Source organism: Acetobacter garciniae (genome assembly GCF_017377735.1).
Classification (GTDB): Bacteria; Pseudomonadota; Alphaproteobacteria; order Acetobacterales; family Acetobacteraceae; genus Acetobacter; species Acetobacter garciniae.
Genome location: NZ_JAFVMH010000014.1, coordinates 1 through 49,948, shown reverse-complemented (window position 1 = coordinate 49,948; position 49,948 = coordinate 1). Strand labels below are relative to the sequence as shown.

Annotated in this window: 33 protein-coding genes; 22 read left to right on the top strand and 11 right to left on the bottom strand. The window is 62.4% G+C overall.

What is annotated here, in order from left to right; all coding sequences use genetic code 11:
• Positions 1-281: 281 nt before the first annotated feature.
• From J2D77_RS16170 to J2D77_RS16155, 4 genes are all read left to right on the top strand, one after another.
• The gene (locus tag J2D77_RS16170; RefSeq protein ID WP_207847511.1) at positions 282-851 is read left to right on the top strand and encodes an RNA polymerase sigma factor; all 570 of its coding nucleotides are present in this window, start codon (positions 282-284) and stop codon (positions 849-851) included.
• Complete coding sequence (locus tag J2D77_RS16165) at positions 820-1,788, top strand: FecR family protein (protein ID WP_207847510.1); 969 nt, start codon at positions 820-822, stop codon at positions 1,786-1,788. Before J2D77_RS16170 ends, J2D77_RS16165 begins: the two co-directional genes overlap by 32 nt.
• Before the next feature lie 178 nt (positions 1,789-1,966).
• Positions 1,967-4,462 (top strand): TonB-dependent receptor domain-containing protein, encoded by a 2,496-nt coding sequence (locus J2D77_RS16160; RefSeq protein ID WP_230975895.1) that lies wholly within the window; start codon positions 1,967-1,969, stop codon positions 4,460-4,462.
• Between the two features lie 40 nt (positions 4,463-4,502).
• Entirely contained in the window at positions 4,503-5,318 is an 816-nt protein-coding gene (locus J2D77_RS16155) for a hypothetical protein (RefSeq protein ID WP_207847509.1), read from the top strand.
• Between the two features lie 54 nt (positions 5,319-5,372).
• On the opposite strand, the gene J2D77_RS16150 is transcribed toward J2D77_RS16155, so the two are convergent.
• A complete protein-coding gene (locus J2D77_RS16150; RefSeq protein ID WP_230975894.1) occupies positions 5,373-6,056 on the bottom strand; it encodes a GNAT family N-acetyltransferase in 684 nt (227 codons plus the stop codon).
• Positions 6,057-6,278: 222 nt separating this feature from the next.
• Here J2D77_RS16150 and J2D77_RS16145 point away from each other — a divergent pair, with 222 nt between their 5' ends.
• Together J2D77_RS16145 and J2D77_RS16140 are read left to right on the top strand one after the other, a co-directional pair.
• On the top strand, positions 6,279-7,082 hold the full coding sequence (locus J2D77_RS16145) for an SDR family oxidoreductase (protein ID WP_230975893.1): 804 nt from the start codon (positions 6,279-6,281) through the stop codon (positions 7,080-7,082).
• Between the two features lie 28 nt (positions 7,083-7,110).
• Complete coding sequence (locus J2D77_RS16140; RefSeq protein ID WP_207847507.1) at positions 7,111-7,932, top strand: aspartate dehydrogenase; 822 nt, start codon at positions 7,111-7,113, stop codon at positions 7,930-7,932.
• A gap of 116 nt (positions 7,933-8,048) precedes the next feature.
• On the opposite strand, the gene J2D77_RS16135 is transcribed toward J2D77_RS16140, so the two are convergent.
• Both J2D77_RS16135 and J2D77_RS16130 read right to left on the bottom strand, forming a co-directional pair.
• Positions 8,049-8,768, bottom strand: coding sequence for an LrgB family protein (locus tag J2D77_RS16135; RefSeq protein ID WP_207847506.1), 720 nt, complete (start codon positions 8,766-8,768; stop codon positions 8,049-8,051).
• Positions 8,765-9,199: a CidA/LrgA family protein gene (locus J2D77_RS16130; RefSeq protein WP_207847504.1), complete on the bottom strand. Its 435-nt coding sequence runs from the start codon at positions 9,197-9,199 to the stop codon at positions 8,765-8,767. The genes J2D77_RS16135 and J2D77_RS16130 overlap by 4 nt, the downstream gene beginning before the upstream one ends.
• Before the next feature lie 287 nt (positions 9,200-9,486).
• Here J2D77_RS16130 and J2D77_RS16125 point away from each other — a divergent pair, with 287 nt between their 5' ends.
• From J2D77_RS16125 to J2D77_RS16110, 4 genes are all read left to right on the top strand, one after another.
• A complete protein-coding gene (locus tag J2D77_RS16125) occupies positions 9,487-10,494 on the top strand; it encodes a LysR family transcriptional regulator (RefSeq protein WP_331000089.1) in 1,008 nt (335 codons plus the stop codon).
• A 79-nt stretch (positions 10,495-10,573) separates the two neighbouring features.
• Entirely contained in the window at positions 10,574-11,731 is a 1,158-nt protein-coding gene (locus tag J2D77_RS16120; RefSeq protein ID WP_207847502.1) for an iron-containing alcohol dehydrogenase, read from the top strand.
• A 185-nt stretch (positions 11,732-11,916) separates the two neighbouring features.
• Positions 11,917-13,017 (top strand): NADH:flavin oxidoreductase/NADH oxidase, encoded by a 1,101-nt coding sequence (locus J2D77_RS16115; RefSeq protein WP_207847500.1) that lies wholly within the window; start codon positions 11,917-11,919, stop codon positions 13,015-13,017.
• A gap of 443 nt (positions 13,018-13,460) precedes the next feature.
• Complete coding sequence (locus tag J2D77_RS16110; RefSeq protein WP_207847498.1) at positions 13,461-13,796, top strand: zinc ribbon domain-containing protein YjdM; 336 nt, start codon at positions 13,461-13,463, stop codon at positions 13,794-13,796.
• A 58-nt stretch (positions 13,797-13,854) separates the two neighbouring features.
• On the opposite strand, the gene J2D77_RS16105 is transcribed toward J2D77_RS16110, so the two are convergent.
• Positions 13,855-14,355, bottom strand: coding sequence for a YciE/YciF ferroxidase family protein (locus J2D77_RS16105; protein WP_207847496.1), 501 nt, complete (start codon positions 14,353-14,355; stop codon positions 13,855-13,857).
• Between the two features lie 428 nt (positions 14,356-14,783).
• Here J2D77_RS16105 and J2D77_RS16100 point away from each other — a divergent pair, with 428 nt between their 5' ends.
• The 3 genes from J2D77_RS16100 (at position 14,784) to J2D77_RS16090 (ending at position 24,992) form a co-directional block, all read left to right on the top strand.
• Positions 14,784-15,647, top strand: coding sequence for a hypothetical protein (locus J2D77_RS16100; protein WP_207847494.1), 864 nt, complete (start codon positions 14,784-14,786; stop codon positions 15,645-15,647).
• Positions 15,648-16,122: 475 nt separating this feature from the next.
• On the top strand, positions 16,123-16,353 hold the full coding sequence (locus J2D77_RS16095) for a hypothetical protein (RefSeq protein ID WP_207847492.1): 231 nt from the start codon (positions 16,123-16,125) through the stop codon (positions 16,351-16,353).
• A 59-nt stretch (positions 16,354-16,412) separates the two neighbouring features.
• Complete coding sequence (locus J2D77_RS16090; RefSeq protein ID WP_207847490.1) at positions 16,413-24,992, top strand: GH36-type glycosyl hydrolase domain-containing protein; 8,580 nt, start codon at positions 16,413-16,415, stop codon at positions 24,990-24,992.
• A gap of 52 nt (positions 24,993-25,044) precedes the next feature.
• Here the strand turns inward: J2D77_RS16090 and J2D77_RS16085 are convergent, their stop codons facing one another.
• Positions 25,045-26,217, bottom strand: a complete 1,173-nt coding sequence (locus tag J2D77_RS16085; protein ID WP_207847489.1) for a phosphatidylinositol-specific phospholipase C1-like protein — start codon at positions 26,215-26,217, stop codon at positions 25,045-25,047.
• A 418-nt stretch (positions 26,218-26,635) separates the two neighbouring features.
• On the opposite strand from J2D77_RS16085, the gene J2D77_RS16080 reads away from it, so the two are divergent.
• Positions 26,636-28,993, top strand: a complete 2,358-nt coding sequence (locus tag J2D77_RS16080) for a TonB-dependent receptor (RefSeq protein ID WP_230975892.1) — start codon at positions 26,636-26,638, stop codon at positions 28,991-28,993.
• 171 nt (positions 28,994-29,164) lie between these two features.
• On the opposite strand, the gene J2D77_RS16075 is transcribed toward J2D77_RS16080, so the two are convergent.
• Positions 29,165-30,055, bottom strand: coding sequence for a pirin family protein (locus J2D77_RS16075; RefSeq protein WP_207847488.1), 891 nt, complete (start codon positions 30,053-30,055; stop codon positions 29,165-29,167).
• 337 nt (positions 30,056-30,392) lie between these two features.
• On the opposite strand from J2D77_RS16075, the gene J2D77_RS16070 reads away from it, so the two are divergent.
• A complete protein-coding gene (locus J2D77_RS16070) occupies positions 30,393-32,174 on the top strand; it encodes a tetratricopeptide repeat-containing sulfotransferase family protein (protein WP_207847487.1) in 1,782 nt (593 codons plus the stop codon).
• Positions 32,175-32,282: 108 nt separating this feature from the next.
• On the opposite strand, the gene J2D77_RS16065 is transcribed toward J2D77_RS16070, so the two are convergent.
• Positions 32,283-34,835 carry a TonB-dependent receptor gene (locus tag J2D77_RS16065; protein WP_331000090.1) on the bottom strand — a complete coding sequence of 851 codons (2,553 nt, stop codon included), beginning with the start codon at positions 34,833-34,835 and terminating at the stop codon, positions 32,283-32,285.
• Between the two features lie 306 nt (positions 34,836-35,141).
• Between J2D77_RS16065 and J2D77_RS16060 the strand changes: the two genes are divergently transcribed.
• The 5 genes from J2D77_RS16060 to J2D77_RS16040 all read left to right on the top strand — a co-directional run bounded on the left by J2D77_RS16060 (position 35,142) and on the right by J2D77_RS16040 (position 42,419).
• Positions 35,142-36,377, top strand: a complete 1,236-nt coding sequence (locus J2D77_RS16060; protein WP_207847486.1) for an acyl-CoA dehydrogenase family protein — start codon at positions 35,142-35,144, stop codon at positions 36,375-36,377.
• Between the two features lie 38 nt (positions 36,378-36,415).
• Positions 36,416-37,825, top strand: coding sequence for an LLM class flavin-dependent oxidoreductase (locus J2D77_RS16055; RefSeq protein ID WP_207847485.1), 1,410 nt, complete (start codon positions 36,416-36,418; stop codon positions 37,823-37,825).
• A gap of 18 nt (positions 37,826-37,843) precedes the next feature.
• Positions 37,844-39,124 (top strand): RbtT/DalT/CsbX family MFS transporter, encoded by a 1,281-nt coding sequence (locus tag J2D77_RS16050; RefSeq protein WP_207847484.1) that lies wholly within the window; start codon positions 37,844-37,846, stop codon positions 39,122-39,124.
• Positions 39,125-39,165: 41 nt separating this feature from the next.
• Entirely contained in the window at positions 39,166-40,053 is an 888-nt protein-coding gene (locus J2D77_RS16045) for a TauD/TfdA dioxygenase family protein (protein ID WP_207847483.1), read from the top strand.
• A gap of 212 nt (positions 40,054-40,265) precedes the next feature.
• Positions 40,266-42,419 carry a catalase gene (locus tag J2D77_RS16040; RefSeq protein ID WP_207847481.1) on the top strand — a complete coding sequence of 718 codons (2,154 nt, stop codon included), beginning with the start codon at positions 40,266-40,268 and terminating at the stop codon, positions 42,417-42,419.
• Between the two features lie 133 nt (positions 42,420-42,552).
• Here J2D77_RS16040 and J2D77_RS16035 read toward each other — a convergent pair whose 3' ends face one another.
• Positions 42,553-43,152 (bottom strand): nitroreductase family protein, encoded by a 600-nt coding sequence (locus J2D77_RS16035; protein WP_207847479.1) that lies wholly within the window; start codon positions 43,150-43,152, stop codon positions 42,553-42,555.
• A 264-nt stretch (positions 43,153-43,416) separates the two neighbouring features.
• The gene (locus tag J2D77_RS16030; RefSeq protein ID WP_207847478.1) at positions 43,417-43,881 is read right to left on the bottom strand and encodes an Lrp/AsnC family transcriptional regulator; all 465 of its coding nucleotides are present in this window, start codon (positions 43,879-43,881) and stop codon (positions 43,417-43,419) included.
• Positions 43,882-44,035: 154 nt separating this feature from the next.
• Here J2D77_RS16030 and J2D77_RS16025 point away from each other — a divergent pair, with 154 nt between their 5' ends.
• On the top strand, positions 44,036-45,052 hold the full coding sequence (locus J2D77_RS16025) for a 1-aminocyclopropane-1-carboxylate deaminase (RefSeq protein WP_207847476.1): 1,017 nt from the start codon (positions 44,036-44,038) through the stop codon (positions 45,050-45,052).
• A 76-nt stretch (positions 45,053-45,128) separates the two neighbouring features.
• Here the strand turns inward: J2D77_RS16025 and J2D77_RS16020 are convergent, their stop codons facing one another.
• Complete coding sequence (locus J2D77_RS16020; protein WP_207847474.1) at positions 45,129-46,469, bottom strand: GntT/GntP/DsdX family permease; 1,341 nt, start codon at positions 46,467-46,469, stop codon at positions 45,129-45,131.
• 439 nt (positions 46,470-46,908) lie between these two features.
• On the opposite strand from J2D77_RS16020, the gene J2D77_RS16015 reads away from it, so the two are divergent.
• Entirely contained in the window at positions 46,909-48,372 is a 1,464-nt protein-coding gene (locus J2D77_RS16015) for an MFS transporter (protein ID WP_207847472.1), read from the top strand.
• 55 nt (positions 48,373-48,427) lie between these two features.
• On the opposite strand, the gene J2D77_RS16010 is transcribed toward J2D77_RS16015, so the two are convergent.
• Positions 48,428-49,819, bottom strand: coding sequence for a purine-cytosine permease family protein (locus J2D77_RS16010; protein WP_207847470.1), 1,392 nt, complete (start codon positions 49,817-49,819; stop codon positions 48,428-48,430).
• Positions 49,820-49,948 lie beyond the last annotated feature (129 nt).

Here is a 49,948-nt window from a genome sequence, read left to right as displayed (position 1 = left end):
GTCTATGGATTGGTCTGAAGCCGTCCGCCGCGCCTATATGCTGTTCAGCTATAGTACAGAAGAGCGTGCCGCCATTGTGGGTAGCCATTTGCGTGAAACAGTACCATAGCAGTTGTATGAAGCAGGCGCGCGGTCTTTCCTGGGCTGTCAGCAATGTCATAGAATCTTCATACTGCGGGCGTGATGAAAGGGTTATCCCACGCGGCATGATGCTGGCGTGCGGAACCTGTCACTCACGGTGGTGGCAGGGATGTCACGCGGCGGCATGAGGTCGACACGCTGTGCTGAGTGAAACCCAGGCTCGATGGCTCGCTGAAGAGATACTGCCCCATGAAGCCGATGTCCGGCGGTGGCTTTCCAGGTTTTCGGGTATCGACGTCGACGACGTGATACAGGAAGCGTGGATCGCACTGTCCCGCACGGAACCGGCGACAATCCGCTTTCCCCGTCGGTGGTTTTTCAAGGTGGCGCGCAATGTCGTGCTTCAGTATTATCGGCGTGCGCGCATTGTGCCGTTGAGTTCGCTGTCAGACATAACGGACGACACCCTTGTCGACAGTGAACCAGGGCCTGAGCAGCATGTCAGCGCCCGGGAGGAACTCCAATTTCTCAGTCAGACGATATCAGACCTCCCGCCACGGTGTCGCGCGATCTTTACTCTTCATCGTATTCATGGATATTCCCGAAAGGATTGTGCGTCGCGTCTTGGTCTTTCGGAAAATGTCATCGAAAAGCAGATGGCACGGGCGCTGCGCCTGATCGGGGATGCGTACGCGCAGCGGGAAAAAGATCATGAGACGGGATACAGGTCTTTCCCGCATGTCGGATCCTGGCAAAACAACGCGGGATGAGGTTGCATCGTCATGGGCCATGCGTCTTGCGTGCGGGCACCTGACTGCGAATGAGCAGGCGGTACTCGATGCGTGGCTTGCGACGGATTTTCGCAACCAGGGGGCGATGATACGCGCCCAGGTGGTCTGGCAGGCAACCGAACGCACCGCAGCATTGGCCGCAGGCCAGCCCGAAGCGCAAACCCGTGCGGCAGTCGCGCAGTTCCACGAATCCCGGCCGGCACGCCTCACCCGGCGGCAGGTGAGCTGGGCAGCCGTTGCCTCGATGACTGCCTTGCTATGGCCGCGCCAGTCGCATGAAATGGGGCGTTTTTACCGCACCCATGACAATATGGCCGAAAACATCGCCCTGGGTAACGGGCGGGAGACTGGCCCGGGCAAGGGGGGAGGGAATAGCCAGCTCTCGCTGGACTGCTATTCCCAGGCCCGCGTGTATGGCACGACGATCGAACTGCTGGCCGGGCGGTGTGTTACGTCCAGCACCGCTCCCACGTGGATCATGACACCGTATTTGCGGGTCACGGCCCAGGGCAGGCTGCAAGCATCGCTGTTCGAGCGTCAGGCGAGTATCCTGCTGTTTTCGGGCAGCGCGCAGATGCTCGACCCCACGAACGGACAGCGACTTGTCCTGCGCCCGGGGGAGGAGGTCGTTGCCTCCGCGACGTCGCTGACGCGGCGGATACTCTCCGCCGACGATATCGCCATGCAGACAAGCTGGATGCGTGGCGTCGTGGAATTGCAGGGGCAGCCTTTGTCCGAAGCTGTCGCACTGTTCAACCGCTACAACCAGCGCAAGATATTCGTGCACGGGAATGCGGGTGCCCGTGTGGTGATCGGCTCCTTCTCCCTGCGCGATCCGGATGCCTTTGTCAGTGCGGTACGCAGCATCCTGCATGTGGACAGTGTCGCAACGCCGGGGCGGATCGACCTGTATTGAATGGCTTGTGTTTGGGTAACCAGCCGGCCTGACTTCAAACTTTAACACTTCCCGATGGCGGGAGATCATATGCCCAAGCATCGCCTGAGTGGATCAGTCATCTCAGGAAATGCCAATCGTGCGCCAGACAAGCTTTTTTTCCGTATTGTTGTGTGCAACGGCCTTGAGCCTTTGCACGATGGCGGGCGCTCTTGCCGCACCCGCGCAGGACACGGAATTTTCCATTCCCTCCCAACCTTTGTCATCCGCCGTGACCCAGTTTGCGCGCCAGTCCGGGCTGCATGTGGCCATGGACGGAAAAATCGGTGAAAAACTCCGCTCCAATGCGATCAAGGGCACCATGAAGCCGCAGGACGCGTTGCGCAAAATGCTGGGCGACAAGGGGATAGACCTTGCGGTCCAGCCCGACGGCACCATTTTCCTGACCCGCAGGAAGGTTCCGGCCGCCCGCGCCAGACAGTCCAGCGCGAGTGAATCCATCGTCGTGCTGGGCACGGGCAGCGCGCGTGAAACGCAGTCCGTGTCGCGCACGGCCATTGCACAGGCCACACCGGGCACCAGCCCGTTCAAGGTGCTGTCGCAGCTTCCCGGCGTGGTGTTCACCTCGTCCGATCCGCTGGGTATCAACGAGGCATCCCAGCAGGTCATTATCCGCGGTTTCGACCAGAGCCGCCTGGGTTTTACAATGGATGGCGTGCCGCTGGGCAATTTGAACTACGGCAATGACAACGGGCTTTCGATCGCGCGGGCCCTGCAAACGGAAAATAACGGCCGGGCGACGCTGACACAGGGTGCGGGTTCGGTCGATGTTGCGGCCTCCAACGATCTGGGCGGCGCGCTGGAATTTACTTCTGTCGATCCTACCGACAAGTTTGGCGTGGACGTTGCGGGCACCATCGGTTCGGCCACGACGTGGCGCACGTTCATGCGGGTCAATTCCGGCCTGCTGCCGGGGGGTGGGAAATTCTACGTGTCCTACGATTATGGGGATGCGGATAAATGGAAAGGCTGGGGCGCGCAAAAGCAGCAGCAGGCCAACGCGAAATTCGTCCAGCCGATTGGCGAGAAAGTGAAACTGACCCTGTACGGCGACTGGGCGCTGCGGCAGGAAAATGACTATCACGACCTCTCCCTGGCCACGATTCAAAAATATGGCTACAATCTTGACGATATCAACAACAATTACAGCCTGGCCAAGGACATAGCCCTGGCCTACCAGAACAAGACGCCGTTTCCCGCGGGGATCGGCACCACCAATGGCGGCACCGCGCAGGACTTCGTCTACTACAACAACAACACGCTGCGGCAGGACGTTCTGGGTTACGGGCGGCTGGATTTTCAGATCAATGACCGGCTGAAAGGCTACACCACAGTCTACGGCCACACCAATAATGGTGAAGGCGTGTGGGTGACCTACACCCCCACCCCGTCAGACCTTGGCGGATCGCCCCTGTCGGCGCGGACGACGGAATATGGCATTCACCGTGAAGGCTTTGTCGGAAGCCTGAGCTACCATATCGCCAACCACACGATCGAAGGCGGGTTCTGGTTCGAGAACGACGATTTTGAGGAAGCCCGCCGCTTTTATCCGCTCGATGTGAACCAGGCGCCCAACAGCCTGACCTGGTACAACAATACCTGGTACAATACCCAGTGGCAGGCGAACTTCAATTCCAAGACCTATCAGGTCCATTTGCAGGATACATGGCAGATCACGAAGGCGCTGAAGCTGAATTACGGTTTCAAGTCGCTGATCGTGGACGATACCGCCCACCAGGTGGGGGCCAATTACCGTGGTGTCATTACCAGCGCGGATGGCTATCCTTCCGGTTCCATCCAGGCGGCCAACGGGTTTTTGCCACAGGTCGGCATGAACTACCGCGTTGACAACCATCACGAGGTCTTTGCCGATTTCGCGCGCAACATGGCCGCCTTCGACAATTCCCAGACCGGCAAGACCAGCCCGTTCTCGACCACGGTTGCGGGGTATGACGCCATCAAGAACAGCATCAAGCCTGAAATGTCCTATACCGAGGAAATCGGCTATCGCTACCATGACCGCGCCATCCAGGCATCGCTGACCGGGTATTATGTCGAATTCGAAAACCGCCTGCTCAGTATTCGCGAAGGGGCGACGGTTACGGGCAACCCGCTGATCCTGTCCAATGTGGGCGGCGTAACCGCGCGCGGCATCGATGCGGCCTTCAACTACAATTTTGCACAGAACTGGTCGATTTACGCATCCTACGCGTTCAACGATTCACGCTACAACGACAACGTGAACAGCGATGGCACGTTCTACGCCATCAAGGGCAAGCAGGTGGTGGCGATGCCGCGCAACCTCGCCAATGTCAAGCTCGGCTACGACGATGGTTCGATCTGGGGCAATATCAACATGCAGTTCCAGGACAAGCGCACCTATACCTACACAAACGATTCCTGGGTTCCTGCCAACGATATTTTCAATCTCAATGTCGGGTATCGCTACCATGGCAGCAGCCCCATCCTGCGCGGGGTGGATGCCCAGATCAACGTCACCAACCTGTTCGACAAGCGCTATGTCTCGACCGTGGGGTCGCAGGGCTTCCAGTTCACCGACCCCCAGCACACTTTCGCCACCCTTCTGGCGGGCGCGCCCCGCATGGTGTTTTTTACCGTGCGCAAGCATTTCTAGGCCCCATGCCCGGTTCCCATATTTTCAGGAGATTCATGACGTGAACACGCATTTTCTGTTGCGCGCGGCCTGCTGCGCGACACTTGGCCTGGCACCGCTGGCGGCGGCGCGCGCGCAGGATAACCCGGCAGGCAGTGCCAGCATTGTCCGAAGCATTCCAACGCAGGAAGCAGGCCAGGGTGTGGCGAATGATGAGCACTTCATCTACGCCATCAACAACAGCGCCATTGGCAAATACGACCGCAGGACCGGCCAGCGTGTGGCCCTGTGGCAGGGTGATCCGGCTTTATACAGGCATATCAACAGTTGCCAGATCCATGACGGCAAGCTGGTCTGCGCGATGTCCAATTTTCCTGCATCCCCCATGACCAGTTCGGTGGAATGGTTCGACCCCGCGACCATGCGCCATATCGGCAGCCACAGCTTCGGGCCCGGCACCGGGTCGCTGACATGGATCGACTGGCATGACGGGAACTGGTGGGCCTGCTTTGCCAATTACGATGTGGAAGGCAGCGATGGCGGCCGGGACCATCGCGCGACGGTATTCGTGCGCATGACGCCGCAATTCGAACGGACCGAGGCCTGGCTTTTCCCCGAGGAAGTTCTCGAGCGCGTCAAGCCCTTCAGCATTTCGGGCGGGCGCTGGGGAAAAGACGGCCTGCTGTATGTGACCGGCCATAGCCGGCCCGAAATGTATGTCCTTGCCCTGCCGGAAGCAGGCGGGCGGCTGCGCTATGTCCGCACGTTGCCCATGGCGACGGAAGGGCAGGCCTTCGACTGGGACCAGACCGCGCCCCGGCAGATCTGGAGCATTCAGCGCAAAACGCGCGAAGTGGTGGAAAGCCGCCTGCCGTAACCCGCAAGGCAGGCCAGCATCGGGCGGATAGAGCAAACCTGTCCGCCCGGGATTTTACCCGTTGCGAAAGCCAGAGCAGTCCAGTTTTGCAAGCTGTCGTCCTGCGCTATCGAAATTCCCCGCCTCCAGCCATGTCGCGAAAGCCTGCTTGATATGGGGCCAGTCGGTATCGGTCATGGCAAACCATGCGGTGTCACGGTTCTGGCCTTTGACAACCATATGGTTGCGAAAAAGCCCTTCGAACCGGAAACCGAACCGTTCTGCCGCCCGCTTGGACGGCGCGTTGTGGTCGTTGCATTTCCATTCGAAGCGACGATAGCCCAGGGTGTCGAACACATAGGACGCGAACAGGTACAGCGCTTCGGTGGTGACACGCGTGCGCGCGATGGCCGGGCCCCACAGAATATGGCCTATTTCAATAACGCCATGCACCGTATCGATCCGCATCAGCGCCTGGCGTCCTTCCGCCCGGCCGGTGGCCTTGTCGATCACGGCAAAAAACAGCGGGTCTTCGGACGATGCCGCCTTATCCAGCCAGGCCTGGAAACTTGCGGTATCGGTAGGTGGGGTCTCGAACAGGTAGCGAAAGCGCGCCTCCGCCCCCGGTTCTCGTGCCGAGCGAAGCAGGTCCGCCCCATGGCATGCGGGATCGAGCGGTTCCAGGCGTGTATAACGCCCTTCCAGAATCTGGCGGGCGGGCCTGGGCACGCCGGCCCAGTGTGTCAGATCTGTCTGCATTCTCTGTCCTGCGATCGCATGCATGGGCCTGCCTGTTGACATAGCGTGGCGCGGGGCGGGCTGCATAGGTCTTGCCCGGCGGGCCGGTGTCTCTGGTATGAAGGAAGGCTGACCCCTGCCCCCATACAGCGGCGGGCCACCCCATCGCCTGGGCTGCGTTATGGCCAGGGTGGCTCTACCTTGCCTGTTGGTGTGTGCCGGCAATCAAGAGCAAATGGGCGCATGGCATCGGAGGAGTCGGAAATGGATCTGGGTTTGCGTGGCAAGGTGGCGGTGGTGACCGGGGGCAGTTCCGGAATAGGGCTTGCGACAGCGCGTGTGCTGCTGGAGGAAGGCATGGCGGTTGCGATCTGCGCGCGCGATGCCCAGCGGCTGGAACAGGCTCGCCAGATGCTGGCGACATATGGCGATGTGCTGGCCCGCCCGTGCGATGTTCTGGATAAGGCGGCGGTGACGGGGCTGCTTGAAGCCGTGCAGGACTGGCGGGGCCAGTGCGACCTGCTGGTCAACAACGCGGGCCAAGGCCGGATGTCCACCTTCGCGGATACGACCGATGCCGACTGGGCGGAGGAACTCAGGCTTAAATTCTTCAGCCAGATCAATACGATCCATGCGTTTGCGCCGCTGCTGGCCCGTTCGGGGCAGGGGGCTGTTGTCGCGGTCAATTCCCTGCTGGCCTACCAGCCCGAAGCGCAGATGGTCTGCACATCGGCCGCGCGTGCGGGCGTGCAGAACCTGCTTAAATCCCTGGCAGGCGAATTCGCGCCCGACATTCGCGTCAACTCCGTGGTGGTGGGGCTGATCGAGTCGGGCCAGTGGGAGCGGCGGTTCGAGGCACGGGACGATCGCAGCCTCACGCGGGAGCAGTGGCTTGCCACCGTGGCGCGGAACAGGAACATTCCGCTGGGGCGGCTCGGCCTTCCGCAGGAGGTGGCCCGCGCCATTGCCTTCATGGGTTCACCCGCGGCGTCGTTCATTACCGGTGCGCAGATCGAGGTTTCTGGCGGTCTTTCGCGTTATGTCTGAGCGGTCATCCATGACAAACAGGGCAAACATGACAAACAGGACAGGGGCTTCCGACACGGCACTCCGGGCCCTGCATCTGGGCCTTGTGGGCTGTGGGTCCATGGCCGGGACGGTCCTACGCGCCGTGCGGGCGGCGGGGGTGCCGCTGGCCATGGTCACGGTGCTGGCCCGCCCGGGCCGTAACGTGGCGCAGGTGGCGCAGCGCCTGGGGCTGGAGCCCGAACGGGTAAGCGTTGTTTTCGACGTAGCGGGGTTGATCGCCTGCGCCCCGCATGTCGTTGCGGAATGCGCATCGCAGGAGGCGGTGCGTGATGTGGTGCCCGCCCTGCTGGCTGCCCGGATCGAGACGGTCGTGGCTTCTGTCGGCGCACTGGCCCAGGCCGAGACACTGGCCCGCATTGCCGCGGCCGATACCGGCACGTTGCGCGTGGCGGCCGGTGCCGTGGGGGGCATGGACGCGCTGGAGGCCGTGCGCCTGTCCGGCCTGCATGCGGTCACCTATGTCGGGCGCAAGCCGCCTGCGGCGTGGCCGGGCGGGTATACGGACAATGCCGTCGTGTTCGAGGGGAGTGCGCGTGAAGCCGCCCTGAAATTCCCCAGGAATGCGAATGTCGCGGCCACGGTGGCCCTGGCGGGGCTGGGGTTCGATGCAACGCAGGTCCGCCTTCTTGCGGATCGGGAGTGCACGAACAATGTGCATGAGATCACGTTTTCCGGCCGGTGTGCCAACGGGTTTTTCCGTATGGAGGGTCTGCCATCGCCCGATAATCCGCGCACGTCGCTGACGGCGGGGTATAGCGTGGCGCGCTGTGTTCTGGCTTCTATCGGTTCATGCCTAGCATTTTCATAAATAGCCTGAAAAATAAAAGTTTTTGGTGAAGCTTTTTTCAAAAAGCTTCAGGAAGCGTCAATTTTTGAAAAAGAAGCGACAAAAACTTCTATCATGCTCGGCGGGTGCGGCCCCGTTCACCGCCAAAGCGCAATAAGAACCGGCACGAAAATGGCGGTCAGCACGCCGTTCAGGCCAATGCCCAGGGCGGCGAACGCGGCCCCCGTTTCATCGATGGCGGCGATCTGTGCCGCTGCTATGCCGCTGCCCGCCACACCGGCGGCAAGCCCGTGGGCGCGCAGGTCCTCGATCTGGAACTGCCGGAGCATCTGCCGGCCGATAATGGCTGCAAGAATGCCCCCCAATATGGCAAGCGCCGCCGTCAGGGCGGGAACGCCGCCAATCTGTTCGGATACGGCCATGGCGATCGGCGTCGTCACGGCCTTGGGGGCCATGGACAGGGCGACATCGCGCGTGCCGCCCAGCGCCCACACAAGGCCGATCCCGCTTATGACGGATGTGAGCGACCCCGCGAGCAAAGCCAGGCCGATGCTTGTCAGGTTGCGCCAGACCAGCCCGAAATTTTCCGCCAAGGGAACGGCAAGGGCCACGGTCACCGGCCCTAGCAGGAAGTTGATGAACTGCGCGCCGGCAAAATAGGTCGTGTAGGACGTGCCGGTCACAACCAGGCCGCAGCCCACAAGGATAATCGCAATCAGCACCGGGCTGGCATAGGGCGAACCCCCGCATAGGGACTGGACCCACCGCCCGGCCACATAGGCCGCCAGTGTCACCACCAGCCAGAGCAGGGGCGTGCTTGAAAGCGGTGTCCACAGGGCGTTCAGGGCTGTCGTCATGGCAGGGGGTTCCGGTTCGCGCAGTCGGCTGGTGGGTGGGGCTGGATTGTGCCTGCCCGCGCGGCAAGGCGGCGGTGGTTCAGCAGCAGCAGCTTGTGCATGACCAGACCCGTCACACCCAGGCTAAGGACGGTCGAACCCAGCAGGGCGGCCGAAATCGGCAGCCACTGGTGGCGGATCAGCCCGAACTGCGCGATAATGCCCACACCCGCGGGCACGAAAAGCAGGCCCATATTGGCGATCAGGGTTTCGGCTGCGGGCTTCAAGGGCGCTGGCGTTTTCTTCTGCCCCGTCAGGCCGGTGCGCAGGCCAAGGGCTGCCGCCAGCACGAACATCCCGATCACCGGTCCGGGAATGGGCAGGTGGCAGGCGGCACGGATGACCTCCCCCAGCAATTCGCATCCGGCAAGAATGAGCAGAGCAACCGGCATGTGTGTCCCTTACCTGCGATCGGTGATGGGCAAGGGGGCTGGTGGTGCCGTGCCGATTGCCGATGTCAGGGCCGGTAGGGTGGGCATTGCCGAATCTCGCCTTTGCTGGAGTAATGCACCCGCCTAGCTACTGCGCCTGCCCGGGGGGAATGAAGAACCCCGCGCGCAAAGGGGTCTTGCTGAAAAGGGCATACCACCCTGCGGGCAGGCTTTTCGGGGGCCTGCTGGCGGTTGGCCGGGGGCCGGGTTCCCGTGCCCCGTGGGGCTCTTGAAGGATAAATCCGCCCTTGGTACTACCGGTCTGGTCGAACCGTTACGGCATGGAAGGCGAACGCATGGACTACCTGGCGGCAATGCGGGCCTTTGTGCGGGCGGCGGAGGTCAGGAGTTTTTCACGCGTCGCTGCTGAAACGGGCACGAAGGTTTCCACCATATCGCGCTATATCACCGCGCTGGAGGCGGATCTGGGGGCGGCCCTGTTCAACCGTTCCACCCGTGGCCTGACGCTGACGGAAGCAGGCCGGACATTCCACGCGCGGGTTTTTCAGATCCTGATCGACCTGGATCAGGCGCGTGCGGCCACGTCGCTGTTGAACAGCACGCCGCGGGGGCTGTTGCGCATCAACATTCCGCGCGTTTTCGGGCGGCGGCATGTCATGCCCCATATGAAGGATTTTCTCGCCACCTATCCCGATATCCGGCTGGATGCGACCCTGACCGACACCACGGTCGACCTGATCGAGAGCGGCGCCGATGTTGCGATCCGCATTGGCGCATTGGTGGATTCCACGCTGATTGCAAAACGCCTGGCACCCCATCGCCGCGTGCTTGTTGCAAGCCCGGCCTATCTTGCATCCCGCCCCGTGCTGGAATCCCCCGCCGGGCTGGCAGACCACGCCTGCCTGCGCTTTGCCCTGCAACCGGCCGATGCGTGGTACTATCGCCCCCAGGGAAAGCCCGAACAGCCGGCCCACGAGATCGCTGTTGACGGACGCCTGCGCGCAAACGATTCCGAAACCCTGCGCGATGCCGCCCTGGCCGGGCTGGGTATCGCCCTGCTGCCGACCTGGCTGGTGGCGGCGGATATTCATGAACAGCGGCTGCGCAGCGTGCTGGCGCAATGGGAATGGCTGCTTGCCCCCGGCCCCGAACGGGCGATCTGGGCTGTCTACCCGCCCAAGAAGGTCGTGGCCCCCAAGGTAAGCTGCTTTGTCGCCTTCATGGCGGAGCGGTTCGGCAAGACCCCGTACTGGGACCATCCCCCGTTTGCGTACGCCGGGGCACGGCAGGGCTGATCTTTGCCCGTGTGGTGTTGCCCAAAGACGGGTCGGGTGTTTGGATGGGCCCGAACAACGCAAGCGGGGAGTGCCAAGCATGCAGAATTTCGAGTTCTATAACCCGACACGGATCGTCTTCGGCAAGGACACGATCGCAAAGCTGGCCGAGCATGTGCCGGCGGAGGCGCGAACACTCATCCTGTATGGCGGTTCCAGTGCCGAAAAGAACGGCACGCTGGCCGAAGTCCGCGCAGCCCTTGCGGGCCGTGTGTTCCAGGAATTCGGCGGGATCGAGCCCAACCCGACCTATGAAACCCTGATGCGCGCGGTGGAAACCATCCGCCGCGACAAGCTGGATTTCCTGCTGGCGGTGGGCGGTGGATCGGTGATCGACGGCACCAAGTTCGTGGCCGCCGCCGTCGCCTACACGGGGGATGCGTGGGATATTCTTACCACCCATGGGGCGTGCGTGGGGGCTGCCCTGCCGTTCGGCACGGTGCTGACCCTGCCCGCCACGGGGTCGGAAATGAACAGTTCCAGCGTGATCACACGCAGCCGGACGCGTGAGAAACTGGCCTTCGGCAGCCCGCATGTCTTTCCGCGTTTTTCCGTGCTGGACCCCACCAAGACCTATTCGCTGCCTTTGCGCCAGGTCGCCAATGGCGTGGTGGATTCCTTTGTCCATATCATGGAACAGTACCTGACCTATCCGGCAGGGGGCATGGCCCAGGACCGGTTTGCCGAAGGCCTGCTGCAAAGCCTGATCGAGATCGGCCCGAAGGTGATAGCCCAACCCGATAATTACGACCTGCGCGCCAATTTCATGTGGATCGCAACACTGGCGCTGAACGGGTTGATCGGGGCCGGGGTGCCGCAGGACTGGGCCACGCACATGATCGGCCATGAAGTGACGGCACGGTACGATATCGACCATGCGCGCACGCTTGCCGTCGTGCTGCCCGCCATGCTGCGTATCCGCAAGGAGGCCAAGCGGGGCAAGCTTTTGCAATATGCCCAGCGCGTATGGAACCTGCATGACGGCAGCGAGGATGAACGGATCGAAGCCGCCATTGCCAGGACGGAAGCGTTTTTCGAAAGCCTGGATATTCCCACCCGCCTGTCCGCCTACACGATCGGCGCGGATGCGATCGACGACCTGATCGCCCAGTTGGATGCGCACGGCATGACCGCACTGGGCGAGCGGGAGGAGATCGGCCTGGATGTCAGCCGCCGCGTCCTGGAAGCCGCGCTCTAACCTTTCGCCCCCCGGCACGTTTTCTTCCTGACCGTTGAACCCGCTGGCCGCTGCTCTGCCGTGGCTATCCCGCTCGGCCCCCGGGGGCTGTTGCACCCGACCCGCATCCTGCCGAACACCCCGGCCTTATGCGGCAGGGGCGGGTGGGCCGGGCTCTACAGTCAGAAACCAGAAAAGGGATGTTCATGAGCGGGCCTGTTCTCTTCCAACCTACGGCACTCAGGACCCTGGCGTTGCCCAACCGCATTGTCATCGCCCCCATGTGCCAGTATTCGGCCGTCGATGGCCAGATGACGGACTGGCATCTCATCCATCTGGGCTCGCTCGCGGTATCGGGGGCGGGGCTGCTGACGATCGAGGCCACGGCCGTGCTGCCCGAAGGGCGCATTACCTATGGTGATGTCGGCCTGTGGGACGACCGAACCCAGGCCGCCATGCGCCGGGTGCTGGACGGCGTGCGCCTGGCGTCGGATATCAAGGTCGCCATCCAGCTTTCCCATGCCGGGCGCAAGGCCTCGTGCGAGGTACCGTGGAAAGGGGGTGCGCATATTCCACCCAAGGCCCCCCACGGTTGGCAGACGCTGGCCCCTTCGGCCGAGCCCTACGAGCCCACGAATTCCGCCCCCATGGCGCTGGACCGCGATGGCATGAACAAGGTGTGCGCAGCCTTTGTGGCCGCCGCGCGGCGTGCGATGGCGCTGGGGCTGGACGCGGTGCAACTGCACGCAGCCCATGGCTATCTGTTGCACCAGTTCCTCTCGCCCCTGTCGAATCACCGTGACGATGCCTATGGCGGATCGCTTGAAAACCGCATGCGCTTTCCGCTGGAGGTGTTCGACGCCGTGCGCGAGGTGTTCCATACCGGCCCGCTTACCGTGCGCGTTTCCGGCACGGACTGGGTGCCCGGCGGGTGGGATATCGAACAGACCGTGGCCTTTGCGCAGCACCTGCAGGCGCGCGGGTGTGACGCCATTCATGTATCCAGCGGCGGGCTCAGCCCCGCGCAGGATATTCCCGTCGCCCCGGGTTACCAGGTGCCGCTGGCCCGCGCGGTCAAGCGCGAGACAGGCATGCCGGTTGTGGCCGTGGGGCTGATTACGGGCTTCGAACAGGCCGAGGCCATTGTGGCGACGGGAGATGCCGACATGATCGCCCTGGCGCGCACCATTCTGTACGACCCGCGCTGGCCATGGCACGCCGCCGCCCATCTGGGCGGGCATGTCAGGGCACCCAACCAGTATCTGCGGTGCCAGCCGCGCACCCACAAGGATCTTTTCGAGGTCTGAAAACCGCTTTGCCCCCCGTCATGTTCCGCCGCGCAGGCCTGCTTTGCCCGGCACCATGCGCCCGGACGCGAGCCCGTTCTAGAAGCACATGCCAAATACACAACCTGTCGATTGCGGTATGTAGTGATCGTATTCATAATACATCACGCAGGTTATGATGAAGACACAGGATATAAACAGGTAAAGCTCAATTTTTCGCACCGTGCACCTCGGTCCCTGGGGTCGTCTGGTGCTGCGTTATAACATTTTTGGTGCTCAAGACCAAAACGCCTGTTCCAGCCTGTATTGCCCACGGCCCACGCGCGAGGGTTTTCGACTGCTTGCACAGCCTGTCCTGCCTGTCCCGCACACCGTCTTTTCAAAGCCGGGGCAGGGTCCGGCGGGCGGGCAACACACCATGCGGGGGATTGTGCGCAAGGCCATGGGGCGTTAAATCAACGGTCATGAGCACAACCGCACCTGTCTGCCCGCAATGCACCCTGGATGAAACCCATATCGAGGGGGCGAACCATGTCTGCGATACCTGCGGCTATGAATGGCCGGTCGATGTCGCAAATACCCCCGAGGACACACCCGCCGAAGAGATCGTGCGCGACGCCAACGGCGTGGCCCTGGCCGATGGCGATACGGTCGTCGTCATCAAGGATCTGAAGGTAAAGGGATCTTCGACCACGCTGAAAGTGGGCACAAAGATCAAGAATATCCGCCTGGGCCACGGCGATCACGCGGTCGAGGCGGGCGGCTACCGGCTCAAGGCGGAATTTCTGCGCAAGGCGTGAACCCCACGCCCCACCTCCGTCCCTGATCCCGGCAGCACGACCCAGCCCGTAGCGGCGGTCATGCCATCTGCATGGCCTTGGGGTTGCTCTCCCGCTCCGCGATTTCGCTCAGCAGCGCATCGGTCTGCTTTTCTTCCTCAAGTGTCTGGCCCAGCAGGTCTTCCACCTCATCAAGGCCCAGGCTGCCAGCCCAGGTCTTGAGCGTACCGTAACGGGCAATTTCGTAATGTTCGACCGCCTGGGCGCAGGCAATCAGCACCGCGTCCGAGGCTTCGGTTTCCCCGAAATCGTCGAGATCTTCCTCCATCTCGGCAAGAATGCCCTGCATGGCCTGGCAGGTCTTGGTACGGGCCGCCTTGCCGATCAGTTCGAACACCTGGTTCAGCCGTTCCACATGCGTGGCGGTCTGGGTGGCGTGGGTTTCGAACGCCTCCTTCAGGTCGGGCGCCTGGGCGGCACTGATCGCCTTCTTGAGCGATTTGAGAATCTGCTTTTCGGCAAAATAGATATCCTTCAACGTTTCGTAAAACGCGTCGGACAAAGATTTCTGGGTCGTCATGGCGAAGTCCTTCTGTTTGAACGCTGTTGGCGAAAGCCATAGTACCCGTTTGCTGATTTTTTCATCGAATCAAACGGAACGTTTCAGGATGCGTGCTGGTGGGCGGGATGGTCCCCCCATCGTCCAGACAGGTATCCTGCTGCCAGGTTGCCGGTGCGACGGCATGTCCTGGCGGCCTCGATTGGGTTTACGCCCCCTTTGGGAAATAGTTGCTGGTTATTTAAAATTTCTCTCTTTCCCTCCACCGAGCGGGCGCAACGTCATGGAATTGCGAAACTTCCAGTGCGGGCGTGAACTTCATTGCGTGCGCCACGTTGGAACAGTCCCGTTGCGGAGGATCGTCCCATGCCAATTCTGCTCTGGCTTCTTGGTATTCCCATTCCCATCATCATTCTTCTTTTCCTCTTCTACCGTTGAGAGTACGTGCCATGACGCTCGATACGCAGGAAACGGCTATCGTCTCGCCCAATGGCGGGCTATCGTGGGGGGCTGTGCTGGGCGGTGCGATTGTCGCCACCGCCATGGCCATCATGCTCATCGCCCTGGGCTCGGGCCTTGGCCTGGCCTGGGTTTCCCCCTTTTCGGATACCAACCCTTCCGGCCTGACATTTACCGTGGTCACCGCCATATGGCTGATCGTGGTGCAGTGGATTTCCTCGTTTTTCGGGGGGTATCTGACAGGCCGGCTGCACCGCGCGACGGTTGAGAGCGCGCGCCGCGATGTGGAATTTCGCGACGCCGCGGCCGGGTTCGTCGCATGGGCGGTCTCGGTCCTGCTTGTGGTCGGGGTGGCGGGCTCAAGCATGGGCCTGGCACTCGAAGGGGTGGGGAAACATGCAACCGCAAGCCTGGGCAGGATGGGCGGGGAAGCGCTCTCCCACCCCGGATCGGGGCCGGAGGAATACCTGATCGACACCCTGTTCCGCGGCACGACACCCGATACATCCAATCCGCAGGAGGCCAGATCGGAAGTGGCGCGTATTCTCGCAACAGCCGCGACCGGCCAGATCTCCCCGGCCGATCATCAGTATCTGACCCAGATGGTCGCCAGCCGCGTGGGCATTTCCGAACAGGAAGCCACAGGGCGGGTCGATCAGGCGATTGCCGCGGAAAAGGACAGTCTTGCCAAAGCGGCCCATATCGTCGATCTCACGCGCAAGGCCGCATCGTCATTCGCCCTGTATACGTTCTTTTCCATGCTGGTCGGGGCGTTCATCGCCTGTGTCGCGGGGGCGGTGGGTGGCCGGCAGAGAGACAGCCTGTACGCCGCGACCGAGGCCTTGCGGCGCTAGGCCTGCCCGCAGCCCTGCCCGTTGGCCCACGAAGCCAGGGGACAGGAGAGGGTGCTGCGGGCCGCAAGGCACCTGCGCCAGCTACCCTGCACCAGACGCCTGCACCGGGTGCTTGAACCGGGCACCGGATCGCCTGCGCGGCGTCAGGGCCGACCGGGCGGGCATGGCCGCAGCAGGCGTGCCCGATCGTTCGAAAGCGCATCTGTGGTGTGCAATGTTCCCTGTAGGGGGGGCGTCTGGCTGGTAAAGCGGGCGGCTTTTATAGTCAAAATTCTTGCAGGGCAATGTCTTGCAAGAAAATGCGCCCCTGTCGTGCAGGATGCATAAAATAATTGTGCAACGTAACGGTGGTTCCCACGTTTATGAAGAACTGACAGCAAGCCCGGTTCAGTGTGTGGCGGCAGCCCCGTCGCCTGATATCGCTTTGCCGGTCGGTATCACTGTTCCCATATTTTCGCACCCGAGGAGAACAGCAATGGGTACGTCTCAAAAACAGGCTATTTCCGGCCGCGCCCTTGTCCCCGATACGGGCTATCCATCCTGCCCCGTCACGGGGGATGAGAAAAATCGGCTCGACAACAGGTTCTTTCTGCCGCAGGCCGGCCTAGGCATGACCTCCCCGCCATCGGAAGGGGATGTGCCGCCTTTATTGCGCAAGCTTTCTGCGCGCGCGGTGGGGCCGAGAACGAGCCTGTTCCGCAAATAGGACATCGCCGATAAAAAAGCGGTGCAACGGATTGTGTTCGCACCGATCTGGAGCAAGGGATGGATGCGAACACTGCCGTATCTGCGCAGGGCGGGCGTGCTGCGGGTGAGGGATGGCGCGCCTGGCTGCGGCGGGCGACGGGCCGTGCCCCCCAAGACGCATGGCGTGACGATTTTACCCCGCTGAGAAGCGAGATTTTCGGCCTCGAACGGCTGGAAGCGCATGCCAGGAGCCTGGCTGCCGCCCAGACCATTACACCCCGGGCGGGTGGAAGCGGGCGGCCCCTGTCAAAACGCCTTGCACAGAACGGCGCTTTCCTGCGCGCGGCGGATGAGAAAATTTCCCAGGCCATGCTGGCGGGCAGGCAGTTGACCCCCGCCGCGCAGTGGCTTGCGGATAACTATTCCCTGGTCGACATGCAGATCCGCGAAACAGGGCTGGACCTGCCGCAGGGCTATTACGCCCGCCTGCCCAAGCTGGCAAACGGGCCTTTCAAGGACTTGCCAAGGGTTTTTGGCGTGACATGGGCGCTTGTGGCCCATACGGACAGCAATATTCAGCCCGATGTGCTGTACAACTACCTGCTGGCCTATCAGAGTGTAACGCCCCTGACCATTGGTGAGATCTGGGCGGTGCCGATCACGTTGCGCATTGTCCTGATCGAGAATTTGCGCCGCGTGGTGGGTGCGATCATGCACAACAATGCCAGCAGGCGCGAAGCCGATAAACTGGCAGACAGGCTGGACAGTTTTCGCAAGGACAGGCACATGGCCATGTCCGCCTTCCTGGCCACGGTGGACCCCGCCAGCCTGGACGGTGCGTTCACCGCCCAGCTTGCCTACCGATCACGCGGGCTGGACCCGGAAAAGGACCCCGCCCTGATCTGGCTGGAACAGCGCCTTGTCGAACAGGGTTCCTCCATCGATCGGGCCGTGCGCGAGGATTTGCAGGAACAGGGCGCGTTCAACGCCACGGTGCGCAATATCATTACCAGCCTGCGCCTGATTTCGGAACTGGACTGGACGGAAGCATTCGATCGCGTTTGCCTCATCAACCGGGTTTTTGCCGGATACGACAGCTTTACCCATACCGATTTCGCCAGCCGCGACCTGTATCACAAGGCGATCGAGGATCTCTCCCGCGGGAGCAGGCATACCGAACTTGACGTGGCCGAACTGAGTGTGGCCATGGCGCGCAAGGCGCAGGCGGTCGAACCGTACGATCGGCGTCGCAGCGATCCGGGTTATTACCTGCTCATGGGCGGGCGCCCGGCGCTGGAGGCCATGATCGGCTTTCGCCCGTCATGGGGCCGGTGGCTGGTGCGCGGGTTCTGTGCCTGCGGCATTGCCGCCTATAGCGTGGTGGTCACGCTGCTCAGCGTGCTTCTGCTGGCCATACCCTTCTGGCTGTCCTTCGGCACGATCGGCCATATCGCCTGGGTTCTGGCCGTTCTGGGCTTTATACCGGTGTCGGAGGCGGCAGTGGCCTGCGTGAACCGCATCGCCCTGGAAGCGCTGCATGCGACCGCCCTGCCGGGGCTGGAATTTCTCGACGGCATTCCGCCCAGCCTGCGTACCATGGTGGTGGTGCCGGCCCTTTTGACGTCGGAAGAAACGGTCAAGGCCCTTCTGGCCCGGCTGGAAGTGCATTGCCTGGCCGCGCGGGACGATGCGGTGCATTTCGCACTGCTGAGCGACTGGGCCGATCATAACGGCCCCGACGCGCCGGAGGACCATTACCTGCTGACACTGGCGCAAACCGGCGTGCAGGCGCTGAACCATAAATACGGTCCCGCACCCGGCGGCATGCGGTTCTACCTGCTGCACCGCAGGCGCGTGTGGTGCGAAAGCGAACAGGTCTGGATGGGGTGGGAACGCAAGCGCGGCAAGCTGCATGAACTCAACCGCCTGTTGCGCGGCGCGCTGGACACGACCTTCCTGGCCCAGTCCGACCCGCTGCCCTATGATGTGAAATACGTCATTACCCTGGATGCGGATACCCGCCTGCCGCTGGAAACCGTCAGCCGCCTGGTGGGCAAGATGGCGCACCCGCTCAACGCCCCGGCCTTCGACCCCGTATCGGGGCGGGTGCATGAAGGCTACGCCATTCTTCAGCCCCGGGTCACGCCGTCCCTGCCCGTGGGGCATGAGAGCACGCTGTTCCAGCGTATCTTCGCCAGCGCCAGCGGGATCGACGCGTATTCCGCCGCCGTGTCCGACCTGTACCAGGACATGTTCGGTGAAGGGTCCTATGCAGGCAAGGGTATTTACGAGATCGACGCGTTCGAGGCGGCCCTGGCCCAGCGCGTGCCCGAATCCAGCCTGCTCAGCCACGACCTGTTCGAAGGGATCTTCGCCCGCGCGGGCCTTGCAACGGATGTCGAGGTGGTGGAGGAATTCCCCACCGACTACCTGGTCGCGGCCCAGAGACTGCACCGCTGGACGCGTGGGGACTGGCAGCTTCTGCCGTGGGTTCTCTCAAGCCTTGTGCGCAGGGCGGCCCCCGCGCGCGAACGGCTTTCGGGCATTGCGCGGTGGAAAATGCTCGATAACCTGCGCCGTACGTTATGCACGCCGCTGTCCCTGCTTACGCTGGTGGCGGGGTGGTTCCTGCCCCTGCATGCCGCCCTGATCTGGACAGGCTTCGTGCTGCTGGCCATTGCGGTGCCTGCGTTCCTGCCCGTCGTGCCCGACCTTATTCCGCGCCGCGAATGGATTACCCTGCGCAGTTACCTGAGCGTGGTAGGGGCCGCCAGTGCCGAAGCCGCGGTCATGACGTTCCTGAACATCGCGTTTCTGGCCCATCAGGCTTTTCTGATGGCGGATGCGATCCTGCGCACGCTGGTGCGGGTGTTCATTACCCGGCGCAACATGCTGCAATGGGTGCCAGCAGCCCAGATCGCGGGGCTGCTGCGTTCGGGGGTTGGCGGCTATTACGGCCGCATGCTGCCTGCACCGCTGCTGGCGGGGGGTATTACGCTGGGCGTTGCGGCAGGGGGCGCGCCGTGGAATCTTGTCCTGGCGGTGCCTTTCGCCATTCTGTGGTGCCTGTCGCCCGCCATTGCCATGTGGGCCAGCCGCACGCCCGTCATTGCCGCGCGCTCGCGCCCGTCGCGCACGGATATCCGCACCCTGCGCATGACCGCGCGGCGCACCTGGCGGTTTTTCGAAACCTTCACCACCCAGTCGGACCACATGCTGCCGCCCGACAATTTCCAGGAAGACCCGTCCCCCGTCCTGGCCCGGCGCACATCACCCACCAATATCGGCCTTTACCTGCTCTGCACCGCCAGCGCGCGCGATTTCGGGTGGGTGGGGCTGGCCGACACCATAGACCGGCTGGAGGCCACCTTCGCCACACTGGATGTCATGCAGCGCTACCGGGGGCATTTCTACAACTGGTACGCAACGTCAAGCCTTGAACCGCTTGAGCCGATCTATGTTTCCAGCGTGGATAGCGGCAATTTTGCCGGGCACCTGATCGCGCTGGCCAGCACGTGCCATGAATGGTGCCATGACCAGACCGATACCGCCACCTGGCGCGAGGGCATTATCGATGTCCTGAACATTGCCATTACGGACCTGACGTTTCGCAACGGTACGCGCCTGACGCAAACCGCGGATGAACGGCAGTTGCTGCGGCGGCTGATCGGGCTGAAAAAGGCGGTGCAGGGAGCTTCCGTCACGCGGTCGCTGCCCGAACTCCAGGCCCTGCACCGCCATGCCAGCGAAATTGCCGAACATGTCGCCCACCTGCATCCCGCCGAAACCGAGGCGGTGGACGAACGCATAGCCGACCGGCTGTTCTGGGTTTCGGCCCCCATGCGCGCGCTGGAAAGCCATCTGCGCGATTTCGATCCCGACCTGCACGCAACCCTTCCCCACCGGCTGGCGACGATTGCGCACAGGGCCAGAACCCTGGCACTGGAAATGGATTTTGCCTTCCTGTGCAATACCGCGCGCAAGCTGCTGTCCATCGGCTACCTTGTGGCGGAGGACACGCAGGACAGCAACTGCTACGACCTGCTGGCGTCAGAAGCGCGGCTGGCGGTGTTTTTCGCCATCGCCAAGGGCGACATGCCCGCCCATGATTGGTTCCGCCTGGGGCGGTCGATCACACCCGTGGGGTCGGGGGCCGCACTGGTGTCGTGGTCGGGCTCGATGTTCGAATACCTCATGCCCTCGTTGGTCATGCGCGCGCCCGCGGGCAGCCTGCTCGAACAGACCAACGCCCTGATCGTGCAGCGCCAGATCGCCTACGGGCAGGCGCGCGACATTCCGTGGGGTATTTCGGAATCCGCCTATAACGTGCGCGATCTCGACTATACCTATCAGTATTCCAATTTCGGCATTCCCGGGCTTGGGCTCAAGCGCGGGCTGGGGCTGGATACGGTGGTGGCCCCCTACGCCACCCTGCTTGCGGCCATGGTGGACCCCCAAAAGGCCGTGGCCAACCTGTACGTTCTGGAAAAGACCGGCGCACTGGGCCGCTACGGGCTGTACGAGGCGCTGGACTACACCCCCTCGCGCGTGCCCGACCGCAAGACCATGGCGCTGGTGCGTGCGTATATGGCGCACCATCAGGGCATGTCCATTCTCTCGGTGGCGGATGCGGTCATGAACGGGATCATGCGCGCGCGTTTCCACTGTGACCCGGTCATTGCCTCGGCCGAACTGCTGTTGCAGGAACGCGCCCCCCGCATGGGTGCCGTGGCCCGCCCCCTGCCATCCGAGGACGACGCCCACCCCACGGTCAGCGCCGTGGCGGCACCGGCCGGGCGCTACCTGGACCGGGCGGATACGCCCCAGCCGGTCACGCATCTGCTCTCCAACGGGCGTTATACGGTCATGCTGACGGCTGCGGGCTCGGGCTACAGCCGCTGGAACGGGCTTGCCATCACCCGCTGGCGCGAAGACATGACCCGCGACGACCACGGAACCTACCTGTACCTGAAAAACAGACGCACGGGCCGTGTCTTTTCCGTAGGCGCGCAACCCAGCCCCACCCCGCCCGACGATTATGCCGTGGTCTTTCACGAAGACCGTGCCGAATTCGCCCGCCAGGACGGCGCGCTGACCACGACGCTGGAAGTCTTCGTCTCCGCCGAGGACGATGCCGAGGTCCGCCAGCTTTCGCTGTTCAACACCGGCAGCGACATGCTGGAAATCGACGTTACCTCCTATGCCGAGCTTGCCCTTCTGGCGCAGGCGGGCGATCTCGCGCACCCGGCCTTTACCAAGCTTTTTGTCCAGACCGAGTATCTCCCCGCCTCACGCGCGCTGATCGCGACCCGCCGCCGCCGCACCCCGGACGAGCCGGAAATCTGGCTGGCCCATCTGGCGGTATGCGAAGCCGCGATCGCGGTCGAGACCGATCGCGCCCGTTTTATCGGGCGGGGGGGCGACCTGGCCCATCCCGACGCCGTCATGGGCGAGGGGGCTCTGTCGGGCCATACGGGCACGGTGCTGGACCCGATCTTCGCCATTCGTGTGCCGCTTGCCATTCGCCCGGGGGCCGCCATGCGTGTGACATTCTGGACCATGGCCGCGCCCAACCGCGCGGCTTTGCTGGACATGATCGACACGCACCGCACCCACGCCGCATTCGACCGCGTGCGCACCCTGGCCTGGACACAGGCGCAGGTGCAGCTTCGCCATCTCGACATCACACCCACGGCGGCCGACCTGTTCCAGCGCCTGGCCGGGCACCTGCTTTACGCAGGCCCCGCCCTGCGGGCGAGTTCAAGCACCATCGGCAAGGGCGCGGGGCCGCAGCCGCTGCTGTGGGAACAGGGCATTTCGGGCGACCTGCCCGTTCTTGTGCTGCGGATCAGGGAAAATGCCAATATCGACATCGTGCGCATGTTGCTGCATGCGCATGAATATTTCCGCCTCAAGCAATTCGCGGTGGATTTCGTCATCCTGAACGAACACCCCACCTCCTATTTGCAGGATTTGCAGACCTCGCTCGACCAGCTTGTGCATTCCGTCCCCCGTGCCGGGAACAATGCGGGTTCGGTGCGGGTGCTGCGCACCGATCTGCTGAGCCCGGTCATGCACGACCTGATTTTGTCCGTGGCGCGCGTGGTGCTGCTGGCCGATCACGCGCTGGCCGATCAGCTTGACCAGGCGGAAGGGCCGCTGCCCCGGCGCGTGCTGCCTCCCCGGGCTGCTCCCCGCCCCACGGCGGAGGGTTTTTCCGCCCCCGCCCTGCCCGAACTGGAATTTTTCAACGGCCATGGCGGTTTTGCGCAGGATGGGCAGGAATACCGGATTGTCCTGGGGCCGGGCCAGAAAACCCCGGCACCGTGGATCAATGTCATTGCCAATGAACGCTTCGGCTTTCAGGTTTCGGCCGAAGGGTGCGGCTATACATGGTCGGGCAACAGCCGCGAACACCAGATCACCCCCTGGTCGAACGACCCCGTCAGCAACCGCGCGGGGGAGGTCATCTACCTGCGCGACGAACATACCGGCGTTCTGTGGTGCCCCACCGCTGCCGTACGGCGCGACAGGGCTGCCACCTATGTCGCCTGCCACGGGCGGGGCTACACCTGGCTGGAACGGGTGGCGCATGGCGTGTCCAGCCGGGTGCTGCAATACGTGCCCGTGGCCGACCCCATCAAGATCACGCGGCTTCAGTTGCATAACCTGTCGGACCAGCCGCGCACCCTGTCGGTCACAGCGTATGTGGAATGGGTGCTGGGGGCGGCGCGCAGCACGGCGGCCCCCTTCATCCGCACCGAACTGGACGAGGACAGCGGCACCTTGTTCGCCCGCAACCGCTGGAACACCCATTACGACAGCCGCGTGGCCTTTGCCGATATCGGCGGGTTCGTGAGCGCGAGTTCGGGCGATCGTACGGGGTTTATCGGGCGTAACGGCACGCTGGACCATCCCGCGGCCTTTGTTCGCACCAACGGTGTGCAGGGTCGTACCGGTTCGGGGCTGGACCCCTGCGGCGTGGTGCAGACGGTCGTGATCCTGCCCCCCGGCGGCACGATGGAGGTCGTGTTCCTGCTGGGCGAAGGCGAGAACGAGGAAGACGCCCGCCGCCTGGTCGCACGCTACCGCGCTGCCGACCTGGACGAGGTGCTGGATACTGTCAGGCGTCAGTGGGATACGGTGACCGGTTCGGTGCAGGTGCGCACGCCCGATCGCGCCATGGATATCATGCTCAATGGCTGGCTGCTGTACCAGACCCTGGCCAGCCGCGTGCTGGCGCGCGCGGGCTTTTACCAGGCCAGCGGCGCCTATGGGTTCCGCGACCAGTTGCAGGACGGCATGGCCCTGGTCAGTTCGCGCCCGGACCTTGTGCGCGCGCATCTGCTGCGCGCGGCCTCCCGCCAGTTCGTGGAAGGGGATGTGCAGCACTGGTGGCTGCCCCAGACAGGGGCTGGCGTGCGTACCCATATTTCCGATGACTGCGCGTGGCTTGCCTATACGGTGGCGCATTACGTGAACACCACGGGCGATGGCGGCGTGCTGGACGAACCCCTTGCCTTCCTGCAGGCGCCGCCGCTGCCCATGACCGAGCATGACCGTTTCATGGTGCCTGCCGTCTCGGCCGAAAGCGGGTCTTTGTTCGAGCATTGTGCCCGCGCACTGGACCGCAGCCTGGCGGTGGGGGCGCACGGCCTGCCGTTCATGGGCACGGGGGACTGGAACGACGGCATGAACCGCGTGGGCGAACAGGGCCGGGGTGAAAGCGTGTGGCTGGGCTGGTTCCTGCACGCCGCACTGACCGCCTTTATTCCGATCGCCCGCGCCCGGGGCGAGCATGCCCGCGTGCAGGCATGGCAGGACCATGCCCAGGCCCTGGCCGTGGCCCTTGAACGCACATGGGACGGGGATTGGTACCTGCGCGCCTATTTTGACGACGGCACGCCCCTGGGCACGCATCTGGCGGCGGAATGCCAGATCGACGCCATTTCCCAGTCCTGGGCGGTGCTGTCGGGTGTGGCCCCCATGGAGCGGGCGGAACACGCCATGCGTTCGGTCATGGCGCGGCTGGTGCGCGAGGCCGACGGGCTTGTCCTTGTGCTGACGCCACCTTTCAACACCATGGAGCCCGATCCGGGCTATATCCGGGGTTATCCGCCCGGTATTCGCGAAAATGGCGGGCAGTACACCCATGCCGCCCTATGGACCGTCATGGCCACCGCGGCCCTGGGCGATGGCGAAAAGGCCCATGCGCTGTTTCGCACCCTCAACCCCATCAACCACGCCGCAACCCTTCAGGATGCCGCGCGCTACCGGCTGGAACCCTATGTGGTCGCCGCCGATATCTATTCCTGCCCGCCCCATGTCGGGCGGGGGGGCTGGTCGTGGTATACGGGTTCGGCCGGGTGGATGCAGCGTGTGGGGGTGGAGACGCTGCTGGGTATTCGCATCCAGGGCACGCGGCTGCTGATCAACCCGTGCATCCCGCGGGACTGGCCGGGTTTCGAGGTAACGTTGCGCTGGCGCAGCGCCACCTATGTCGTGCGCGTGAGCAACCCCGAGCATGTCAGCCGTGGCGTGGGCCATGTGCTGATGGACGGCAAGGCGCTGCAAGCCTATTCCGCGCCCGAGATGGTGGATGACGGGGCCACCCACACCATAGATGTCACCCTGGGGTCGGGCGCGTTCACGGGTTAGGCCCGCATGCCAACCGGTCCTGGTTCGGGGTGAAAATCGAACAGATCGGGTGTTATTCTGAAATATCCGCAGTGGAACAACTGGCTGGCGCGTTCACGGGGTTGCAGCGCGCAATGGCCCCACCGGGGAAGGATACGGTGAAATTGTGCCACGGTGCCGGCTCGAAAGACGGGTAATCCGTGCTGATGATCTGCGCACCGGACTGGAACGCCACATCCCGGCGGGTCGTGTCGTTCTGTCGGGCCTCCACCGTATTGGCATCGGAACGGGTCCTGACCAGATAACCCTTTTCCACCAGGTCCTGAATCTGTTGCAGGGCGGTCGCGTTATCGACTTCCGCACTGCCGTTGCCGGCCTGCCCCACAAAGCCTTCATTGGCTTCCGTATAGGCCGCGTCGGGGTCTCCGGGCCGTCCGTTGGTGAACACGACGCGGCCGCGCAGGGCAGGGTGGCCGACCAGGTAGCGGGCCGTGTCATGCGGGCGGTCAAACGTGAACACCACCTTGCCACGGCCATATGCCAAGGTCGGCCAGCCGCGTGTACGGATGGCTTCGTTCAGGGTCTTGTAGGGGCCGCGTACATCGTCAGGGGTCAAAATGCGCTCACGCCCGAACACGGACAGCAGTTCCGCATCCAGCCTGTCATAGGTCGCGGGGGTGAACTGCTCCGGCTTGGTGAACGCACCGTTCTTGAGCGGAACATCCTGCTTGGTTTCGATATCTATATAAAGCGGCAGGTGGTTGGGGTGGGCATCCGACCATGTCTTGATAATGGCCAGGCAGTTGCGCAACGGTTCACAACTGGAGCGCTGGTCGATGTCGACAATATGCATGACCTTGAAATCCGTGCCCTGCGTATCTGTCACGTCGCTCTGGTCTTTATCGGGGGTCAGCCCCGCCTTTTTCTGCCATTCCGCGCCACGGGGGTTGGCGTAATGCCTGCCGGTGCTGTCGGCGTAAATATCGATTTCAAGCTGGCGCATGCCGCCATCGAGCTGGGCAGGAAGGGGGCCGTGCCTGTAATCCAGTGCCTGGGCCATCTGGGGAGACTGGCTTTCAAGCCAGGCCAGCGTGCTCGGGGCAATGCTGCGACGGTAACTGTTATGCGTGCCGATCACCTGGATCTGGTTCATTTTGACCGGCTCATCGGCTGCAAAACCTGTATGGGGTGCGCAGAGTGCAAGCACCATACCCAAGGCAGGCAGGGCACAGAAAACTGTTTTCATGACGGTATCCGACTGGACGGTGGAAAAAGAAGCCAAGCACGCAATGCGGGGAAAGAGATAAAAATAAATTGCCAAAAATGGAATAAATGAATGGCATTTTCATATTTTTGTCACGGACGCCCGACCGAATGCCCGCGCCCTGATTGAGACATCAAACGTTAATATATAAAGGCTTTACAAAAAGCCCGACCTAAAGCAATAAACGGCTCTTGCCCTGTTTATTACATGGTGGCGTTTTCCGAATAGAGTATAGGGTTGCGTTAAATTTATATTACGCAAACGGAATCCTCTTTTTATTTATAACGTTCTTGTGTAGCTCCATCCCCATCTTGCCGTGCCTGCCAGCGGGACCGTGTCTGTTCGCAACAGTGCTGTCAGGTGCAGGTGAACGCCACATATGGGTTGGAAAGTTTATCTGATGAAGAACACGGTTTTTAAACTTTTTTTATGCTGTGGCATCGCTCTGCCTTATGGTGCATGGGCCCAGACAGGCGGCGAAATCCCGGCGGAGCAGGCCGCACAGAACAAGAAGAGTGCGAAAAAAACCAAAGTCCTCCATGCCAGCAAGGCCGATACAAAAGCGCTCGAAAGCCGGCATGCGGACCATTCCGGGCTTGAATCCGTTGTCGTGACTGCGCAGCGCCGGTCTGAAAACAGCCAGAACGTACCGATCTCCATTCAGCATATCGATGGCAAGACACTTGCCAATGCCGGCTATACGGCCCTGACGGACCTGCAATACCTGGCACCCGGCGTGCAGTATGACCCCACGCAGGGTGCTGCCTTCCAGATCCGTGGCGTGGGGAGCGAGTCCTTCGACTTCTCGAACGCCAAATCTGTCAGTGTGGTGGTCGATGACGTTGTGATGGACGCCCAGCGCGCCAACGGCATGATCGGCATGATGGATATCAACAATGTTGATATCATGATGGGCCCGCAGGGCACGTTGTTTGGCATGAACTCCACCTCCGGTGTAATTTCTGTCACGACCGGCAAGCCGGAGTTGAACAAGCTGACCGCGCGCGGCAGTGCCAGCTATGGCGAACATAACGAGCGCATTCTCAATGCCACAGTCAACGTGCCGCTTGGAGACAAGGCGGCGTTCCGTCTTTCCGCGTTCGATAACGCGCAGGACGGGTTTGGCCGCAATGTCATATTGAACAAGCTGGTCGGTTCCACCAACGAATACGGTGTGCGCGGCAAGTTTTACGTCGAACCGACAGATAACCTGGATATCACCTTGCAGGGGGATTACGCCCATCACTGGGACAGCAGTGTCCGCACCCCGGTGGGCGGCCAGACCGCAGCCGTTACGTCCGAACTGAATTCGCTGGGCATTTACCCCAACGCAAAAAATGCCGACACGGCAGACCCGATGTACGGCAGCATTGTTTCGCAGGAATATGGCGCGGCTTTGAAAATTCATGCCAAACTGGGTGAGAACGACCTGAACTTTATCAGCGCGTGGCGCGGTTCGACCTATGACAACAACACGCCGGTCGATCTGGTGCCGCTGGATGTCTATGCCTATTATCCCTACAATTACGGTCAGTTGAGCACGCAGAAGTTCAGCGACGAAATCCGCTTTTCTTCCCCCAAGGGGAAGTTCGTCGAATGGCTGGCCGGTGGCTTCTTCAACCGGCTGGATGCCCGCCAGACCCAGTATCAGTGGGGCACTGCGGGTGCGCCGCTTTATGTCGACGGCCAGCCGGCCCAGACCCTTTACAATAACGAAGGGGCGACCGGGCAGAGCGGCAATACATCCCTTTTCCAGTCACGCAATGAATCCCTGGCGGCTTTCGGGCAGTTGAAGTTCAATATTTCGCGCCATTTCGATATAGCGATCAGTGGCCGTTACACACATGACAAGAACTCGCAGGGGCTGAGCTTCATCAATTCGAACGTCCAGGCCATTACGGGGTACAATCCCACCCTGATCCCCACGCATGATGCGCCTGTCTATTCCTGGGGCCAGGTCAGCGGGCAGAATTTCTCCGGCCGTATTTCGCCGGAATATCATTTCAACCCCAATGTCATGGCCTATTTCACGTTCTCGACCGGCTACAAGCCTGCCGGTATCGCCTTTGTGGGCAACGTCTACGACCCGTACCACAAAGAGACCGTGAAGTCTTACGAAGTGGGCATGAAGTCGGAGTGGATGCACCATAAACTGCGTGTGAACATGGACGTATTCCGCGAAGATTTCACGAACTTCCAGGCCACGGTGCTGACACCCGTGCCGGCGGGGAACGGCACCACTATCCTGACCAGCGCTATCGGGAATGCCGGCGGGCTGGTGAGCCAGGGCGTGGAAGGCAATGTCGCATACAAGCCCATTCCCGATCTGACCCTTTCTGGTTCGGTATCTTTCACAGACGCACATTTTACGGATTACCAGCCCAAGCCCACGGTCAGCTATACCAATACCCGCCTGACCAATGCGCCCGTGTGGTCTGCCAATGCGTTTATCGACTATCACCACGACCTGACGCCGAAGCTGGGCATGCAGGCCCATCTCGATTACGCCTATCGTGGCACGGTATGGACTGTCACGGGCCAGCCCGAATATTCGAAAGTACCCGCTTACAGCCTGGTAAACCTGCGTGTCAGTCTTTTGCCCCTGAACAAGCGGCTCCAGGTCGGGTTGTATGTGCGGAACATGTTCAACCAGTATTTTTCGACCGGGTACCAGCTTTACGGGACCGCCGGCTACCTGCATTACACATCGCCCGATGCACGCCGCACGATCGGCGGTTTTATAAACTTCAGCTATTAAGAGAGTATTTCAAAAGCCCCCTGCGAAGTCGTTCGTAAATTGATAAAAGTTTTTGGTGAAAATTTTTTCAAAAAAATTCAAAGAACGTCGCCTTTTTTAAAAAAGGCGACACCCAGAAACCTTTATCTCTTTTATCAGGGGGTTGTTTTGAACCGGGCCCTGCCGGGCCCGCTACGACATCGGGGGCGGGGCGGTGTCGGCCGAGGGCAGGGGAATGAACTCGTCATGGTCTGCATCGGGCAGTTTCATGCGCCCGGCCTGCCAGTCCGCCGCCGCTTCGGCCAGCCGCTCTTTCGATGAACTGACGAAGTTCCAGAACAGAAAGCGCTCCCCCACCGGCTCACCCCCCAGCACCATGGCGGTGGTGGGTTCCAGCGCCAAAAAGCACGACACATCAGGCCCCAGCACCAGCATGCGCCCAGCCGTGTACTGTTCCCCTTCGATCTCGATCGCGCCCTGGGCGATATAGAGCGCGCGTTCGCGGTGGTTCGTGGGAATTTCCGCCCGGGCCCCCGCATCCAGTTCCAGATGGACGTAAAACAGCGGCGAATGGATGCGGGCTGCCGCTGTCAGCCCGTAGGCCGCGCCGGCAATGACCTGCCCGCGCACGCCGCCTGCATCCCACTGGGGCAGATTCTCCCCTTCATGGTGCGAGAAAGAGGGGGCGGTTTCCTCATCCCCCTGTGGCAGGGCGACCCAGGCCTGGATACCGTGCAGGTGATCGCCCATGGCGCGCGCTTTTTCGAAGCGTTCACTATGCGTAATGCCCCGACCCGCCGTCATCCAGTTGACTTCCTGCGGGCGGATCGCCTGCTGGCTGCCCAGGCTGTCGCGGTGCATGACCTCGCCGCTGAAAAGATAGGTCACGGTAGACAGGCCGATATGCGGGTGGGGGCGCACATCCACGCTGCGATCCACGCCGGCCGCCAGGTCGAGCGGGCCCATATGGTCGAAGAAAATGAACGGCCCCACCATGCGCCGCCGCGCGAAAGGCAGCACGCGCCCCACTTCCAGCCCCCCGCCCAGGCTGCGGCGGCGCTGTTCGATCATCATCTCGATCATGTGCTGTTCCTTATCCAGTATCGGGCACCCGCTCCGTAATGGCGCCGGTGGCAGTTTCGTGTAACGCCCTGGCCCCGCGTGCATTTCAAAATTCTAGCCACGAAAGATCGGGCCGCCCTACAAAAGTTTTTGGGGTGTCGCTTTTTTTAAAAGGTGACGGTTTCTGAAGCTTTTTGAAAAAAGCTTCACCAAAAACTTTTATCTTTATTTATCAACATGTTGTTTTGATGTGGATCGAAGGCAGGCGTGAAGCGGGGATGAAGATTGTCTTATCGCCCCGTGCATCCTATTTTGGCTGGGCGCAGCATCGCGGCATTGGGCAGGGAGAGTGGAGAGTTTGGATCAAGCCGCGACCTCGTTCCCCCCGCCCCCACCCGTGCCCGAGAATGCGGAGGTGCTCAATAGCTTTGGCCTGGCATTGCTGCGCGTGGGTCATGCCGGGCAGGCTGTTATCGCCTTCCGCAAGGCATTGGCCCTGCGGCCCGATTTCCGGCCAGCCCATGTGAACCTGGCCAGCGCGCTGGAAAAAACGGGCGATCGCGCGGGGTCTTTGGCGCAGTTTCGGGCCATACTCGCACTCGACAGGCATCTGGAAGCCATGACCCGCCATAGTGCCACGCTGGAGCGTGATGCCGGGGATGTCGAAGCACTCAACGCGCTTGGCAAGGCCCTTTACGCCATCGGCCAGCGGGAGGAAGCCCTGGCCCGCTTCCGTGCCGCTGTGGCCACCGCGCCCGATTATATCCCGGCGGGGCTGAATCTGGGCATCGTGCTGGGTGAGATGGACCGTGTGGACGAAGCCGTGGCGAGCTTTCGCGCAGTGCTCGCGCGTGATCCGGCCAGTCATGCCGCCCATATCAAAATTGGCGAATTGTTGCGCGATCAGGGCCATTACCCCCAGGCCCTCGCCCATCTGCAACAGGCCCGCACCCTGCGGCCGGATGACGCCGCCACCCATGCCGCCCTGGCCCGGCTCCTGCGCGAGACAGGGGAGATCGAGGCCGCACGGCAGGCGTTTCGCAGGGCGATCGCCCTTGCCCCGGACCGGCTGGATTCCTATGCGGGGCTGATCCGCATCAGCAGGCTTGCTGCCGACGATCCGGCCTTGCTGGCCCTGCGCGCCCTGGCGGAAAAGGCCGACTCCCTGACCGAACCCGAACAGATCGACCTGCATTTCGCCCTGGGCAAGGCCCTGGCCGATATCGGGGAGAACGAAGAAGGGTTCAGGCATCTTCTCAAAGGCAATGCCCTGCGGCGCAGGAGCATCGACTATGACGAGAACCGGATGTTCAAGACCATGGAGCGTGTGCGCGACCTGTTTTCCGCCCAGGCAATCGAAAACATAGCGCGCAGCGGCCATTCTTCCGAATGTCCGGTGTTTATCGTCGGCATGCCGCGTTCGGGCTCCACTCTGGTCGAACAGATCCTGTCCAGCCACCCCGATGTTTACGGGGCGGGAGAAATCGCAGACCTGTCGCATGCTTTTCGCGACGGGGCGGCGCGTTTCCCGGCATGGAAAACACTGGCCCCCCTGGCCTGTCTGAGCGAGGAGGAACGCCGTCATGTGGCGGAGGATTATCTCCAGCGCCTGAACGCCCGCGTGATCGGCTGGCAGGGGGACAATGCGCCCAGCCGTATTACCAACAAGACGTTGGAGAATTATTTTTTCATCGGGCTGATCCACCAGTTATGGCCCCGGGCCCGGATCATCCACACCTTCCGCGACCCGGTCGAGACGTGTTTGTCGTGTTTTTCCATTCCGTTCGACGACCTGGACTTCACCTTCGACCTGGGGGAACTGGGCCGCCGCTATCGCCATTACCAGAAGATGATGGCACATTGGCGCGTCGTCCTGCCCGAAGGTACCATGCTGGAAGTGCGTTACGAGGATGTGGTGGAGGATCTGGAGGCCAGTGCGCGGCGGATCATCGCCTATTGCGGCCTGCCCTGGAACGATGCCTGCCTGCATTTCGACAAATCGAGGCGCCCGGTCAGAACATCCAGCCTGGAACAGGTCCGGCGGCCGATCTATCGGAGTTCCATCCGGCGCTGGCGGCCCGACCCGCAGACCCTGCGCCCCCTGCTGGACGGGCTGGGGACGGAAGCTCAACAGGACTAAAAGTTTTTGGTGAAGCTTTTTTCAAAAAAGCTTCACGCAACGTCACCTTTTTGTAAAAAGGTGACATCCAAAAACTTTCATATCCTTGCAGAGCTTTTAAATCGCCTCTTAAAAATCGGCCTGGATGGAGCCGAAATACTGGCGCGGCGCGCCCAGCACGACCGACTGGTAATCCCCCTGCATGGGAAAACCGTTCTGGCCCATTGTGGCGATATAGCGCTGGTTGGTAATGTTGTAGACATTGAACACCAGCGACGCATTCTGGATAATGCCGCGTGCTTTCCCACGGTTCAGCAACGGGGTCAGGTCGTACCGGGCACCGACATTGGTCAGCCAGTAGGACGGTACTTTCTCATCCCCCGTATAGCTCAGGTTGCGCTGGCCGATGAACTGCGTATCCGCATGCACTTCGGCATCGCGCCACCTGTAGGAAAGCTGGCCCTTGTACATCAGGCGCGGATAAGCCACAACCTGCTGCCCCTTCACGCCATAGGTGACAATGCCCGCGGTGGTGGTGGATGTCACATTGTCCGAATAGGTTGCGTGGTCGTAGCTGATGCTGCTGGCCAGTTGCAGGCCCTTGACCGGGCGCAGGACAAACCCCGCATCCACCCCGTTCATGGTGACCCCGCCCACATTGCGAATGGCCGTATAGGGGTTGTTGGGGCTGCCGGTGGAGATCTGCTGCAAACGGTTCGAAAAATCCGTGTGGTAGGCATACACGTTCCCGCTGATAAGGCGTGACGTGTAGCGGTAGCCCACGGCATAGTTCCAGTCCGTCTCCGATGTCAGGCTGGCGGCGGAGGATTCATAGGCCGCCTGCGTGGTGGCGAAGGGCGAAGCCCCCCCGTTATACCCCGCCACCGGCAGCACCTTGACGTTGTTGGCAACGTCGAAATAGATCTGGTGCCCGGGCAGGAAGCTCCATTGCCCGCTGATATGCGGCAGGAACGGCTTGACCGTATTGATGCCATCCCCCCCGGCAATGGCATCTGTTCTTGTGTAGGTCTCCCAGTTTGCCAGGGCACCCACGCGCGTGTTGTTCAGCACGGAGCGAAAGCCGAAATGCAGGGCCACACTAGGCAGCGGGTGATACGTGTCCTGGATATAGGCCACGAAGGTATTGGTGTTGAAAACCTGCTTGTACTCGGTCTGGTAGGGGGAATTCAGGTTCATGCCGTCCACGGGGCTTGCGGCCCCCGACAGGACATCGGACAGCAGGGGTTCTTCATAAGCCCTTTTGTCGGCAATGAATTTCGTGTTTTCGTACCACACGCCGCCGTTGATCTCGTTATTGGCGATCGTGTAGGTCAGGGATGACAGCAGCCCGAAGCGCCGTGTGCTGGGCATGGTCGCCTGTTCCACGAACGGCGCGCCGTTGGGCGATGCGATCAGCGGGCTGGTGACGGTCCCTACTTCCCACGAGCGATGGCCGTAGAATGTCGTGCTCCAGCGCAGGCGGCTGGTCAGCGCCAGGTCGGCGTTCACCCCGCCAAAATACTGCCGCTGGTTGCCGGCCCCATCGTAGAAGGACGCGGTGTACGGGCTTGCCAGCTTCTGGTAGGCGGCGGGTACCGCACCCCCCGGCAACCCCTTGGACGCCAGGGCCAGGCGGTAGGCGGTTTCGTACCCGTTGCGCGTTCCGGCCAGGTTATCGATATGGTAGCCCCCATGGTAGAACATATCCATGTTGTAGTCCTGGTAGTTCTGCATGGATTCGTCGGCGTAGTTGAAGAAGGCGGTCAGCTTGCTCTGCTCCCCAATGGGGTGCAGCAGCTTGGCGTTGACCTGCTGCATGAACTGGTCCTGCCCGCCACGCCATTTATCGGTATCGTTGCGCATATACGACACGTAAAAGCGCGTGCCCTGCCTGTTCAGGTCGCCGCTATCGGCGCGCACGAAGGTGTGGAACAGGGAATTGCTGCCAAAGGTCTGCCGCACGGTCCCGCCCGCCTTGTGCGACGGATCGCGCGAGACGAACTGCACCGTCCCGCCCAGGTTGGAGGTGCTGGCCGCCCCTTCCGACCCGGCGGAGGCCGAAACCTCCATACGGGCGATGTTTTCCGATGAAATGGCCGCCGAGGGGCTGAGACCGTTGGAATTGCTCCAGAACTGGTTGCCCAGCGGCATGCCGTCCAGCGTCATGCCGATCTGGGTCTGGTCGAACCCGTGCATGAGAAAGGACTGCCCCCACAGGTTCAGCCCCTGCGGGTCGGCCGAATTGTACATGACCCCGGGCAGGGATGTCAGGGCCTTGAGCGCGTTGGTGCCGGGCGCGTAATTGGCGATGGTGGCGGCGGTGACGGGGGTCACCACCCAGTTGGCCTGCCGCTGCCCCTGTACGCCCACGTTTTCGACGGATGTAGCTGCAACTGCCCTGTTTGTACCGTTCCGTACCGTGGCCGGCCGATCCTGCGGCGGGGCTATTGTCCCCTGCGTGGGCGTTGTTTGCAGGGCGGTATTCTGGGCAGTGCGGATCTGTGTCGTCTGGGTGCGGGTCGTGGTAACCCGGCCCTTGGGCAAGGTCGCCTTGTGGGCGGGGCGCTGGGGTTGCTCCGCGACAGCCTGCGCATGCGCCACCCGATGATCCGCCCAGAGCACGGCGGATGATACGGCAAGGGCTGTCGTAGTGGCGTATTGCCACGATTTTCTCGATCTCACTTCGGGCTCCTGCGCGATAAAATAACTCTTAAGTGTCGTGTTTATGTTCGGAAATTCACAAAACCACGACAAATTCGAGTGATGCTAATCATCCCTTAAAGAACGAGTCAACGTGATATTTATCGCGCGGCACGAAATTATACCACTTGTCAGTGTTGGATAAATATGCCGAAATACGAATCGAAAGCGTTGTTCCTGTTCGTGGGACCGCTCCCAAGGCTGCCGCCGAAACATGCGCGGTGCGGGAGGGGGTTTGCAGACCGGGCAGGACGGGCGGAAAAACCGCGCGCAGCCAGGAGACTTGTCGTGTTGAAACAAAATCGGTCGATTGAACAGGAACGCAGCGCTGTCCTTTGGGGGGATGCACCGCACAGGGGTTATGAAACAGCCATCAACGGCTACGCCCCCTTGCTGGACCGTATCCGCAAGGACTCGCTCAAGGCCGAGGTGGAGCGCGTTCTGCCGTTCGAGGCGTTGCGTGCGTTAAAGGAAAACGGCTTTACGGCGTTCCGTGTGCCAACGCGCTTTGGCGGGCTTGGCCGCTCCGTGTCCGAACTGTTTTCCGCCGTGATCGACCTGGCTACGGCAGATTCCAACGTCGCCCAGGCCCTGCGGGCGCATTTCGGCTTTACCGAACATCTTTTATACGAAAAACCCTCGCCCTATACGGAACGCTGGTTCGAACGCCTGGGCAAGGGGGACACGGCCGGGGCGGCAGCGGCCGAAAAAGGGGCCGAGCGCGAACGCTTCGCCACCACCCTGTCTTACAAGGACGGGCGCTGGGTCATTAACGGCACCAAGTATTTCACCACCGGTTCGCTCTATGCCGACTGGCTGACCGTTACCGGTTCGACCGAAGACGGGCAGACCGTCAAATGCCTGGCAGCCCGCACCGATCCGGGGCTGGAGATTGTTGACGACTGGGATGGTGTCGGCCAGCGGCTGACGGCCTCGGGCACGGCGCATTTCAAGGATGTTGCGGTGCAGGACGACCTGCTGCGTTACGGCAATACGGAATTCCCGTATTCGCAGGCCTTCTTCCAGCTTTACCATCTGGCCACGGTGGCCGGTATCACGCAGGCGGCGGCGCTTGACGTGGCCCATGCGGTCAAGACCCGCAAGCGCGGCTTCAGCCACGCCAATCACGACCTGCCCGCCCATGATCCGCAGATTCTTGAAATCGTCGGCCATGTGGCATCCGCCGCCCATGCCGCGCGCTCCATCGTCCGCCATGCGGCCGATGCGCTGCAAACGGCGGTGGAAAGCCGCGAAAGCGAACGTGGTCCGCATACGCTCAAGGCCGAGCTGGAAATATGGCAGGCGCAGGAAATCATTTTCCCGCTCACGCTCAACGCCACATCCCTTCTGTTCGACAGCCTGGGCGGGACGGCAACCGTGCGGACAGCGGGGCTGGACCGGTACTGGCGCAATATCCGCACCATCGGCTGCCATAATCCGCGCGTGTACCGCACCCGCGTGGTGGGCGATTATATCGTCAACGGCGCGCTGCCACCCGGCCAGTGGCGTGTCGGCACAGTCTGAAAACACCGCGTCGTTTCAAGATAGTCAGAGAGCAGGTCATGTCCTATACCGCCCGCAACACCGCCCCCATTATCCTGAATGCGTTTACCATGGCGACGGTATCGCACCTGAACTACGGGCTGTGGCGCCACCCACGGGACCGTACGCACCGCTACACCAGTGTGGAATACTGGGTGGAACTGGCGCAGTCGCTGGACCGTGCGGGGTTTGACTGCCTGTTCATAGCCGACGCGCTGGGGCTGATCGATGTGTATGGCGGCAGCCCGGAGGCTTCGCTGCGGCACGGCATCCAGTCCCCGCTGATCGACCCGCTGCTGCTGGTTTCGGCCATGGCGGCGGCGACAAGGCACCTGGGTTTTGGCATTACCCTTTCCACCACCTATGAACATCCGTACCTGGCGGCGCGCAAGTTCAGTACGCTCGACCACCTGACAAAAGGGCGGATCGGCTGGAATGTCGTGACATCGCAGCAGGACAGTGCCGCCCGCAATCTGGGCCTGGGTCGCCAGGTGCCCCATGACAAGCGCTACGACGTGGCGGACGAGTTCCTGCAGGTCACCTACAAGCTGTGGCAGGCCTCGTGGGAGGACGACGCCGTGGTGCGGAACACCGATCTGGCAGGCAGCGTGTATACGCAACCAGAAAAAGTCCATTCCATCAGGCATGAAGGGCGGTATTTCACCGTGCCGGACGGGCATGTGGTCCAGCCCAGCCCCCAGCGCGTGCCGGTGGTGTTGCAGGCGGGCACATCCGCGCGCGGGTCGGAATTCGCCGCCCGCCATGCCGAGGTCGTGTTCGTGGTGGGGGCCGGGGCCAGCGGCGTGCGCGAGAACGTGCGCGGCATTCGCGCCCAGGCCGCGCGCTTCGGGCGTAACCCCGACAATATCAAGTTCATTACCGCCGTTGCGGTCGTCGTGGCCGAAACGGATGAAGACGCTGCAAAAAAGTTCGAGGACTATTACGGGTATTACGACCCGGTGGGCTCCATCATCCATTATTCGTCCATGACGGGGGTGGATTTTGCCAGCACCGAACGTGATGATGTCGTGCGCTACCAGCCGACGGAAGCCAGCCAGTCCGTCCTGCGCCAGTTCGACCCCGCTGTCAGCGGGCGGCAATGGACACTGGAACAGGCCGCCAATCCGGAACGCAATTTCGGCCGGGCGCGCACCTTCATCGGGTCCGCGCAGACCGTGGCCGACGCGCTGGAACGCTGGCTTGACGAGACGGAAACAGACGGCATCAACCTGATCCAGCTCGTCAATCCCGAAAGTTTTGAGGATTTCGGCCGTCTGGTCATTCCCGAACTGAAAAAGCGCGGCCGCATTCGCCAGCAGGTGGAAGGGGCGACCCTGCGGGAAAAACTGTTCCCCGCCAATGGCAGCGCCCGCCCCCCGGCGGATCATCCGGCGGCGCGGTATGCGTTCGCCCAGCCCGTTCCCGCGTAACGCAAGGAGCCGCCACCCATGTCCGGCATCATGGTTGTTCCCCATAAGACCCCGCGTGATTTCGCCTTCCAGTATGTCGGATTGCTGCTGTTCATGATCGGTGACGGGGTGGAGGTGGGGTACCTGTCACCGTTCCTGGTCACATGCGGGCTGAGCGAACATGCCGTTGCCCTGGTCTTTACCCTTTACGGCGTGGCGGCGGCAATTTCGGCCTGGGCGGCGGGGCTTTTATGCGACGGGCTGGGGTGCCGCAAGGTGGTGATCGGCGGCATTGTCCTGTGGACCATCCCGCAGGTCCTGTTCCTGTCGCTGGCGGTGCCGTACCATTCGGCCTGGGGAATTCTGCTGACCTACAGTATCCGCGGCTTTGGCTACCCCATGCTGGCCTATGGCATTCTAACGCTTGTCGTCAAGGAAGTGCGTTACGAACAACGTGGCCTGGCATCGGGAATATTCTGGTTCTGCTTCACCTGCGGGCTGCCCACACTGGGCACGGTTGTCGCCTCCTTCGCACAACCCGCGTTTGGCGATTACCGGACGTTCTGGCTGGCACTCGTCATTGTCGTGGCGGGGGGCAGCCTGGCCCTTGTCTCGCTCCGTGACGAACAGACCGTGGTGCTGGAAAAGGACAGGCCGGAACGGCTGGGGCCTGCCACGTTCCTGCGCGTCAGCCGGGCCAATCCGTCTTTGGTGCTTGTCTGCATCGTCCGGGCCATCAATTCCGCGGCCACACACGGCATTCTGGTGTTCATGCCCTTTTACTTCGTTCACACGCTGGGCCTGTCCAATGATTTCTGGATCTGCTTTCTCGAAACCATATTTGCCAGCAATATCGTTTTCAATGTCGTGTTCGGTGCCATCAGCGACCGCCTGTCCTGGCGCGGCACCATCCTGTGGGCCGGGGGCGTGGGCAGCAGCGTGATCTGCGTCATGCTGTACTGGGTGCCCGCTTTGTACGGCCACAGCCATCCGTGGAGCGTTTACGCAACAGCTATCCTGTTCGGCCTGACGCTGGCCGGATACGTGCCGCTGTCCGCCCTTGCCCCGTCCCTGCTGCCAGAGCGCAAGGGCCTTGCCATGTCGTTCCTCAACTTCGGGGCGGGGTGCAGCGTGTGGCTTGGCCCGCTGGTGGTCTACGCGTTCGAGCCTTTATTCGGTGTCGGTGGCGTTCTGTATATTTACGCCTTCCTGTTCTTCTTCAGCGGCATTCTGGTCTCCCTGATCAAAATTCCCGAACAGGAAAGCGCTGTTTTTACAAGGCAGGACCCCGCCCCCCATTTCTCACTTGTCCAGTCGTAAAGTTTCGCGCGCCCCATCGCGCGCATGAAGGAGAGCCGAGCATGTCCGAAACCCAACAACTGACCCGCCTTGGTGTGGAAAAAGTCGGCTCCCGGCTGGGTGCCGTCATTCACGGCATCGACGCCCGGCAGGAGCTGAGCGAAGAGGAAAAGACTTTCCTGAATACCGAGCTTGTGAAAAACAAGGTCATTTTCCTTAAAAGACAGTTCCTGGACGACGAACAGCACGAACGCTTTGCCCGCGTGTTCGGCAAGCCCATCCTGCACCCCACGATCGCCGCGCCGGAGGGCACGAATTACACGTTCGAGCTTAAATCCCGCTACGGCCGTTCGACCGATTCATGGCATACGGATGTGACTTTCGTGCCGGATTACCCCAAGGCTTCGATCCTGCGGGCGTTGCATATTCCGCCCTATGGCGGGGGCACCATTTGGGCCAACACGGCCACCGCCTATGACGCGCTGCCGCAACCGCTGAAAAACCTGGCCGATACGGCCTGGGCCATTCATTCCAACGACTACGATACGAATTATTACAAGTTTGACGCAAAACAATCCGAAATCGCGGATTTCAGGGCCGAATTCATTTCCCGCATTTACGAGACCAAGCACCCCGTGGTGCGGGTGCATCCGCAAACGGGGGAGCGGAACCTGCTGCTGGGGCATTTCGTCGTGGGGCTGGATGGTTTTTCTACGCGGGAATCCAACGCGCTGGTCGAAATTTTCCAGAATTATATTACCGAGGTGGAAAATACCCTGACCTGGCGCTGGGAAGAAGGCGATGTCGCGATCTGGGACAACCGCGCCACCCAGCATTACGCCCCGGCAGATTTCGACCACCACCCCCGCCAGCTTCGGCGCATTACCGTGCAGGGCGATATTCCGCTCAGCGTGGATGGGCGTGCGAGCTATTACCTGCGTCGGCCGTAAATCGGGCGGGGCGGTTGCCCTTTGGAAACCCGATTGCTGTCGGAACAGGTGACGGTGCCGGCTTCAGGCGCTGCCCGCGCCGGGCGATCACGTTTTTGCGATTTTTAGACTTATGCAGGAATTGGGCGTTTACGCCCAGTAACCGGGCATGAGTTGCTCCGCGCGGAGTAGTGCTGCGGTTCAGGCCCCCAACCCTGATACGGCGAGGCACCATGGCAGACCGCAAAACACCCTCCCCCGCGCATAGGAACAGCCTGCATGACCATGCACCCGGGGCGGGCAAAACCCCCACGACCGACACGCTGGGCACGGGGGGTGAATTGCACCAGTCGGTGCAAGGCGGGCACGACCATGCCGATGGCGTGGCGCATCTGACCGATAATTTCGGCCATCGCATTGCCGATAACGAAAACTCGCTCAAGGCCGGGGCGCGCGGGCCCACGCTTCTGGAAGATTTCATTCTTCGCGAAAAAATCTTCCATTTCGATCATGAGCGCATTCCCGAACGTATCGTGCATGCGCGCGGTTCGGGCGCGCATGGGGTGTTCGAATGCACCAAGCCCATCCCGCATCTGACCCAGGCCTCCTTGTTCCAGAAAATGGGGAATACCTGCCCGGTCTTTGTGCGGCTTTCCACGGTGGTGGGGGGTGCCGGTTCGGTCGATACCCCGCGTGACGTGCGCGGCTTTGCGGTCAAATTCTATACAGAGACAGGCAACTGGGACCTGGTGGGCAACAATATCCCGGTATTTTTCATCCAGGATGCCATCAAGTTCCCCGATCTCGTGCACAGCGTGAAGATGGAGGCCGACAGGGGCTACCCGCAGGCGGCTTCGGCCCATGATACGTTCTGGGACTTCGTGGGGCTTATGCCCGAATCCCTGCATACCGTCATATGGGCCATGTCCGATCGGGGTATTCCGCGTTCGCTGCGCATGATCGAAGGCTTTGGCGTGCACACCTTCCGTTTCGTCAATGCGCAGGGACGCAGCCATTTCGTGAAATTTCACTGGAAGCCCGTGCTGGGCCTGCAATCCCTGATCTGGGATGAAGCGGTCAAGATCGCCGGGGCCGATAACGATTTCCACCGGCGCGATCTTTTCGAAAGCATAGACCAGGGCCATTACCCGGCATGGGATTTTGGCGTGCAGGTGTTCGACGAGGACTGGGCCGCCCGCCAGCCTTACGACGTGCTGGATGCGACAAAGCTGATCCCGGAGGAAGAAATCCCGGTGGAAATTATCGGCCGCATGACGCTGAACCGGAACGTGGACAATTTCTTTGCCGAAACCGAACAGGTCGCCTTCATGCCTTCGAACGTGATTCCGGGCATCGATTTCACCAACGACCCGCTGTTGCAGGGGCGGCTGTTCTCCTACCTCGATACGCAGAAATCCCGTCTGGGGACCACCAATTTTCACCAGATCCCGGTCAATGCGCCCAAATGCCCGTTCCATAATTTCCAGCGCGACGGCATGATGCAGACCCTGGTGCCCACCGGCCGGGCCAATTACGAACCCAACAGCCTGGCCGAAGCGGGCGAAAGCGGTGGCCCGCGTGCGTGCCCCACCACCGGCTTTACCACCTTCGCACCCAATACCGAACGCAATGACCCGTCAGAAAAACTGCGTGTACGGCCGGAAAGCTTTGCTGATCATTACAGCCAGCCCAGATTGTTCTACCGGTCGCAGACCCGCAACGAACGCGCGCATATCGCTTCGGCCTTCGTGTTCGAACTTTCCAAGGTGCAGCTTGAACATGTCCGCAAGCGGGTGCTGTCGCAACTGCGCAACGTGGATGAAACACTGGCCCAGCGCGTGGCGGCAGGGCTGGCCATGGACCTGCCCGAAAAGGCAAAACCCGCGAAGGAACCGGTAGACCTGCCGGTATCGGACAAGCTGTCCATCCAGAAACAGGCGCTGGACACCATGGCGGGCCGCAAGCTGGGCATTCTGGTGGCGGAAGGGTCTGACCTGACACAGGTCAACCGGTTGCGCGACATCGTTCTGCACGCCGGGGGCACGCCGTTTCTGGTGGCGCCCCGGGTGGGCGGGATTACCCTGAAGGGGGGCGATATCAAGGCGGATGGACAGCTTGCGGGTTCGCCCTCGGTGCTGTTCGACGCCGTGGCCTCGGTCCTGACACCGGATATGGCGGAAAAGCTCACCCATGACAGTGCGGCGGTGGAATGGTTCATGACCGCCTATGCCCATTGCAAGACCATAGCCCACTGCAAGGGCACGCAGATCCTGCTGGACAAGGCAGGGGTGGAAAAGGATGCGGGCGTGGTGCCGCTGGACGCCTTCGCCGCCACGGGCATGATCCGCCATTGGGAACGCGAACCCAAGCTGCGTGACCTGGCGTAAGCAGGCCGTGGCGATTGCCAAAAGTTTTTGGCGAAGCTTTTTTAAAAAAGCTTCCGCAACGTCGCCTTTTTTGAAAAAAGGCGACGCCCAGAAACTTTTATCTTTTCAATGAATGACTTATGGGGGCGGCCTTCTAGCTGCCCTTGAACCGACCCGCAAAGGCGATATCGGCCAAGGCCACGCGATCGGACGGGGCTTCGCGCTCGCGCAGGGTTTCGGGCAGGGCTGTGGCATCACCCTGGCGGCCAATGATAATGGCGGCGTGCAGGGCGTAGTCTTCGGGCAGTTCCAGCCCGGCCTGGGCAATTTCCTTGTCGAACCCGCTGACCGGATGGGTGGCCCAGCCATGCTGGTTGGCCTGCAACTGGATCAGCAGGGATGCGGCGCCGGCGTCGAACGCGTGGGTGGGGGCGGGTACGGGTTCCCCCGTCTTGCTGGACAACGTGACCGTGCGCGAGGCCACGAAAACCAGCGCCGATGCCGTTTCCGCCCAGGACTGGTTGAACGGGATCAGCCAGGACAGGAACCGGTGCCAGTCGGGCGTGCCATGCAGCGCGTAAAGAAAGCGCCAGGGCTGGGCGTTATAGGCCGAAGGGGCCCACCGCCCGGCTTCGAGAATGGACAGCAGGTCCTGCTCCGTCATGGGGGCGGCCTGGAAGCTGCGGGGCGACCACCGGTCCTGGATAAAGGGGGCGATGGGGTAGGTTGTCTTGCGGTCGGGGGCGTGGGGCATGGCATGGCCTTTCTGGTGGCGCTGGGGAATGGGCGGGAGTGATGCACCATTCCTGAACGTGTTTTGTCGTATCAAAGAAAACGTGGCGTGATTTTAAGGCGAAAATACGCGCCAAAGTAAACCCCCCGCATGCGTCAGGAGAGCGGATCGAAAGCCAGCCGCCGAAAGACGGAGAAAAATTTTTCAAAAGTTTTTGGTGAAGCTTTTTTCAAAAAGCTTCAAAGACCGGTACCTTTTCGAAAAAAAGCGATACCCGGTGCGGGTTCAGATATCCAGCGGGCGGTTGTCCACCACCTCCTTCATGACGAAAAATGTCCGGGTCTGGCGCACGCCGGGCAGGGCGATCAGGCGGGCGGCATGCAGGCGGTTGAAATCCGCCATGTCCCTGACCCGGATTTTGACGAAATAATCGAAATCCCCCGCCACAAGGTAGCAGTCCAGCACGGCGGGCATGTCCTGTGCGGCCCGTTCGAAGGCCGCGAAACTGTCGGGGGTGGAACGGTCCAGCACCACGCCCACAATGGCCAGCGTGGCCAGGTCCAGCTTTGCGGGGTCAAGCTGGGCGCGGATGTCGCGCACATGGCCCCCAGCAAGCAGGCGCTGCACACGGCGGTGGCAGGTGGCGGGGCTGATATGGGCTTTGTCGGCCAGTTCGGCATTGGGGGTGCGCCCGTCCTTTTGCAACAGGCGCAGAAGCTGGCGGTCGATGCGGTCCAGGTCGTCGGCCATGAAAGAAGCTTTCGTTTTATGGATTTATTTTGCGCGATTATGGAGCGGAAATAATAAATAATGGAACAGTCATAGATTATAAACCCAGTGAATGAAAGCACATTTCATTTCGGTTATGGTAGGTTTGGCGGTCTTTACATTATGGGATCGCATCATGCTCAACCTGGCCCGTTTTGAACGCTACCCCCTGACCTTCGGCCCGACACCCATCGAATTCCTGCCCCGCCTGACCGAGCATCTGGGCGGGGATGTGGAAATTTACGCCAAGCGCGAGGATTGCAATTCCGGCCTGGCGATGGGTGGCAACAAGCTGCGCAAGCTCGAATACATCGTGCCCGACGCCATTGCTTCTGGCGCGGACACGCTGGTCTCCATCGGCGGGGTGCAGTCCAACCACACCCGGCTGGTGGCTGCCGTTGCCGCCAAGATCGGCATGAAATGCCACGTGATCCAGGAAAGCTGGGTGCCCCATGACGATGCAGTGTATGACCGCGTGGGCAATATTCTCATGACCCGGCTGATGGGGGCGCATTCCCAACTGGTGGATGAAGGTTTCGATGTCGGCATTCGCGATAGCTGGCTGAACGCGCTCAAGGAGATCGAGGCCAAGGGCGGCAAGCCCTACCCCATTCCGGCCGGGGCGTCGGTGCATAAATATGGCGGGCTGGGCTATGTCGGCTTTGCGGAGGAAGTGCGCGCCCAGGAAGCCGAACTGGGCTTCAAGTTCGATTATGTGGTGGTCTGCACGGTGACCGGCTCCACCCATGCGGGCATGATCGTGGGCTTTGCCGATGACGGGCGCGCCCGCCAGGTGATCGGGATCGACGGTTCCTTCACGCCCCGGCAGGTGCGCGCTCAGGTGCTCGACATCGCGCAGAAAACCTCGGCCCTGGTCGATGGGCCCGAAATCGCGGGGGAAGATGTCATCCTGATGGAAGACTACGCGTACCCCGCCTACGGCGTGCCTTCGCGCGAGACGGTGGAGGCCATGCGTATCGCAGCCCGGACCGAAGCCATGATTACCGACCCGGTGTATGAGGGCAAATCCATCCAGGGCCTGATCGACCTGGTGAAAAAAGGCTTTTTCCCCAAGAAATCCAAGGTGCTGTACGCCCATCTGGGCGGTGTGCCAGCCATTAACGGCTACAGCTACACCTTCCGCAACGGCTGACCGGAACACAGGGGCGTGCCCCGTGCGGGGCGGCCAGCGCAGCCCCGTGCCCGCGCTGTGCCCTGCCAGCGGCTGTCTAGGCGGCCAGGTACTGGAACAGGCTTGCCCCGGCCAGGGCCAGCAGGGCTATGGCGGTCTCGATTACCGACCAGGTCAGCAGGGTCTGGCCCATGCTCAGCCCCAGATATTCCTTGATCTGCCAGAAGCCGGGGTCCGTCACCGGGCCGAACGCGACCGACCCGGCCCCGGTGGCCAGCACCATGGCCTCGGGCGAGACCACGCCAGCTTGCTGGGCCATGGGGGCCAGCAGGGCGGCGGCCGTGCTCATGGCCACGGTGGCCGACCCGGTGGCCAGGCGCACCAGCGCCGCCAGCCCCCACGCCATCAGCAGGATGGGCATGTGCCAGTGCCGGGCCAGCCCCGTCAGCACGTCGGACACGCCCGCATCGATCAGCGCGCGGCCGAACCCGCCGCCCGCGCCAATCAGCAGGACCAGGAAGGCAATGGGGGCCAGGCAGTCATGCAGATGGGCCGACATGGCCTTGCTGTTCAACCCGCGCGCATGCCCCAGGGCAACGCAGGCGAAGCCCACCGACAGCGCCAGCGCGATATCGGTCGAGCCCAGCAATTCGCCAACCCGGTGGCCCATGCCTGTGGGGAAAAGGCCGCCCAGCACCAGCCCGGCCAGAATAAGCAGCACGGGCATCAGCACCGCGAGCAGCGCCAGCCATACGGGGGGTTCGGCACGCGCCACCTGTGTGTCGAGCACCTGTGCCTCCAGCGAGCTGACACCGTGCACCTTCATGCGCCCGGCCACGAACCGCGCGAAGACAGGCCCGGTCAGGATGGCGGTGGGCACGGCAATGATGCCGCCAAGCAGGAGCACCAGCCCCACGCGGGCGTGGTAGGCCTGCACTGCCACCATGATCGCGGGGTGCGGGGGCAGGAGCGCATGCACCACCGACAGGCCCGAGGCAAGGGGCAGGGCGGCCAGCAGAATGGGCTGGCGCGCCGCCCGCGCGGCCACGAAGGCAAGGGGGGCCAGCAGGACAAAGCCCACATCGAAAAAAATCGGCAGCCCCACCACCAGCCCGATCAGCATCATGGCCCAGTGGATGTTGCGCGGCCCGAAAAGCCGGATCAGCGTGCGGGCAATGGCCTGGGCGGCGCCACTTTCGGTGATCATGCGGCCCAGCATGGTGCCGAAGGCGATAATGAAGGCGATATGCCCCAGCGTATGGCCGGCCCCTGCTTCGAACGAGGATACGGCCTGCGTGGGGGCATGCCCGACCGCCAGCCCCACCGCGATCGCCACGCCGAACAGTGTCAGTGTCGGTTCGAACCGGAAGCGCGCGATCAGCAGAATGACAGCGACAATGGCCGCGGCCCCGACGGCCAGAATGAAAAGCGGTGTCATGCAGCGGGCCCCATCCTTCTCACCCCCGTCATGCGGGGCGGGCGTTCTTGCTGGCGGTGGGGTGCCAGGCCTGCCGCGAAGGCGGGCAGGGTTGTGTCATGCCCCCGGCTTCCGGCAGGCAGGCTCAAGGCTGGGCCCGGCGGCCCTGGTTTCGTGCCCAGGGGTGACAGGGGCCGGCATGCCGGGGTCCAAGGGGCTGAGATTTCGCCCTTCTTTGCCATGCCTGCCTGCCCATGCCAATAGAGCATGCCAGCCATTTGATTCCCCGTTGAACAGGCCGGGGACAATCCCCGCCCGTGCGGCCTGCCCGATGGCGGGCACTTTGGCGGTGTTCGAGGCCATGTCGTGCTTGAACAACCGGGGCGGAGGCTTTTAGTCTGGCAACGCCCTGTCTGGCAGCGTAACAGGCCGCCCAGGCGGCCCGGATCGGAGGTTCCCCATGGCGCATGCGCCCTCACGCTTCCCCGCTGGGGCGGTTCCTGCCAGCCCCGTTGCGCGCAGGGTGCTGGTTGCCGCCTGTGTGGGCAATTTTCTCGAATTCTACAATTTCATGGCCTTCGCCTTTTTCGCGCCCATGATCGGGCAGGCGTTTTTTCCCTCCGGCAATCATCTGGCCAGCCTTCTGCATTCGCTCATGACCTTTGCCGTGGGGTTTTTCCTGCGCCCGTTCGGGGCCCTGGTGGTCGGGTGGTACGGGCGCAGATACGGCCAGCGCGCGGCCCTTATGCTGACCTTCAGCCTGATGGGTGCGGGATCGCTGCTGCTGGCCCTGGCGCCCACCACCGCCACGATCGGCCTGCTGGCCCCGGTGCTGATTATCGTCGCGCGCATGATGCAGGGCTTTTCCGACGGGGGTGAGGTCGGTCCCGCCACGGCGCTGATCGTCGAAGCCGCACCCCAGGGGCTGGGCGGGGTGTTCGCGGCCATGCAGTCCATGACACAGCTTCTGGGCTCGCTCGCCGGTGTGGTGGTGGGGCTTGTACTCTCGCTCACCCTCTCGCAAGACGCACTTTACGCCTGGGGGTGGCGGGTGCCGTTCGTGCTCGGGCTGGTCATCGTGCCGCTGGGGCTGGCCCTGCGCGCCAGTGTGGCGGCCAGTGGTGCGGCCAGTGGTGCTGCCGCTGGCACCGTCGCCGCCACTGTAGCCGACAGTGCCGCAACCCGCATCGCCGGCACAGGTACTGGCGTGGGCACCACGGGTGCTCCCGCCCGGCCCCGCCTGGACAGTGCGGAGCGGGGTGTGCTGCGCCGGGTGGTGCCGCTGGTTTTCCTGTGCATCACCAGTGGCACCATCATCACCTATGTGGAACATTTCGGGGTCAGCTACGCGGTGGCGGTGCTGCATCTGTCTCCCTCCATCGGCATGGCGGGCATGGCGGCGGGGCTGGTCACCGGGGCCGTGGCGCTGGGGGTGGGCATGGCCACCCTGGCCCGCAAGCCCGACCCCCGGCCCTATGTGCTGGCGGTGGGCCTTGTCATGGCCATGGCCAGCGTGCCGCTGTACCGCCTGGCCATCCAGGCGCCGGGGCTGGGCAGCATGCTGTTGCTGAACGTGACCCTGTTCGGGCTGACGGGGCTGGGCAATGCGTGTATCTGGCGCACGCAGGTGGAAGCCCTGCCCGCGCGCAGCCGCTCTTTCGTGTTCGGCATCGTGTATGCCCTGGCGGTGTCGAGCTTTGGCGGGCTGACCCAGCCTTTCGTAACCTGGCTTGTCGCCGTGACCGCCAACCCCATGATGCCGGGCTACCTGATGGTGGCCGCGGTTTTCCTGGGGCTGGGGGCCTATATGCTGCTGTATCGCACAATCCACCACCCGGCACCGACGGGGGATGGAACGCCCGCCCGCTGCAAGGCCGGGCAGGACGAAACACCCCCCATGGGCGAGGTCACATCCGGCCTTTGAGCGGGCCCGTGAGCGGGTCTTGCCCGGCCCATGCCCGGCCCCGCAGGCCCGCGGGTCAGGACGTGGCGGCCCGGGGCAGCGCCTTGGGGTTGAAGCGCCGTTCCACCGCCCAGTACAGCGGGGCCGTCACGCACAGGCTGACCACCCAGGCCAGGTCTATGCCGTGCATCATGCGCGCGATCGGCCCGGTATAGAAATCGGTCGCGAAAAAGGGCACCTGCACGGCAATGCCCAGCACGTAGCAGGCCAGGGCGGGCTTGTTGAACAGGCCGTACCGTCCGCCGGTGGGCGAGAAGAAGGACGCCACATCGTATTCGCCATGGTGCAGCAGGTAGTAGTCGGTCAGGTTGATGGCGGTCCACGGGATCATGACCGCCATCAACGCCTGCAGGAACGTGTCATATGCGGCCATGAAGCTCTGGCTCATGGCCACCGCCATGACAAAGGTCAGCCCGCACAGCCCCAGCGTTACGGCAATGCGCGCACCCAGCCGGTGCTGGCGCGTGGGGCGGAAGGTTTGCAGGACGGTCAGGGTGGACAGCGCACCGCAATAGATATTCATGGCCGTGGCCACGGTAATGCCCAGTGACAGGGCGGCCAGCACCGGCACGGCCCACACGCCCAGCAGGGCGGCGAATGTCGCCACCACATTATGCCCGCCCGCCAGCAGGCCGACCAGCGCGCCAATGCCCATGGGCAGCACCGACCCGCCCACGCATCCCCAGAACGAGGCATGGAACGCCGCCCGTTCCCCCACCCGCCCGGGCGGCAGGTAGCGCGAATAATCGGACACGTAGGGGGCATAGGCGATCTGCCACAAAGCGGCGGCGGATGCGGTTGCCAGCAGGCCGCGCAGGGTGGCGGGGCGCGCGGGGGCGGACAGGATCGCCTGGCATTGCGTGACACCGATATAAAGCAGGGACGCCACCACCACCACGCCGCACAGAAAGGTCATGGCGCGGGCGGCGGCGTGGATCATGCGGTAGCCCAGCAGGGCGGGTATGGCGGTCAGCACCCCCATGGCCACCACGCAGCCCATCCTGCCCGCGCCCGGAAAGATCTGTTGCAGCCCTTCCCCGCCCAGCACGAAGTTGGATGCGGCAAAGCCCACATACATCAGCACCACCAGCGCCGTAACCGGCACCGCCCCCCACAGGCCGAACTGCCCGCGTGTCTGGATCATCTGCGGCACGCCAAGCCTTGGCCCCTGTGCCGCGTGCAGCGCCATGAACACCCCGCCCACCAGATTGCCCGCCACAAGGGCCCCAAGGGCCGCGCCAATGGGCTGGGCGAACAGGGTCGTGGCCAGTGCGCCGGTCACGACGGTCAGCATCATCATGTTCGACCCGAACCAGACGGTGAACAGGTCGCGCGGGCGGCCATGCCTGTTTTCCAATGCGATGGGGTAGATGGTCTCGGTTTCGATACGGCTCAGGCTATCGGACATGAACGGGCCGGGCTCCATCGGGGGCTGTGCGGGCATATGGGGCTGCTGGCCCCTGCATGGCGTGTATTCTCACGTTTTGCCTGTGCCGGGGCCAGATGGCGAGGGAATTCGTTACGATGTTTTTTCCGA

Bases quoted from the DNA above. Each gene is read 5' to 3' on its own strand.
- J2D77_RS16165 (WP_207847510.1), top strand. From the start codon at position 820: ATGTCGGATCCTGGCAAAACAACGCGGGATGAGGTTGCATCGTCATGG.
- J2D77_RS16160 (WP_230975895.1), top strand. From the start codon at position 1,967: ATGGCGGGCGCTCTTGCCGCACCCGCGCAGGACACGGAATTTTCCATT.
- J2D77_RS16150 (WP_230975894.1), bottom strand. From the start codon at position 6,056: ATGCAGACAGATCTGACACACTGGGCCGGCGTGCCCAGGCCCGCCCGC.
- J2D77_RS16145 (WP_230975893.1), top strand. From the start codon at position 6,279: ATGGCATCGGAGGAGTCGGAAATGGATCTGGGTTTGCGTGGCAAGGTG.
- J2D77_RS16140 (WP_207847507.1), top strand. From the start codon at position 7,111: ATGACAAACAGGACAGGGGCTTCCGACACGGCACTCCGGGCCCTGCAT.
- J2D77_RS16135 (WP_207847506.1), bottom strand. From the start codon at position 8,768: ATGACGACAGCCCTGAACGCCCTGTGGACACCGCTTTCAAGCACGCCC.
- J2D77_RS16130 (WP_207847504.1), bottom strand. From the start codon at position 9,199: ATGCCGGTTGCTCTGCTCATTCTTGCCGGATGCGAATTGCTGGGGGAG.
- J2D77_RS16120 (WP_207847502.1), top strand. From the start codon at position 10,574: ATGCAGAATTTCGAGTTCTATAACCCGACACGGATCGTCTTCGGCAAG.
- J2D77_RS16115 (WP_207847500.1), top strand. From the start codon at position 11,917: ATGAGCGGGCCTGTTCTCTTCCAACCTACGGCACTCAGGACCCTGGCG.
- J2D77_RS16110 (WP_207847498.1), top strand. From the start codon at position 13,461: ATGAGCACAACCGCACCTGTCTGCCCGCAATGCACCCTGGATGAAACC.
- J2D77_RS16105 (WP_207847496.1), bottom strand. From the start codon at position 14,355: ATGACGACCCAGAAATCTTTGTCCGACGCGTTTTACGAAACGTTGAAG.
- J2D77_RS16100 (WP_207847494.1), top strand. From the start codon at position 14,784: ATGACGCTCGATACGCAGGAAACGGCTATCGTCTCGCCCAATGGCGGG.
- J2D77_RS16095 (WP_207847492.1), top strand. From the start codon at position 16,123: ATGGGTACGTCTCAAAAACAGGCTATTTCCGGCCGCGCCCTTGTCCCC.
- J2D77_RS16090 (WP_207847490.1), top strand. From the start codon at position 16,413: ATGGATGCGAACACTGCCGTATCTGCGCAGGGCGGGCGTGCTGCGGGT.
- J2D77_RS16085 (WP_207847489.1), bottom strand. From the start codon at position 26,217: ATGAAAACAGTTTTCTGTGCCCTGCCTGCCTTGGGTATGGTGCTTGCA.
- J2D77_RS16080 (WP_230975892.1), top strand. From the start codon at position 26,636: ATGAAGAACACGGTTTTTAAACTTTTTTTATGCTGTGGCATCGCTCTG.
- J2D77_RS16075 (WP_207847488.1), bottom strand. From the start codon at position 30,055: ATGATCGAGATGATGATCGAACAGCGCCGCCGCAGCCTGGGCGGGGGG.
- J2D77_RS16055 (WP_207847485.1), top strand. From the start codon at position 36,416: ATGTCCTATACCGCCCGCAACACCGCCCCCATTATCCTGAATGCGTTT.
- J2D77_RS16050 (WP_207847484.1), top strand. From the start codon at position 37,844: ATGTCCGGCATCATGGTTGTTCCCCATAAGACCCCGCGTGATTTCGCC.
- J2D77_RS16045 (WP_207847483.1), top strand. From the start codon at position 39,166: ATGTCCGAAACCCAACAACTGACCCGCCTTGGTGTGGAAAAAGTCGGC.
- J2D77_RS16040 (WP_207847481.1), top strand. From the start codon at position 40,266: ATGGCAGACCGCAAAACACCCTCCCCCGCGCATAGGAACAGCCTGCAT.
- J2D77_RS16035 (WP_207847479.1), bottom strand. From the start codon at position 43,152: ATGCCCCACGCCCCCGACCGCAAGACAACCTACCCCATCGCCCCCTTT.
- J2D77_RS16030 (WP_207847478.1), bottom strand. From the start codon at position 43,881: ATGGCCGACGACCTGGACCGCATCGACCGCCAGCTTCTGCGCCTGTTG.
- J2D77_RS16025 (WP_207847476.1), top strand. From the start codon at position 44,036: ATGCTCAACCTGGCCCGTTTTGAACGCTACCCCCTGACCTTCGGCCCG.
- J2D77_RS16020 (WP_207847474.1), bottom strand. From the start codon at position 46,469: ATGACACCGCTTTTCATTCTGGCCGTCGGGGCCGCGGCCATTGTCGCT.
- J2D77_RS16015 (WP_207847472.1), top strand. From the start codon at position 46,909: ATGGCGCATGCGCCCTCACGCTTCCCCGCTGGGGCGGTTCCTGCCAGC.
- J2D77_RS16010 (WP_207847470.1), bottom strand. From the start codon at position 49,819: ATGTCCGATAGCCTGAGCCGTATCGAAACCGAGACCATCTACCCCATC.